Here is a 57,671-nt window from a genome sequence, read left to right as displayed (position 1 = left end):
GGGCATCACGGTGCCGGGCTTTCCCAACTTCTTCGTCACCGCAGGCCCGAACGCCGCACCCAACCACGGCGGCGGCCACAACGTCACCAGCGAGGAGCATGTCCACTACGTCGTGGAGAGCCTGCAGTACCTCGTCGAGAACGGTCACTCCGCGATGGAGCCGACGCGGGAGGCGACCGAGGACTACAACCGGCGCGTCGATGAAGAACTGGACAAGACCGTCTGGAAACACGGCGGTACGGCGAGCGGGTACTACCGCAACAAAGCCGGACGTGCCTGGGTGGCCTGCCCGTGGCGACTGGTCGACTACTGGGCCATGCTGCGCGCGCCGGAGCCACGCGACTACATGTTCACCTCATCATCCGAAAGCTGATAGTCACGCACGAGGGGTGCGGGACTACCGCACCCCCAAGCGTGGTCACTCCCCGCGGAACACCGGGGAACGCCGCTCAAGGCTCGCCGCGATGCCCTCGGCGCAGTCCGCGGTCGCCCACAGCCGCGCCTGCTCGGCCAGCTCGTGCTCCAGAGCCTCGGCGACACGGCATGCCAGACCGGCCCGCAGCGTCGAGCGGATCGACCTCACCGCCAGCGGCGCCGCCGACGCCAGCTCGCCTGCCCAGGCCAGCGCGTGCTCGCGCTGCCGGCCGGGCTCGGCCAGCCGGTCGGCCAGCCCGATTTGATGTGCCTCCTGGCCGCGCACCGGCCGGGCGCTCAGCAGCATGTCGGCCGCCGCCTGCCGGCCGACGATCTCCGGCAGCGTCACGCTCAGCCCGAACCCCTGATGAAAACCCAGCATCGCGAAGTTCGCGACGAACCGGGTGTTCTCATCGGCGACCCGGAAGTCGGCCGCGCAGGCCAGCCCCAGCCCTCCGCCCACGGCAGCTCCCTGGACCGCGGCGATGATCGGGGTCCGGATCTCGAATAACTGCGCCGCCCGCCGGTACAGGCGCTCCGACACGGCGACCCGGTCGCCGTCGAAGGCACCGCCCGTCCCGAAGTCGGCGCCGGCGCAGAAGTGCTTGCCCTCGGAGGCCAGGACGAGCACCCGGCAGTCCGCGCTGCCGTCCAGGTCGCGGGCGGCGTCCACGAGCAGGCCGATGAGATGCTCGTCGAAGTAGTTGGCGGGAGGCCGGCGCATCTCCAGGAGCCCGACCCCGTTCTCCACCGTGACCGACAGATCCTCGCTGTCTGCTCGCACGAACGGCCTCCGCAACATCGGGGATGAATTTGCCTCCCACCCTGCCCGACGCCGGTCGCCGCCTGCGTCGAGGCGTCCGCTCAGTGGACGTCCGCCCTCGGACGACCGCGATCAAGAGGACAGTACGTCTCCATGACCTCCGATATCGCCAACCTCCTGCACGCGTTCGCCCGTCTGGCCGACGAGGGCACCCCGCACGACCTCGGCGTCCTGCTCACCGACGACGTCGAGTGGGCGATGGCCGGCGCGCACTGGTGCGGACGCGAGCAGACCGTCGCTGGGCTGACCCGGATGCGCGAGCTCGGGCACGCCGGCCCGGACTCGGGCAACCGGCATGTGATCACCAACCTGGAGGTGCACGCCACCGGCGACCGCGCCACGGCGCTGTCCTACTTCCTGCTCGTGTCCGCCGGCCCGCCCGCGGCGATCGTCACCATCGGCTCCTACCGCGACGAGCTCAGGCGGGGTCAGGACGGTCACTGGCTGCTGGCACGCCGTGAGGTGACGACCTGAGACGCACAAGCCGTCCACTCACCGGAACACCGTCCCGCAACGGCGTCGCCTCCGCCCTAGCGTCGGGTCACCAGCCCGCAAGCGATGCCGCTCACCGCAGGGGGACAGCACATGACAACCACCGATCCTCGCCTCAGCAAGGCTCTTGATCGCGTGCTTGATCTGGGGGAGATCGGCATCGCCGTGGCCGCCTACCACCGCGGCGAGCTGATCGCCGACGCCGTCGCCGGAGTCACCGACGTCACCACGGGCGCACCCGTCGACGAGCGCACCCTGTTCCCGGTGTTCTCCGTGACCAAGGGCGTCACCGCGACCGCGCTCCACCTGCAGGCCGAGCGCGGGCTGGTCGACCTGCAGGCGCCGATCGCCCGGTACTGGCCGGAATTCGCCGCAGGCGGCAAGCAGGCCATCACGGTCGAGCAGGCCCTGTCGCACCGGGCAGGCATCCCGCAGATGCCCGAGGGCGTCACCCCGGAGGCGCTGGCCGACTGGGAGTGGATGACGGACCGGATCGCCGGCTTCACCCCGCTGTACGAGCCGGGCACGACCAGCGCCTACCACGTCCTGGTCTGGGGCTGGATCGTCGGCGAGGTCGTGCGCCGCACCGATCCCGCGCACCGGCCCTTCGACGTCTTCGTCACCGAGGAGATCTGCGCGCCGCTCGGCGTCACCGACTTCCACCTCGGTGTCTCCGACAATGACCTCGGACGGGTGGCCACCCTGTACGGAGGCAACGCGTTCGCGATCTCCGACGAGCACAACATCAGCCCCCAGGCCGTCTTCCCCGGCTCCGACGTGCACAACCAGCCGGTCATGCAACAGGCCGTGGATCCCGGAGCGGGCGCGATCGCCACCGCGAACTCGGTGGCCAGGATCTTCGCGATGCTGGCCGAAGGCGGGCAACTGGACGGCGTCCGGCTGCTGTCGCCCGACAGGGTCGCCACGTTCACCCGCCCACGCACGGACGCGCACGCCCCCGACCGGGTACTGACGATCCCGGTGTGGTTCGGCGCGAACGGGTTCTGGCTCGGCGGCGAGCCGGGCGCCTCCGACCCGCTCGTGGGGGACCACCGCTCCGTCATCTACAGCCCCGGCGCGGGAGGCTCCGTCGCCTGGGCCGATCTGCGCGACCGGATCGCGGTCGCGATCTGCCACAACAACATGGACGCCCCGGTGAGCGCGGGTCCCGGCAGCACCTTCGAGCCCGTGGTACGCGCCATCCGCGAGATCGTCGACGAGCGTGAAGGGAACATGCGATGAGTACCCCACGAGAGCTGTTCGGCGGCGGCGTCGCGGTCATCACCGGAGCCGGTGCGGGCATCGGCGCCGGCCTGGCCCGGTACGCGGCCCGTGAGCTCGGCATGACGGTCGTGCTCGCCGACGTCGATGCCACCGCGATCGCCGCTCTGCGGGCCGAGCTGGAGCAGGACGGCGCCCGCGCCCTCGACGTCGTCTGCGACGTGCGCGATCCCGACGCCGTCGAACGCCTGGCCGCGACCGCCTTGCGAGACGCCGGTCCGGTCAGGCTCCTGGTGAACAACGCCGGCGTCGAACAGTTCGGCTACCTGTGGGACACCCCCGCCGCCAACTGGGAGCGCCTCTTGTCGATCAACATCAGCGGCGTCTTCCACGGCATCAAGGCGTTCCTGCCGCGCATGATGGCCGAACCGGGCCGCTCGTGGGTGTGGAACCTGTCGTCCATCGGCGGGGTCGGCGCCAGCCCTCTGCAGGCGCCGTACATCATGAGCAAGCACGCTGTCCTGGCGCTCACCGAATGCCTGCGCCAGGAGGTCGAGCTCGCCGGGCACGGGCAGCACGTCCACGTCCAGGCGGTGCTTCCCGGGGCCGTGGCCTCGAACATCTTCGAGTCCGCCGGCGCCGTCGAACAGGGTGACGTTGCCGCCGCAGAAGACCATCGCGCGTCCATGCTGCAGATCAAGGCCCAGGCGATGGACCCGCTCGACGCCGCCCGCGAGTTCTTCGACCAGGCCGCGGCCGACGAGTTCTACCTGCTGTCACAGCCCTTCGTCGCCGACGCCATGGCGGCACGGGCCGACATCCTGATCCACCGCCGCGCCCCGCGACTGCCGCAGGGCGAGTTCTCCGTCCCCGCGTCCTGAGGCCCGCCGATGCCGCTGACACCTGACCTCGACCCGGACGCCGCCGCGATCGCCGCTGCCATGGCCGGAGCGCCGCCCATGCGCGAGCGCGGCCTCGACGCGATCCGCCACGCCATGGAGACGATGCCGCTGCCCGCGGATCTGCCCGTCATGGCCGTCACCCAGGACCATCTGATCGACGGGCCGTGGGGGAAGATCCCGCTGCGCGTCCACCGCCCGACCCTCGACGAGCGCGCGCCGGTGCTGGTCTACTTCCACGGCGGCGGCATGTGCCTGGGCTCCAACCACTCTTTCGAGCCGCTGGCCAGGCACCTGGCCCACCTCAGCGGCGCCACGGTGGTGTCGGTCGGATACCACCTCGCGCCGGAGTCGCCACCCCCCGCCCAGTTCGACGACGCCTACACCGCCACCGTCTGGACCGCCGAACACGCCGGCGACCTGCAGATCGACCCGAGCAGGCTCGTCGTCATCGGCGACAGCGCGGGCGGCACCCTCGCGGCGGCGGTCGCCCTGGCCGGGCGGGACCGAGGCGGGCCGGCGATCAGTTGCCAGGTGCTCGCCTACCCCGGCATCGACCGGGACCTGGCCGCCCGGTCGATGTCGCAGTACGCGCAGGCTCCGATTCTCACCCGGGACGATGTCCTGTTCCTCAACGAGAACGCCGACGCCGGGCAGGGCCACCCGGACAGCCCCTACCGCATCCCCGCTTACGCCGCCGACCTGAGCGGGCTGCCGCCGGCCATCGTGGTGACGGCCGAATGCGACCCGATCAGGGACTGGGGCGAGCGCTACGCCCACCGGCTACGCGAGGCCGGCGTCCAGACCACCCACACGCGCTACCCCGGCACCTACCACGGCTTCCTCGCCCAGTCGGACCACCTCGCCCGAGGCCGGCTCGCCGTCGCCGAGATCGGCGCGCTGCTGCGCGCCAAGTTCGCCCACCCGCTGCCCTTCTGACCTAGGAGAACCCGTGGCCGATCCGTTCGCCGACGCCCGCGTGCTGGCCGCCAAACAGCTGTCGAGCGGCTACACCTGGGCTGAATGCCCTCGCTGGCACGACGGGGCGCTGTGGTTCAGCGACATGTACGCGCACCGCATCGTCCGCCTGGACGACGACGGCACCCCGCACACCGTGCTGGACCTGTCGCAGCGCACGCCCGTCAACGGCACCGAAGTCATCCCCGGCGGGTTCGGCCGGCTGCCCGACGGCAGGCTGATCGTCACCTCGATGCACGAACGGCTCGTCCTGGCCTTCGACGGCGAGCAGGTCACCATCCACGCCGACCTGCGGGAACTGGCGAGCGGGCCGATCAACGACATGGTCGTGGACGGCGACGGCCGCGCCTACGTCACCCAGCTCGGCTTCGAACTGTTCCAGGGGGAGGAGCCGCGTGACTCGCCGCTGCTGGTGGTGGAGCCCGCCGGCACCGCACACGCCCTGACCGACCTGGGCGGCATGTCCGGCGCGAACGGCATCGCGATCACCGCGGACGGCAGCCGGGTGCTGACCGCCGAGGCGTTCGCCAACCGCATCACCGTGTTGGACCGCGACGAGTCCGGCCGCCTGAACGGCCGGCGCGTCTTCGCCGAAACGCCCTCCTTGCCGGACGGCATCTGCCTGGACGACGACGGCGGTGTGTGGGCGGGAATGCCCGGGGTGGCCGTGGCCCGCTTCGTCGAAGGCGGCGCCATCACCGACGTGGTGCCCTTCGACGCCACCGAGGCCCTGCCACCCGCCTGCGTGCTCGGCGGCGCCGACCGGCGCACCCTGTACATCTGCGCCGGCCTGGACGTCATGGACTGGGAGGAGTCCCGGCGCAACCGCCGCGGAACCATCTGGCAGGTCCCGGTCCAGACGAGCGGCGGAGCCAACCGCCCATGACCGAGAAGGGATCCACTGTGGACCTGCTCTCCTTCCACGACCGCGTCGTCATCGTGACCGGCGCCGGGCGCGGCATCGGCCGGGCGCACGCCCTGCTGCTGGCCGCCCGCGGCGCCGGCGTCGTCGTCGCCGACCTCGGCGCGAGCGTGGACGGCTCCGGTGTCGAGGGCGACGACCCGGCCGCCGACGTCGTCGCCGAGATCCGCGCCGCCGGCGGGCGGGCCGTCGCCTGCCGCGCCGACGTCGCCACCGAAGGCGGTGCGGCCGCCGTGGTCGAAGCCGCCCTGGCCGCGTACGGCCGGCTCGACGCGGTGGTGAACAACGCCGGCATCGTCCGGACCGGGCACTTCGACGAGATCCCGATCGAGGAGTACCAGCGCCATCTCGATGTGCACTTCTTCGGCTCGCTGTACGTCTGCCGCGCCGCCTGGCCGCACCTGATCGCCTCCGGCACCGGCCGGGTGGTCAACACGGTCTCCGCCGCGATGCTCGGCAACCCGCTGATGACCCACTACGGCAGCTCCAAGGGAGCCGTCTTCGCCCTCACCCGTAACCTCGCCATCGAGGGTGCCCCGCACGGTGTGCTGGTCAACGCCCTGGCGCCCGGAGCCGGCACCCGCATGGCCGAGAACTCGGCCGACTCGCTGTCCCCCGACGTCATGCAGTACCTGCGCACTCAGCTCCTGCCCGAGCACGTGGCCCCGGTGGCCGCCTACCTCACCCACCCCTCCTGCCGGGTGAGCGGCGAGGTCTTCAACGCCGCAGGCGGCACCGTCAACCGGCTCGCCGTCGTCACCACCCAGGGCATCCACGAGCCCGGCCTGACCGTCGAGACGGTGGCCGAACGGTTCGACGACATCATGGCCCTCACCCCCGAGGCGCGGCCGGAGACCATCACCGCAGCACAGCCCCATTCCGCCTGAATTCCGACGGAGAGATGATGACCATCCCCATCGACTTCCCCTTCGCGCCCCGGCCCCCGGCCGAGGCCGTGGAACACCTGCGGCGCCTCATGGCCGACCGCCCCATGACCAAGGTCACCATGCCGTATGGCGGTGACGTCTGGATCGTGCACCGCAACCGGGCGGCCCGGCAGATGCTCAGCGACCGGCGCTTCGTCCGCGAGCCGTTCCGCACCGGGGAGCGTGAGGTGCCGTTCTTCGTGCCCTTCCCCGACTTCCTGCGCACGACGCTGCAGTTCGAGGATCCGCCCCAGCACACCAGGCTGCGCAAGCTGGTGCAGAAGGCGATCTCGCCACGGCGCGTGCGCGACATGCGCGACTCGGCGGCAGCCTTCGCCAATGAGCTGATCGACGGCATGATCGCCCGAGGCGGCGTGCGCAACCTCGTCGCCGAGTACGCCGTACCGCTGCCCATCGAGATGCTCAGCTCGCTGCTGGGCGTGCCCTCGTCCGACCGGGAGAAGTTCGAGCGGTGGAGCTCCTCCACCCTGTCCGTGGCCGGGAAGTCCGAGCAGGAGATCGCCGCCGACATGGGCGAGCTGGCCGCCTACATGACCGACCTGATCGCGAAGCGGCGGGCAGAGCCCCGGGACGACCTGCTCAGCTCCCTGGCCCACGCCCACGAGCGCGACGAGACGCTCACCGACGCCGAGATCCTGCCCATCGCGTTCCTGCTCATCGTCGGAGGCTTCGACAACACCGCCAACTTCCTGACCACTGGCGTGCTGTCGCTGCTGCGCTCCGACGAGCAGCGGGAGCTGTTCCTGACCGACCCCGACGCCCTGGCACCCACGGCTGCCGAGGAGGTGCTGCGCCACGGCAACTTCATGATGGGCGGCCCTGTCGGAGGTGGAGGCGGCCTGGTGCCATTCGTCGCGACGGAGGACGTGATCATCGACGGGCAGTTGATCGCCGCCGGGGAAGCCGTCAGCATGGACTCGGGCGCCGCCAACCACGACCCCGACGTCGTGCCGGATCCGGGCCGCTTCGACATCACCAGGACCGACAACCCGCACCTGATGCTCAGCTACGGCATGCACCACTGCCTCGGCGCGCCGCTGGCCCGCATGGAATTGCAGGTCGGCATGGCCGAGATCTTCAAGCGGCTGCCACAGCTGCGGCTGGCGGGCGAGCCCGTGGTCCGCCACGACGTGCTGACCCAGCCGATGACCGACCTGCCCGTCACCTGGTGAACGCAAGGAACAGCGCATTGCCGAAAGTGTTCTACACCCAGCCCGACGGCCGCCAGGATGTGATCGAAGCGGCCGCCGGTGACTCGGTCATGCAGACCGCCGTCCGCAACGGGGTCTCCGGCATCGTCGGCCAGTGCGGCGGCTCGCTGTCGTGCGCGACGTGCCACGTCTTCCTGGCCGAGGAGAACGCGGGCGACTTCGCCCCCGTCGGCGACGACGAGGACGAGATGCTCGACTGCGCCGCCACCGAACGCCAGGACAACTCCCGCCTGTCCTGCCAGCTCGTCCTGCGCGAGGGCCAGGAGGTCCACGTGACCATCCCGGAAGCCCAGCTGTGAACCTGCTCGTCGTGGGCGCGGGCCAAGCCGGCGTGCAGATCGCCGGCAGCGCCAGGGACCTGGGCTGGGAAGGCCCCATCACCCTCGTCGGCCAGGAACCGTACGCCCCCTACGCCCGGCCCCCGCTGTCGAAGGCGTTCCTCAAAGGCGAGGCCCCGCTCTCCTCCCTCGCCCTGCGCAGCGCCGCCTTCTACGCCCAGCAGCGCATCGACCTGGTGCCGGACGAGCACATCGGCCGGATCGAGCTCGCCGGCGGCGGAGCCGGCACGGCCTTCTCGGCCGCCGGCCGCCGCTGGAGCTTCGACCGTCTCGTCCTGGCCACGGGCGCGCGCCCGCGTCGCCTGCCGATAGAGGGCGCCGGTCTGGACGGCGTGCTGGCGCTGCGCGACATCCGGGACGCGCAGGCTCTGGCGCGCCGCCTGGCCGGCGCCACCGCCCTGGTCGTCATCGGCGGCGGCTTCGTCGGCTTGGAGGTCGCCGCCACCGCCGCGGCGGCGGGCGTGCCGACGACGGTCGTCGAAGCCGCGCCCGCGCTGATGAACCGCGTCGTCAGCACGGCCATGGCCGACATCATCGCAACCGCGCACCGCGCCGCCGGCGTACAGATCCGCACGGGACTGCGCCCCGTCCGCCTGCGAGGCACGGACGGCGCGGTCGTCGCGGTAGAACTGGACAACGGCGATGAACTGCCTGCGGACCTCGTCGTCGTCGGCGTGGGAGCCCAACCCTGCGACGAACTGGCCCGCGCCGCCGGCCTGCACTGCGACAACGGCATCGTCGTGGACGCCCGCTCCCTGGCCTCCGACGGCCACACCATCGCCGTAGGGGACTGCGCGAACCTCCCCGACCCTTCCCTCGCCTCGGACGACGCTCCACGACTGCGGCTGGAAAGCGTCGACAACGCCGTCGAGCAGGCCACCTCGGCCGCGGCCACCCTGGCCGGCCTGGACCGCCCCTACCGCGGCGTCCCATGGTTCTGGTCCGACCAAGGAGGGCTCAAGCTGCAGATCGCCGGACTGGCCCGTCCGGACGACGAGGTCCTACTCCGCCCGGGCCGACGCCCGGGTCAACACACGGCGCTGCGCTACCGGGGCCTGCAGCTGGTCGCCGTCGAATGCCTCAACAGCCCCGCCGACTTCCTCGCGCTGCGCCGGGCTCTCGGCGAGGGCGTCTCCCTGTCACGGACGACGGCCACGGACACCGGTCTGTCGCTGAAGGAACACCTCGCCACCGCACAGTGCGCCGACATCAAGGAGTCACCATGCCCATGACAGGCCCGTACGAACCGAGCCCGGCCAGCTGGGTGGCCCAGCAGGTGGAGCTCTACGAACGCACCGGTGGCGCGGAGGGCGGAACCTTGCAGGGCCGCCCCGTCGTCATCCTCACGACCAGGGGCGCGAGGTCGGGGAAGATCCGCAAGACGCCGCTGATGCGGGTCACCGACGGCACTCGCTACGCCGTCGTCGCCTCCCAGGGCGGTGCGCCCACGAACCCCTTCTGGTTTCGCAACATCCTGGCCGACCCGCATGTCTCCCTGCAGGACGGTCCGGTCGTCCACGACTATGTCGCGCGCCGTGTCGAAGGCGAGGAACGCGGGAAGTGGTGGGCCATGGCCGTCGAGACCTGGCCCGACTACGAGGAGTACCGCAAGCGAACCGACCGCGACATCCCGGTCTTCGTTCTCGAGCCCTCCTCCTGACGGGTGCCCGACGCGAGATCGCCGGCCAACGCGATCTGAGCTCTCCCAACCGACCACCTGATTCACTACAGCGGGCACCGGCCGCACCAGTCCCGGCGACGACGTCCCCAGACACCGCAACGCGGCCTGCCCGCGACGTGACCGACGTCAACCTGCGATCCATCCACCGAAAACCCGTCGTCGCGGGCATGGCCGGCGAATACCGCCACGCCGCTAAACCGCAGCTCAGCCTACGTAACTCAATATTCGAGCGGCACACCATCCCCGTGTGCGCGGGGAGGACGCGAACGCTGCAGCGGCGCAGAAGTCGTGTTTGAGGTCATCTCATGCCGGTCTCGCTGACGTGGGCATTAGCCGCAGCTAGGGTCGGTTTGGACCCCTTTCGCGAATTCGGATAATACAGCCTCCTGCAGATGCCGAATGACCGTGTGTGACGACATCAAGGTGTTCCTAAGCAACGATCAGGAAGACGCCCATGAACGGCGGCTCTGGTGAGACAAGACGCCACACCACGCCAGTGAAATCACGGAACCATCTCTCTTCAAAATTCTCTATGTCGCCGTACCGCGACTCCACGGGAATCTCTTCGAAGTCCCCGTTCTTGATCGCGGCGCTGAGCCATTCCTGGAAGCGGGCGAACTCTCCAGGGCTACGGAATCCATGGATCTCGTCGTAGTGTTCAGTCATGTTGCCTCATGGGGAACTCGCCACGGTTCACGATCCAGCTCGGATCTACCTTTTGTGTGATGACTACTTGACTGCCGCCGCCGGCTAGGCCGCCCTGTTCGGCAGCGATGCCCTCGTAGTAGGTGATGCCAGGAGGTACCCGGATCTCCACCCATTTTGTCGCTGTGTTCCCCCACTTTGTGAACAGGGCGCTGTCGAGGATGGATTGGACCGGGCCGGAGGGCTTGACCGTGGTCCAGTATGCTCCCAGTTCCTTGGAGGTGCCACCGTAGACTCGGTAGAGGGTGACCGGTTTGGTGGTCGTGACCGTCCAATAGCTGCTGCTTCTGAATGTAGTCATGAGATCCGGTTTATCGGCGAGCGGGCCAGGGTTCAGTGGTCCGTAGCGGGTTCCGGGGTGAGGGGCCGAGCCGGTCCCGCCTGCACCTGCGGATGGCGGTTCCGCGCCGATGCCGTCGGAGCGCTTGGGTCCCTTTCCGATGTCGTCGGCCAGCCTGCCGGGCATCAGGGAGGTAGAGGTGGACGGTTTGCGGCGGAACGTGCTCTTAGCGGCTCTGCCTAGTGTTCCTACAACTCGGGTGCCGGCCGAGGCGGTGCTGCTGGAGCCTGCGGAGGCGACGGCGGCGAGGATGTCGGGGATGAGGCGGCCGAAGGCTCGGTCGGGGTTGGAGGCCCAGGTGTCCCAGTCCAGTAGTGCCTTGCCGAATTCGGCTGGGTTCTGGATGGCGGTCATCAGGGACTGAGTCAGGTCGTTGACGCTGCGTTGCCAGCCCATGAAGTCGATGGCTGCGCGGGTGGGGGAGTAGTCGATGACCAGCTGGCCGAGTCCGGCGACGCTTTCCACGGTTCCTTTGGCCTGCTCGGCCATCGGGTTTGAAGAGACCAGGTTCGGGTCGAAGATGTCCTGGAGTTGCTGGCCGATGCGGTCCCATACGTTGCCTATCGTGGGCAGGGGCGTACCGGGAGCGAGCATGGCCTCGTCGACGGAGATCGGTGGCTTGCCCGCGCCGAACAGTTCCGGCCTGGCCAGTTCCATGCGCTCCAGGAGCACCAGTCGCCTGTTGATCTCGGGGCCCTGCCCGCTGGCCCACGCGGCTGTCTGGCGGATGGTGTCGGCTGAGGCAGTCGGCAGCCAGGCCCCGCGCAGGATGTTCCACAACTCTTCGCCGATGACGTCCAGCGAGACTTCGGCCTGGTGCAATGCGTCTTTCAACGCGCGGACGCCATCGGGGACCATGCCCTCCAACTGGCTCATGGCTAGCCTGGGCTGTCGGCTGGCGTACGGGCTAGTAACGCCCGCAGTTCGTCCACGACGCCAGTGCAGCCCCTGCTGATGGCCTGGCGCTGGGCGGCCAGTTCGTCGGCGAAACGCTGTGCGGCTGGGCCTGTCCAGATGTTCTGGCCCATGAGCGCGGCCACGCGGTCGAGTGCGGGCCTGGCCTGATCGGTGAGTTGCTCTGCCCGGCGCAGCGCCTGTTCCACTTGCTCCCGGGTCATGGGTACTCCTTCGGGCGCGTCGACCTAACTCGGGGGTTCAAGATTGGAGCCATTGGACTGTGCAGTATCCGCGGCAGCAACCGAATCGCCCGGATTGGTCTGAAGCGTCAGATGGACGACGCTGGCGGTAGGCGAGCACTGCCATGTGGATGGCGTTAGACGTCACGGCTGTATTTAGCTGTGAAAACGGGGAGGGAAACCACAGGTCAGAGGGCAAATTGCCTGGTCGGGAAGCGTGCCCCCGGCAGGATTCGAACTACGTGATGAGTCCGAGCGTTACCGTTCCCGTGCCGGCCTGGGGTGGATCGATGAGGACGGTATAGGTCCCGGTGGATGGCAGGACCGGGAGGTTGAGGGGCGTATCGTAGGTGACGTTCTGGCTGACCAGGAAGGTGCCGTCGGGCTTGCGGACGCGTACGGCGAACTGGCGTTCGGGGAAACCGGATGCCCCGGCCACCTTCAGCCGTACCTTCTGTGCCGCCGTGCCGGCGAAGCTGAATTCCGCGTCTTGGCCGGGCCGGGTGATGGCCGCGTTGAGAACCGGTCCGTCGAGGGTGAGTGTCCCGCCGGTCACACGTTCGGAGAGAGTGAGAGTCAGCGCGCCGGTTCCAGACTGTTCCGGCTCGACCACCACGCGATAGGTGCCGGATAGCGGGAGCCGGTCGATGTCGATCTCTCCCGATGCTCTGGAGGGCACGAAGTACCGGCTCTGGACGTGGGTGCCGTTGGGCGCGAACACCGAGATCTGCACGCCGTGGTTCATGGAGTTGGCATAGACGCCGAGGCTGACTGGCGTGTTGGCGGTGCCCGTGAAGGTGGCTTCCGCGCTCTGGCCTGGCCGCTCGACCGTTACCGCCGTGCCGGGGCCGGTCGTGGTGAGTGCCACAGACAGCGGAGCCGTGGACAGGGTTGCGACCAGGGATCCGGTGTTGGCCTGGAAAGGGTCGATGACGACCCGATAGATGCCGGTCGCGGGCAGTTTGGGCAGGCTCAGCTTGCTGATCTCACCGCCGAGGTAGAAGTCGGTGACCACGTTCAGGCCACTGGGGGCGATGACGTCGACCTGGGCGGACGACGCCAGGGAGCTGTCGCTGAAACCGATCGTGATGAGGTCGCCAGCCGTCGCCACGAAGGTGAATACGGCGTCCTGCCCCGGTCGGTCGACCGCGAGGGTCGCGCCCGGGCCGGTGGTCGTGAGCCGGCCGCCGTCGACGGGGGAGGCCAGGGTGACGGTGAGTGAGCCGGTGGCCGCCTGCTGTGGGTTCACGACGACCCGGATGGGGCCGTTGTAGGGGACTGCGGTCAGGTCGATGTCCCCGCTCTGGCCGACGCCTAGGCTGAAGTAGTGGAAGGGGGTGGTGGCGCCGGGCGCGAGGAGAGATACGAGGACCGGGGCGGCGAACGTGTTGCCGGACAGACCGATCGACGCATGGGACGATGCGGTGCCGTCGAATGTCAGCACGCCGTTCTGGCCGGGTCGTGAGAGCGTGATTGGGGTTCCGTTCCCGGTGCTCGTGAGCGTGCCTCTGACCGGGGCGGAAAGTGTTGCGGTGACCGTGCCGACCGCGGCGCGGGCGGGGTCGATTGTGACCTGGTATGTCCCCGTTTGGGGAAGCTTCAGTACGTCGACGCCGTCGTCGCTCCAGGCCCGGACGACGACGCCGTTCACGATGACGGTCCCGTCGGGTGCGACGATGTCGACGCTCAGCGGCTGGGCGAACCCGTTGGCGCTCATCCCTAGGGACACGGTGTCGCCGGAGGCGCCGGTGAAGGTGGTGACCGCGCTCTGCCCCGGCCGGGCGATCGTGATCACCTCTCCGGCGCCGGCCCGGTCCAGCTCGGGGACCTCCAGCGGGGTGGACAGCGTGACGGTCACGGAGCCGGTGCCCGCTAGGCGAGGCGAGATGACGACGCGATAGGTACCGGTGTAGGGGGGATCCGGCATGCTGATGTCATTGCCGTCGCCAACCTGAAGGCCGTTGCCGCCGGTCCTCTCAGACCCGTACGGATCGAACAATTCCAAGCTGGCGTAGCTCGTGAGGGTGTTGTCGCTAAGGCCGAGTTCGAACGGTCGGCCCGCCTCGGCGTCGAAGGAGACCACGGCCCGCTGCCCGGCCCTGGTGATGGCTGCCACGATGCTCTGGTCGCCCGTTTGCGCGGTGCCCGCGTTGAGCGGCTCGGAGGCCGTCACGGTGACCTGCCCCGTGGCACTCGCGCCCGCGGGATCGATCAGCACCTGGTAGGTCAGCCCCGCCGTAAGCCCGTCGAAGTGGAGCGAGCTGCCTACCGGAGCGTAGTCGGAGTCGATCTGGGCCGCTGTGGGGCTGTACACCCGGAAGTGGGTGTAGCCGGTGGTGATACCGGACAACCCAAGATCGACGCTGCCGGAGACGGGCGCGTCAAAGACGGCGACCGCGTAGTTGCCAGGCGTCGTGATGGCGACGTCCTGGGGTGTCCCGCCGACTGCGACGCGGGCCGTGCCGTCGCTCTCCTCAAGGGAGAGGTTGGGGCTCGGCAGGACGATGTCGCCGTCCCACGTGGTCTCGCCCTCGGGCGTGGCGACCCGGAGCCGCCCGGTGGTTGTCGCCACGGGTACGGTCACCTGCAGCTCTGTGGCGGAGACCGAGGTCGGAACCGCACGGTTCCCGTTGATTGTGACGTCGTTGTCCCCGAGCTCGGGCGCGAAACCGGAGCCGGTGATGGTGATCTCGGCGCCGGGCTGGACAGCGGCCGGCGAGACCGCCGTGATGACGGGGCCCGAGAACGCCGCTGCTATGACAGGGGATACGGGGACCAGTAAAGCGATCAAGAAGCTAAGAAGGAACGGCATGGCATGCTCCCGGACGGCGACGGGTCCGCCGCGAAGGAGCGGCGTTGATCAAGCCTTGCTCTTACCTCAGGCTAGAAAAGGGTGATCATCCATGCAAGCCTGTTACAGCCATGCGTGCCCGAGAAACGTGGCCATCTGCGGTATTCCTGGCTGCAATCGCGAACCCGAACCGCTCGATCTCCTTCGCCGTCAATCCCATTTGCTCAATCCCGCACCACGCCCCATTCGTTCAGTGCCTGGGCGGGCGTAGCGGGTTGCTGGAGCCCGGACGGTCCAGGATCACAGTTTGACCTGAGGAAAGGCTTTTGCCGCGGGACATACCGGGAGCGTACGATTTTGCCGGCCTCTGCGGGCGCAGGACCGCGACCCGGCAGACCCTTTTCTGCCGGAGAACAGCGAACGATCAACAAGGCTGCGACAGTGGCGACCCGTGGAGACGATGGATGCCCGGGCGCGGCTGCGGCGGCCGTTCGTCGTCGTGCGCGCCTTTCTCGACGCTGCCAGGCACCTGGTGCCGCTGGTGGCGCCGGCTGCGGTGGTGTTCCTGCCGCTGGGCCTGATCGCCGCGTCGGCGCTGCTGCCGCTGCTCAGCGGCTCGGCCGTGGTGCGGAACGACGAGCTGGAGATCTATGGGGCCGAGCCGCGCCACCTGCTTGTCTGGAGTGCGGTGGTGCTGGTGGTGTTCACCGTGGCGCAGGCCGTGGTGTTCCCCGCGACCGTGGTGATCGCGGCGGGGCTGCAGGCGGGTGGCCCGCCCGTGCCCGCGCGCCGGGCGCTGCGGGCGGCCCTGCGGCGGCTGCCTTCCATGTTGCTGCTCGTGGTGCTGGCCGTGCCTGTGTTCGCGCTGGTGGTGGCGGCCGGGTATGGGGCGCTGCTGGTGACCGGGAGTTTGGTTCCGGCGGTGTTCGTGTTCGTGGGGCTGGCGCTGTTCACCATGCCGGCGCTGCTGGCCGTGCCCGCCATCGTCCTGGAGGGCCGCTCGGCCCTCGTCGCCGTCGGGCGCGGCTACGACCTGGTGATCGGGCACTCGCCGTCCAGCACGTTCACCCTCGCCTGCGGCGTGTACGTCATCCCGGGCCTCATCTCCCAAGCCTTGGACGCGGCCATGGCAGGGCTGCACGGCCCGGCGCTCATGTACGCCTCCGGCCTGGCAAGTGGCGTACAGGCACTGGCCGGAACGGCCTTCCAAGCGAGCGTGGTCACCCGCCAGTTCCTGCACCGGCTGGCGCTGCGGCCGGACCCGGTCTCGGCCGAGGAATTCGACCGGATCCTGGCGGGCCTGCCCGGGGTGGGCCCGCGTCGCGGGGTCTGGTTCCCGCTCGTGCTGCCCGCGCTGGTCCTGCCCGGCCTCGCGTACGGCGGCGTCGCGGCGGTCAACCCGTTCGGCTGGCTGGAGACCAGCGAGACGGACGTCACCGCCGCGTGGCGTGACTCGTTCGAGGCCGGCATCGGAGCTCCCCAACTCGGCAGGGGAGACCTGCGTGCCCTGTACCCGGGGCCGGGTACGGGGATGGTCGCGCTGGTCTACGGCGGATTCCAGAAGCCGTCCGCGATGTTCGCGTGCGCCGACCGCACCTGTCGCCGGGCCCGCTTACGCTACGCCGAGGCAGGCCCGGACCAGGACCTCGGTGTCGACGCCGTCGGGGCCGCGCTGCCGGACGGCCGCTTGGTGCTGACCTCGTGGACGTGGCATCGCCGCGAGTGGGACTCCTGGGAGAGTCTCGGGCTGCTGATCTGTGACCAGGAGAGGTGCATCCCGCCGCGGGACGGAAGCCCTCTCATCCCGCGGCACGACTTCGCCCGTGGCATGTCGCTGGCCCTGTCCCCGCGCCCCGGCGGCGGGCTGGTCGTCGCCACTGCCGATCAGGTGGAGATCGGTCGAGGGCGCAGGCGGTACGACGTGATCTCCTTGATCTCCTGCGCGGACTCCGGCTGTTCGCGCCCGGTCACCCGGGAGGTGGCGCGGGTCCCCTCGGGAGGCTTCGCTCCCGGGCCGCAGACCCTGTCGGTCGTGGTCGGTGCTGACGACCGTCCGGTGGTCGCGCGGATGGACAGCAGAACCGGCGCGGTCCATATGGTCTCGTGCGAGGACCCCGCCTGCGCGCGCCCACACGTCACCCGGCCGGTGGCGCCCCAGACGATCGAGGTGACCCGCGACAGCCCGCGTCACGCCGTGGCGGTGGCGGTGCGCCCGGACGGTCGGCCGGTGCTGGCGTATCAGGACATACGGGATTCGGCGGTCAAATATGTCGATTGCCGCACCCGGGACTGCGCGCAGCACGTCACGGTCACGCTGTCCGGCGAGTCGTACGCCCCGCCGGTGCCGGTGATCGATCGGGCAGGGCGCGTCCTGGTGGCCTACCAGGACGCGCCCCGTCCGTACGTCATGCTCGCCACCTGCGCGGATGGCCATTGTTCCCGTACCGTGGTGAGCGGTATGCGCAACGGGCCCGGCGATTGCCTGGCCATGATGCTCGACCGGGCGGGACGGCCGGTGATCGTCTGGACGGACGACAACGGCTCGTACTTCTCCGACAGCAAATGGTCGCTGATGGCCACCACCCCGCTCAATCTCACCCCGTGAACAGGGCACCGCATCATGCGTTCGGCCGACAAACTCCTTGGCGGCAAGGTAAGTTCAAGCGCCGCTGAGGCAACGATGGGCATGGTGGGGCCGGTAGGGTGCCGTCGTGCTCGGTGCGTGCTCGTACGCCCCGTCACAGGCCGTCAGAACCCGGCATTGCCTGACACGCAAAACGCATTGAGGTGGCACGAACCGTCACCCAACGGCACGGCGCGGCACTTAAAGATCCTGCTTCTAATCCGACGGTCGCAGCTTCGAATTCTGCAGGGCGCGCCTTGTGATGTCTCAGGACATCGGACGCCTAGGACCTACGGGTTTGGGGTTTGCCTGGGTTCGGTAGTCGCGGGTGGGGTCGATGGTCAGCTCGCGCAGGAGCTCTCCGGTGATGGCGTCGACGACGCGGACGTGCAGGTCGTCGACGAGTAGGAGGACGTGGGTTCGGGCGGGCGTCGCCCGCGAGCTGCGTGGCGATCATCTCGGCAGCCGGGTCGTGCCGGCCACGCCTTCCGGCAGCCGGTCGGGAGAGCCATCAACGACCTGATGAATCAGTGCTCACGCCATGACGGCGGGCACGACATCCCGCCAGCGATCATCCATCCGGCTACCGGCAGGGCACGGTCTTTTGCCAGGACTGAAGGTCCAGGGGGACAGAGTGTTCGCCTGGCAGTGGCTGCCAATCCGAAGTCTGCCCGATGACTAGACGAGCAAGTCCTAATTCGGGTTGGTGGTCGTAGGCGATCAGTGACCGGGTGATGGGCTGGCCGGTGGCGCGGTTGTGCCAGATGGCGGCGGTCAGGGCCAGGATGCGCTGGGCGATGCGAGCCCCGACCCCGGTGCAGTTCGAGGTCTAGCTGGCCTTTGAGGGTGTCGTTGACGGACTCGATGAGCTGGCGGATGGGCTTAAGGAGGTGTTCGCCGGGGGCGGGGTGCGCGGTTGCGGTGGGACGGGCGCAAAGGTCGCGCGCCGCGTTCGGTCAGGAAGGTGTCCAACTCGGTGGAGACGTAGCCTTTGTCGGCGATGATCAGCAGGCCGGGACGGTCGGCGAGCAGGTGCGGGTCGTGCTCGCAGATGGCCATCAGGACCTGGCGTTCGTCGATGTTCGGGGTGGCCAGGGCCCAGGTGATGGGCAGCCCGGTGGGGGTGCAGATGAGGGGCAGGCGCAGGCCCCAGAAGTAGCGGGAGTGGGAGCGGCAGTAGCCATAGCCGGCCCAGCCGGCCAAGTCCGAGCGTTGGGTGGGGGGCGGGAGCGGCCGCACTCGATGGGGGTGGAGTCGGTCACCCACACGCTGTTGTGCCATAGGTCGGTGTCGGTGTCGGTGGCCAGTGCCCGGATTGCTTGTTTGGGCAGGGTAGGGCCTTGTGCGGGCGTTTGTTGTAGCCGGATTGACCGGGAAGGTAGGGGAAGGCGCCGGGCAGGTGTTCGGGGACATAGCGCAGCCAGCGCGCCTCGGAACGCACGCCGGGCAGGACCTGCGCCTCCGCCAAGGGGAGCAGTTCGGCATCGGTCAGCTTCGGCTTGCGTCCCATGCGCGGTCGGCGCCCGAGCCAGTCGTCGATGCTGACGTACAGTGCGGTGAGAAGGGTGTTGAGGTCTGTTGTCACAAACCGATCGTCAACACCCTTCGCTATGTCCACACTCCGCTCTGCAGGGACTTAGGACTTACTCGTCTAGGGCAGATCCGTTAACTCTCATTAGGGGGATAAGCCCTTTCGCCCAGGCGGTGGCCTTTGCCGAGAAGGTCACGGGTGTGGTGTCCGCAGCACCGGGAGTTCCGCTCCGGGCAAGAGCATGCCGCATGAGCTGTCTCGGCCCGCGAACCTTCCTGTCATCCGCGACGGAGTGGATGGACCTCGAACGAGCCCCATCGCACACCGCAAGGGGGTCGCCACGCCGGCGCCATTCCGGAGCGCCTGGCCATCCGGCGATGACGCTCCCGCTGCTGCCACTGCGGCCGGCCATGCCGGCCTCAGGTGTTCCCGGACGGCGGGTCAAGCTCTCGGTTCAAGGATGCCCAGTTCGGCGGCTCGGGCAGTGGCCAGTTCGCGGGTGCCAGTGCCCAGCTCGGCCGGCGCCGCTGCGGCATGGCCGATGGCATCCATCGGGCTCTGCGGCGCCGCTCAGCACGACCTGCTGTGCCATTCCGATCACGCTGCGGATGTGCTCGGCCTCCACCGGCGGAACGTCTGCAAGCTTCGGGAAGTACCCAAGCCGCTGGTGAGCCTTCAACCACACCAGCAGCGCCAGCGGATGCTGATCGTCCTACGGCTTGCCGCGCGCCCACTCCACCTCAGCCGGCGACGGGGCGAACATCTCCGCCCCCTTCCGAGCAGACACCGCCCTCGCGTATCTCGGGAGGACGTTTGATTGATCTACGCCACCCGAACCCCGGAAACCGTCGCCGGTACGGGCAGGCCGCCGCGTTCTCGATCCTGTACGCGGCGCCGGCGGCGATCATTAGGTGGCGGTCACCAAAGTACCTGGCGGGCTCGTTCAACTTTGGCGGTGCCGATGAAGGGCTGGCGGCCGTGCCCGGTCCGATGGCCGGGCACGGCCGCCAGGTCACTCGACCATGATCTGATGGGCGGCCTTGGCCGGCCCGGCCGTGGCCTCCCTGACCACAACGCGAGGTAGCTGTACCTGCCGGCGATGGCGGGTGTGTCGGTGAACGTGTACGTGCCGTCGGCGTTCACGCTCACCGGCGGGAGCTTGACGCTTCCATCGCTGACGTTGTCGACGTACACGCTGCGCTGCACGGTGAGCGTGGCCCCCGGCGAGGGCGGCTTGCCGCCCGCCGTCAGCACGCCGGTCAGCACCATGGCCGTGCCGACGACGCCTGACTGCGGCCCGTCCATGGTGAGAGTGGATCTGTGCCTGACTGTCACGGTGACGGAGGCGCTGCTTCGGCGGTAGTGGTCGTCGCCGTCCCAGAACACCTGGTAGGTCACCTCACCGATGTCCGGCGGCGTGTCCTCGAAAGTAAAGGTGCCGTTCTTCCGTGTCGTCACGCCGGCGATCGGCTCTTTCGTCCCGTTGAGCAGGCGCCGGGTGACCGCGAGCCGCTTGAGCCCGAGCGCCTTGCCGTCGGTGCGGGTGAGCCGCCCCTCGACGGTGACCGGCGAGCCGGCATACGCGCGCGCGCCGGGGCCGTCACCGTCAGATTGGATGCCGGCAGCGCGACGCCCGTCACCCGCCACAGCAGCAGCCGGTTCGCGGAGCTCCGCAGCAGCGCGAAGACGTCCGTGCCGGAGAACGCGACGCCGTCCGCGAGCAGTTCGGCGTCCGGCTGGTCGGCCGCGAACATCGCCGCGCCGGTCGCGGCGTCGTAGAGGGTGAGGTCGGTGCTGCCCCACTGGCGTCCCGCGGCGACGTAGGCGCCGCCCGAGCCGAGCGCCACGGCCGACGGATACCCGTCCCAGCCGTCGCCGTAGGTGCCGGTCGCCGCCAGGGTCCTGGTGTCGTACCTGGTGAAGTGACCGGGGGTGTCGGCCGTGGAGAACAGGGTGGTGCCGTCGGAGGTCAGGGCGAGGTCGCGCAGGTAGTCCATGCGCCACTCCTCGCCGTCGATCGTGCCGCGCAGTTCGGGGGTGCCGCCGCCGACGTCGTAGACCAGCATGTCGGCGTGGTGCAGGCTGGTCCGGCCGACCACGAGCGTGTCGCCGGCGGCCGCGAGCACGGGAGCGCGCAGGTGCTCGCCCCCGACCGCCACCGGCGCCGGTGTGGCCGCGCTCAGGTCCAGGCCGAGCACGCCGCCAGGGCCGTTGTCGCACCCGTGCCCCACCCAGAGCCGCTCGCCCAGCAATGCCAGGGTGGACGGCACGGGTGGGCCGACAGGTCGATCCGCCGCATGACGGCGAGGCTCGCGGTGTCGATCTCGGCCACCTCGTTCGAGCCGGTCAGCGCCGCGTACAGGCGGGTGCCGTCCGCGTTCACGGCCAGCTCGCGGACGCCGGACAGGCCGGTGACGACGCCGCCGGTGAGGTTTCCGCCGGTGTCGGCCACGATGATCCGGTCGTCGGCGGGGACGAACACCCGGCCGCCGCCGACGGCCAGGTCGGCGGTGTAGGAGTCGAAGGTCACCCCCAGATCGGTCGTGGTGTCGGCCGCCGAGGCGGCGGGGGCCGCGACAGTGAGCAGGCCGGTGAGCAGGCCGGCGGCGCCGCAGTGAGCGGCTAATCGGCGAACCAGTGGGTGGCGCACGAGGACCTCCTGCACAGGATGGGAACAAGCGTTCTAATAGCGTCTTATGGGTGTTCCCACGTCAAGATCGGCCGGTCGGCACGACACCAAACCGTGATCAAGCATGCTGCCGCCCCGGTCGAGAGCGTGTTCTCGGGGGAGGGTGTACCGCTTCAGAATCCATCGCGTAGGGCTTGGGCTGGGAGCGTCGGGCCGGACGGCGGTGCCAGGCCGGCAGGGACGGGCAAGGCGCCGTTTCATCAGGCCGCGGTGTCGGCGTAGGACGGTGTCCGGGCGGACGAGAAGCCGTGGCCGACGTAGAACCCTGCGGGGCAGCCCATCGGCGGCAACCGCGGCGCTGCGAAGGTGCTGGGTAACGGTCAGACAGGCCAGGCGAAGCCCAACATGGAGGTGATTATCGGCAGGCGCAGTGCCGCACTATGGCGCAATGAGCGGGCCCGTGCCCGTGCCGGCAGGGCCCGCTCAGTTCCTGCTGATACCCACCGTTCGGCGGAAGCTCGACCGCGCCCGGTCGGGTCCCGCTCAGCCGCAGGAGTCCACCGCGACCTTCGGGAAGAACTCCTGCCGCTGCCCCGGTGTCGCCGCTTTCAGCTTGGCGGTGAGGGCGGCCGCGTCAGCTCCGGCCAGTTCCTCCTCGATGCCGGCTGCTGGTCCCGCCTCCTCAGCGGCGAGCCTGCGGGCCTGGTCGGCGCTCTGCGTGCGGCCCTCCGACTCGCCCTGGCCGATGACACCGCCGTCGAACGGCAGCTCGGAACCCTCGCCGAGGCCGACCCAGCCGGCGGGCCGGGGTTCGTCGCCGGGCGAGCACTGGGCCGCCTCCCAGGCGATGGCCATGACGTACTGGTGGCCGGCCTCGACGCGCGGCCGGTCGTGCAGGGCCATCGGGGTCGGGCGGTCGGCCTGGCCGTCGGTGAAGACCGCTCCGGCGGCCTGGAAGTCCCAGCTTCCGGGGGCGGGCTGGGGAGCTCCCTCCCGTGACCACAGCACCTGCTTGACCTCCAAGCGCACCGTGCGGCCGAGCAGCCCCTCGCCCCGTTCCACCTCGCTCCGGCCGGGAGGCAGGAGCTGCTCGGAGGTGGCGGCCACGACGACGACATGGTCGGCGTAGGTCACCCAGTCGGCCGCGGTGGTGCTGGGCAGGTGGTCCTCGGCGCTGCCCATGACCACCTGCCGGGGCTGCTGCGCCGGCCTGGCCTGCGCCTGCGTGCCGCCTCCCGAGAAGACTGCGGTCGCGACGACACCGGCCACGACGGCCGCCCCGATGACGGCGATGTACGTACGACGCCTCACGGCCCCTCCTAGTAGGTGGCGTTGATGTTGTCACGGTTGTTGGCGCCGAGGGTGGCGCCTGGGGGGACCGGCGTCTGCAGGCAGCCGAGCCGGGAATCGGTCTTGGACAGCCGGGGGCTGGAGACGTCGCCGTGCTGGAGGCCGACGGCGTGGCCGGTTTCGTGACACGTCAGGGTGTTGGTGTAGTGCCCGTTGCCGCGGATGCGGATGTACTGCTGGTCGCAGTCGACCCCGTCACCGCCCGACGCGTTGCACCAGGTCGTGCCGTCGGCGCTGCTCGGGATGCCGTTGGAGCCCTCCTGGTAGATGATGTCCGTCTCGGCGCCGCCCGAGAACACGGGCGAGGAATCGTAGTGGAAGGCCAGGTCGGTGGGGCGGTACTCGCTGTCGATCACGTTGTTGACGGTGTTCTTGTCGACCTGCTCCAGCTCGTACTCGCCGCCGCTGTCCATGTAGAACGTGACGTCGCGGTTGTCCGTCTGGCAGGGATAGTTGGCGCTCATACCGGTCATGCAGCTGATGGTGGTCTGCGCGGTGGGGAACATGTTGTCGGTGGCGGCGGCCCAGGCCACCCCGACCGCGACCATGAGAGGTACGAGCGCCATCGCGATCACCCCGATGACACGCCTACGCGCGGATGCTAACAAATGATCTCCTAACCAAGCGTTGTAGCTTCTCTCTCGCAGGCGCCCGTGGAGTGGAGCCTGTTGACGATTGCCGCCGAGGATGCCTGACGAGCTCGCACCTTCAGGAGCGGCAGATCCGGCCGCGTACCGGCGGAAGAACCGGCGGTCGGGGTGTCCCCGCCGCGCTTCAGGACAGCTGGAGATGGGCAGGCCGAGCCGGTCAAGGATGGCGAGTGTGCGGCCCAGGTCCTGCAGCAGCGGCTCACCCACCTCGCGCTGCCGGGCGCCGGTTACGCGCTTCGCCCGGCTGCGCACCTCCCGTACGTCCACCTCGAGCAGGCCGGCCCGCCGAGCCGCACGGACCGGCCACCTGGTCGTACCCGCTGCCGCCGCAGGTGCCACCAGGCTGCCTGCGCAGGTACGGCAGGTGGCGCTGCCCGGCGCTGGAGGTCTGGGCGTTCACCAACCCCCGCTTCACCTTGGCGAGCGAGCGCCGGTACGAGCCCCCACCACCGCGATGGTCTCGCGCCCGATGCTCGCGACGTCCCGTACGAACGCAGTCAACTGTCGGCCAGGAGCGGCTGGTCGCGCGGGTCATAGACCAGCCGCAGCTCATCCCCGACCCGCTCCCAGGAGATGCCTTTGAGTTGTGGCCTCACCGGCGCATCAGCCAATCTCTGCGATGGGATTTGGCAACACCGTGGCAGTCGCACGCATGGACGCCGCATGGATCTCGCACGTGAGCAAATTGCTCCTGTCGGAGGCGTGGACTAGCCTCGAACCCGTGATCTTGTCCGGTGTCCGATTTCTCCTCCTCGGCCCCCTGGAGATCATCGTCGAGGGCCGGCCCGTCCACCTGACCGGCAGGCAGCGGACGCTGCTCTCGGCCCTGCTCCTGGACGCCGGCGGTGTGGTGTCCGTGGAACGGCTGGCCGACCGCCTCTGGGGCGACGATCTGCCGCCCTCCGCCCCGGCACGGCTGCGCGCGCTGATCGCGGAGCTCCGCCGGGCGCTCAGTCCCCATGGACGGGACGTCGTCCTCACCCGGAGCCCGGGATACATGATCGCCGCCGGAGCGGCCGCGGTGGACGCCGCGGAGTTCGCCTGCCTGGTGGAGAACGCACGGCACGCCGCCGGGGACGACCGGCACCAGGCCGCGCTGGATCTGTACGACCGAGCTCTCGCACTGTGGCGCGGCGACCCCTTCGCCGATCTGGCCGACCCTGCCGCCCACGCGGAGCGGCACCGGCTCGAGGAGCTCAGATGCGAGGCGGCCGAGGGCCACGCGGCCGCGCTGCTCGGGATGGGGCGAAGCAGGGCGGCCGTGCCCGGCCTGACACGGCTCCTCACCGAACAGCCGCTCCGGGAGCGGCCCCACGCACTGCTCATGCAGGCACTCCGCGACGACGGCCGGCTCCCCGACGCTCTGGCGGTCTACCGGAACTTCCGTAGGAGGCTCGTACACGAGGTCGGTGTGGAACCGAGCGGAGAGCTGCAGCGGCTCCACCAGCGCCTGCTCGAGGAGGCGCCGGCGACCGAGGCGGCCAGGTCGGCGCCCGTGCCGCGCCAGCTGCCGCCCGTCACCAGCCGCTTCGTGGGCCGCTCCGCGGAGCTCCTGCGCATGGACGCCGGCCGGGTGACGCTCGTGGTCGGCCCCGCCGGCGTGGGGAAGACCGCGCTGGCGATCCGGTGGGCACACCGCGCGAGCGATCGCTTCCCCGACGGGCAGTTGTTCCTTGGCCTGCGGGGCTTCGACCAGCGGGAGCCGATGTCCCTACCCGAGGCGCTGCAGCTGCTCCTCCAGGGGCTCGGCGCGGCGGCGAAGGACATACCGGTCGAGCTGGACGCTCAGATCGCGCTCTACCGCTCGCTTCTGGCAGGGCGGCGCGTGCTGGTGGTCCTGGACGACGTGGCCGACCCGGAGCAGGTACGCGCGTTGCTGCCCGGGGATCCCGGATGCCGGGCCGTCATCACGAGCCGCAGCCGGCTGGGCGGCCTGGTGGCCATGGACGCGATCGAGCGCCTCACCCTGGACGTGCTGGACCACGGGGAGGCGCACCAACTGCTCGCCCAAGGCATCGGCGAGGACCGCCTGCTCCGGGAGCCGGACGCCGCCGAAGAGCTCGTGGCGCTCTGCGGCCGGCTGCCACTGGCACTGTCCATAGCCGTGTCCTGGATCGGCGACCACGGGCACCGGATGATCGGCCATTACGTCCATCAGCTCGCGGACCGGGGGCGGCTGGTGAGGCTGCGCGTGGAGGGCGACGAGAGCGTGGCCGTACAGGCGGCCCTCGACCTGTCGCACAACGCGCTGCAGCCGGCGGCGCAGCGGATGTTCCGCCTGCTCGGACTGGCGCGGGGGAGCGGTATCTCCCCCGCGGCGGCGGCCGCCCTGACGAGGACCAGCCATGAGCGCGCCGAGGACCTTCTCGCCACGATGGCGCGGATCCACCTGATCAAGGAGACGGGGCCGCACCGTTTCGCCGCTCATGACCTGGTGCTGGAGTACGCCGCACAGCGCAGCCTCGTCGAGGATTCCGCGAGCGAGCGGCGGGCCGCCGTCCAGCGGCTGCTCGACTACTACCTGAGCACGGTCATCGGCGCCGCTGGGGCGGCCGGCTTCGAAGTCGCGCAGCTCGCCTGCGACGGGGCTCGGCCGGAGGTCACGCCGACGACCTTCGACGCCGCTGCCGACGCCCTCGACTGGCTCGACACCGAGTGGGACAACCTCGTGGCCGCCGTGTCGCACGCCGCCGCGCACGGGCCGCGGCCGTACGCGTGGTTGCTGGTCGAGGCACTGACGGACATCCTGCACCACCGGCGGACCCGTGGGGAGTGGCTGCGTCTCGCGGAGATCGCGCTGGCCGCCGCCGAGGAGGAGGGGAACTTCAGAGGGCAGGCGGCGATGCATCACTCGCTCGGACACGCCCGATGGCGCGTGGCCGACCTCAAGTACGCCATGGATCACTACGAGCGCGCGCTGGCGCTGTCGCGCCGGGCAGGCTGGCCGCTGGGCGAGGCCAGGGCGCTCCAAGGCTGCGGCGTGGTGCTGAAACAGCAGGGAGAGCCGCACCAGGCCATCCCTCGCTACCGGCGGTCGGTGGAGATCCATCACGCGCTGGGGTCGGTGCGCGGCGAGGCGGGCGGGCTGAACAACCTGGCCTCGGCCTACCTCATACTCGCCCGGCTGGACCGCGCCGAGGAATGCCTGCGGGCTTCCCTTCCCTTGACCAGGGAGTCCGGCGACCGGCATCTCCAGACGCTGACACTGGTCAATCTGGCTCTGGTGCGCAAGAGGCAGGCCCGCTTCCCGGAGGCGCTGGCGTCCCTGGAGGAAGCGCTGGCCCTGGCCGAGGCCGACGGATTGCGGTACGCCGAGGCGGTGACGTACGAGACGTTCGGCTCGGTGCACCGCGACGCCGGCAACTACGAGCGGGCGATCGACGTCTTCGGCCGGAGTCTGGCCATCGCCGAGGAGGTCGAGAACCGCCGGTGCCAGATCGCCTCGCTGACCGGCATGGCGGGAGCGGAAACGGAGCTCGGCAGAGCGGACAGCGCGCTCGCCCGCCTCGACGCCGCGCTGGACCTTGCCGAGCACACGGGCATCGACCTGGACGAGGTGTTGCTCGGCCGCGCGGAGTTCCATTACCGCCAGGGCAGGTACGCGACCGCGTGGGACGAGGCGGACCGGTCGCTGGCGCTGGCGCTCACGTCCAATCTGCTGAATCTGCCGCGCCTGCACGGCCTGCTCGCCGCCATCCACCTGGCGGCGGGCGACGTTGAGCAGTGCGTCGAGGCGTGCGAGCAAGCGCTGCGGCAAGCCCGGCGATCCGGACAGCGGCTGGACTACGCACGCGCCCTGATGACGCTCGGCCATGCCGTGAAAGGCACGCGGCGCGAGGAGTCTCGACGCCATTGGGGACAGGCCCATGCGCTGTTCACGGTCATCGGCGCACCGGAGCGGTCGACGTCCGCGGCACTGCTGGGCCAAGCGCCCGAGGCCCTCTGAAGCAGCCTCATCGTTCCGTGCGATCATGCTTCCGATTTGCATGGACGCCTTTTTCGGTCCATGCAGAGAACATTGCTTTGGGCCCGAAATATCGGAAGCCTGGTTCCTCCTGTCGTGGGGTCGGAAATTAATTTCGACCGTTGCGCCGTAATTCGGAAGACCAGATCATCGTGATCATCATCGTTTCGGCCGCAAGGGCCGGAGAGGAGACATCATGATGGGTCTCGTGGATCGTCTGCTTGCACGCGTCGCCCACAAGGTGACCGTGGAAGCCGCCTGCACCAACACCTACTACTGCAAGGACGGGGTCAAGTACCTCCGTTCCTGCTGCCTCGACCAGGGGTGCCAGACGGTCAGGGTCGGCACCTGCTGACGCGGTCGGCATAGCAACCGCGGGCGGCGGTCGGCCGCCGCCCGCTCACACGGGACGGCCCCGGCAGCCGCCACGGGAACTGATCGGGGCGAACCTGATCGCGTCCTTCGACGACATCGCCGATCTCTTCGTGAGGAACCCCTGATGCCCTACCTGACCGCCGCTGTCGTGCTCATCGGCGTGCTGTGCGTGTCGAACCTGCTGCTCACCCTGGGCCTAGTCCGCCGGATACGACAGCTGGGCGAGGGAGACGTCCAGCATGCCGGACCTCCCCTCGCGCTGGGTCCCGGCTCGCCCATCGGAGAGTTCACCGCCGTCACCGCCGACGGCGAATCGGTGTCCCACGACTCGATCGCCGGACTGGTCGGGTTCTTCTCCGCCGGATGCGAACCCTGCCACAAGCTCCTTCCCCAGTTCGTGGCGCACGCCCGCGCCCTCGGACGGCAGAACGTGCTGGCGGTGGTCGCCGGTGACGAGGCCGACATGGTGGCGGCGCTCACGCCGGTGGCCCGGGTGCTCGAGGAGGACTTCGACGGCCCGGTGGCCGGCGCGTTCCGGAACACCTGGACGCCGGCGCTCTACCTTCTGGGCTCCGATCATCGCGTCGTCGCTGCGGGCGGTCGCCTGGAGGACCTCCCCGTCGCGTCGCCGTCATGAGCGGCGGCCAGGTCGACGTGCCCGGGGCGCGCAGCGCGGCCGGACCGCGGGAACTGGTCTCGGCCGCGGCGGAGGCCGTGTCTCTGACCTGGCGGTCGGCCCCAGGAGGGGTGACCGGCCATGTCTTCGTGACGCTCGCTGGGGCGGCGGCCCCGATCGTCACCGCATGGCTGACCAAATCGGTCATCGACCGGCTGGCCACCTCCGAAGGCACGGTCGCGGGGCTCGCGCTCGGGCTCGCGGCGGCGGGGCTGTCCGCCGCCGCGCTTCCGGGGATCAGCCGCTACCTGCGCGCTCAGACCGGCCGCCGTGCGGGAGCCGTCGCGACCGACCGGCTCTTCGCGGCGGCCGAGCGGCAGGTCGGTCTCCGGCGTTTCGAGGATCCGGTGTTCCTCGACCGGCTGCGCCTGGCGCAAGAGGGCGCCGGGATCACGGCCGATCTCGTCAGCGGATTGTGTGGCAGCCTGCACGGCATCTTGTCCCTCATCGGGTTCGTGGGGTCCCTGCTGATCCTCAGCCCCGTCATGACCGCGCTGGTGCTGCTGGCCGCCATCCCGGCGCTCGTCGCCGAACTGCTCCTGTCGCGCAGGCGGGCCGCCGTGCAGTGGGACACCGAGCGGATCCACCGCCGCGAGTTCTTCTACAGCCGGCTGCTCACCGGCGTGCAGGCCGCCGTGGAGATCCGGCTGTTCGGCATCGGCGCGTTCCTTCGCGCGCGGATGATGACCGAGCGGCGCGAGGCCGACGCCGCCGAGAGCCGGATGGACCGGCGGGAACTGCTCACTCAGGGCGGACTGACGGTACTGAGCGCGGCCGTCGCGGGCGCCGGGCTGTGGTGGGCGATCATGGCCGCCCGTCACGGCTCGCTCAGTGTCGGCGACGTCGCCATGTTCGTCGCGGCCGTCGGTGGTGTGCAGGCCGCGCTGGACACGCTGGTCTCCTCGATCGCGTCCTTCCACCAGCAGCTTCTCACCTTCTCTCACTACGTCGCGGTGATCAGGGCCGAGCCCGATCTGCCGAGCGTGCCGGAGGGGACGGCTCCCGTGCTGCGCCGGGGCCTGGAGCTGCGAGACGTCTGGTTCCGCTACGACGACGATCATCCGTGGGTGCTGCGCGGCGTCGATCTGGCGATTCCACACGGCCGTTCGGTCGCCCTCGTCGGGTTGAACGGCGCGGGCAAGAGCACCCTCATCAAGCTTCTGTGCAGGATGTACGACCCGACGCGCGGCCAGATCCTGTGGGACGGCGTGGATCTGCGGGACCTCCCGCCTCCCGCGCTCCGCGAGCGGATCAGCGCTGTGTTCCAGGACCACATGAACTTCGACATGTCCGCCGCCGAGAACATCGGGCTCGGCGACCTGCCTGCCCTGGACGAGCCGGCCCGGATCAGAGACGCGGCCGTCCGCGCTGGAGTGCACGACACGCTGTCGGGGCTGCCGCGCGGCTACGACACGCTGCTCACGCGCATGTTCTTCTCCGAGGCGGACAAGGGCGATCCGGAAACGGGGGTGGTGCTTTCGGGCGGGCAGTGGCAGCGCCTGGCACTGGCCAGGGCCCTTGTCCGCGATGGCAGGGATCTGATGATCCTCGACGAGCCCAGCTCCGGCCTCGACCCGGAGGCCGAGCACGAGGTCCACACCCGTATCCGGGAGTACCGGCAGGGTCGTACGAGCCTGCTGATCTCCCACCGGCTCAGCGCCGTTCGGGATGCCGACCTCATCGCCGTACTCCACGATGGGCGGATCGCCGAGTCGGGGCCGCACGAGGCACTGCTCTCCGCGGACGGCCACTACGCCCGCCTGTTCCGCCTCCAGGCCGCGGGATATCAGGAGGCGCGATGAGGTGGAGCAGGCTGTTCCTCTCAGCAGGCGGCGTGCTGGCGCTGGGAGCCGCGCTGTGGTGGATCCGCCGGCGCTACCTGGTCGCCACCGTCGACGGGCCGAGCATGGAACCCACCCTGCGCTCCGGGGACATGCTGCTCGTGCGCAGGACGAAGCTGGTCCACGCGGGTCAGATCGTGGTCGTCCGGATCGGGGATCCACCGCCCGTCGACGGGCTGCCGCCTGGGCTCGAACCGGGTGGCGAGGACGAGTTGCCGGACAAGCCGGATCATCCCGGTTGGCGGTTGCTCGTCAAACGGGCGGTCGCGGTTCCCGGAGATCCCGTACCGAAAGAGGGCTTTCCGGCGTTCCGCGACGCACCCGAGACCGTCGTGCCCCGGCATGCCCTGGTCGTGCTGGGCGACAATCCGGACGCCAGCTGGGACTCCCGGGACTTCGGTTTCGTGCGAGGCGACGAGTTCGTCGGCGTGATGGTGCGCCGCCTGCCACCGCCCTGACCGCCGGCTCGATGGTCAACGGAGCCGTCATCGGGGTGACGATCGGAACGCCGGACGCGCCGCGGAGTGCGCTGCCAGCCTGCTGTGTGCGATTTGTGAGCGGCCGGTTGGAGGGTGGGCTCGTCCGCGTCACCTATCACCGGAGGAACCGGTCAATGTCCCAACATGTCTCTTCGCCGACTCGCACGGCCCGGCCACGCCGGCTGCGCATGGTCGCAGCTGCCGCACTGGCCGCGAGTGTGGCCGCGGCGCCCCCGGCTGCCGCGACGTCCCCTGTTGCCGCGGCGGCCACGCCGTACGCGGACAGCGGCACGCAGGCGCAGCGCGCTCAGATTCAGCGGCTGGCGCGGAAGCTGGTGGACGCCGGGGCGCCCGGCGTGATCGTGCGGGTCGATGACGGCCGGCGGACGGTCGAGATCGCCGAGCAGGCCCCCTGGACCAGGCGGGATCACGTGCTCAAGGCAGAAGACGAATTTCGGGTGGCGTCCAACACCAAGACCATGATGGCCACGCTCGCGCTGCAACTGCTCGCCGAGGGCAAGCTCGCCCTGACCGACCCGGTGGAGAAGTGGCTGCCGGGCAAGGTGCCCAATGGCGAGGCCATCACGCTGCGCATGCTGCTGAACCACACCAGCGGGCTGTACGACTACACCGAGGACGCCGCGCTCCTGCCGTCGTTCCTCGGCAAGGATCGGCGACGGTGGACGTCGGCGAAGCTGCTGGCCGTGGGAGTGAAGCACGCTCCGCTGTTCGCGCCGGGCACGAAGTGGTCGTACAGCAACACCAACTACGCCGCGATCGGCGCCGTCCTGGAGCGGGTCACCGGGGCGAGCCTGGCCGATCTGGTCCGGGATCGGATCGCCCGGCCGCTCAACCTCAAACGCACCTATTTCGCCACTGACTCCACCTGGCGTGGATCTCACGCCCGCGGCTATGAACGGGACGCCGCCCACATGCCACCGGCCGTGCCGGCCACGTTCAGGAGCTTCGCCGGGGCGCGCCACCACGGACACGTGAACGTCTCCGACAATGACCCCGGATGGGGCGGGCCGGCCGGGGCGGTGGTGTCCACCACGCAGGACTGGTCCCGATTCTCCACCGCGCTGATGTCCGGCAAGCTACTGCCCGATGCCCAGCTGGCACAGCTGCGCACCACCGTGCCGGTGGACCCGCGGCAGCCGGACGGGCCCGGTTACGGGCTGGGGATCCAGACCGGTGCCCATCCGTGCGGCACCTTCTGGGGCCACGACGGCGGTATGCCCGGCTACCTCACCACCAGCATCACCGACCGCACCGGCACCCGCTCGGCGACCGTCCTCGTCTCGACGGAGCTCTGGGCCGAGTTCGAGGCCGACCCGAAGATCGCCAAGGCCGCCCGGGCGCTCCAGACGGCCGTGACGTGCACGATGTTCGGCAAGCCCGTGCCTACCGGGGCCTCCGCGGGCCGGACGCCGCGGTGATGACCGCGGCGACCAGGTCTTCGGCCTCGGCCCGCGACATCGCCGCACCCGCGGCGTGCGCGGCGGCGAACCCGGCGGCGCCCAGGGCAGCCGTGGCCCGCTGTGTGATCGTTCGGACGTCGTCGTCGCCGAGGTCTTCCCGGCCCCGCAGCACGGTGGCGGCCCCGAGCAGCCGTCCCGCTCGCTCGGGCCGGCCGTGGCACAGCTCGATCGCGGCGGCCACGGCCGCGATCGCGGCCGCGACCGGCGTGTGCCAGGTCAGCGTCATGTGTACCGCCGGGTGGTCGAGCCGGCGTACCGCCTCGTCCGGAGCACCCTCCGCGACGTCCACCTGGGCGAGCACGCCCAGCAGCAACGCGGTCAGATGCGGGGTCGACCGGCCGGGTGGCGCCTCGGCCAGGCCGGCCAGGGCGTGCTCGCGGGCCGGCCCCGCTCGCCCGGCCCGCCACTCCAGCCGCGCCAAGCCCAGGCACACCTGAGCCCGCGACTCCGCCGACCCGGCCCGCTCGACCCGGTCGAGCAGGTCCGTGAGCTGCCGCCGCCCGCCGTCCACGTCGCCGGCCTCCGCCCGGTGCAGCGCGGCCGCCACCTCGCTCTCCATGGTGTGCTCGGGCATGCCGAGCTCCTGGAAGTACCGGGTGGCCCGCTCGACCAGCGCGGAGGTACGGGCCGGTTCGCCTGAGCGCTGCAACGCCGTATTCAGGGTGCTCAGCGTGATCGCCAGGCCCCACCGCTCGCCGAGTTCCTCGAAGCCGGTCAGCGCGCGCGACAGCAGGAGCGTCGCCTCGACGGGGTGCCCGGTGTTCATGGCCAGCACGCCACGCAGCAGCAGGGCCAGCGACCGGCTCCACGGATCCGCCGGCTCGTCCGGTGCGGCTCCGTCGTGTCCCGAGCTTATGGCGAGCGCCGACCGGGCCATCTCCAGAATGGGGTGGGTGCCGGGGGCGGCCTGCTCCAGCGCCTTCCTGATCTGGTCGAAGGCCGCTTCCGCCTCGTCCGGCCGGCTGATGGTCTCGGTGGTCGCGAGCGCGTGCGCGACGACCACCAGCGCGTGTGCCTGCTGGTCGGTCGAGCCGGGGACCTGGAGCACCCGGCCGAGCAGGTCAAGCGACTCCGGCGGGTGGTCCCGCAGGAACCAGTACCAGCACAGCGCGACGCCGAACCGGACCGCCAGGTCGGCGTCGCCGTACTCGACCGCCCAGCGGATCGCGGCCGACAGGTGGTCCCGTTCCGCGGACAGGCGGGCCAGCCAGCGCAGTTGGTCGGACGTGCGCAGGTGCGGATCCGCGGTCTCGGCGAGCTGGAGGAAGAATCCGGCGTGCCGCTCACGTACGACGTCGACCTCGTCACGCCGGACCAGTCGCGCGAGGCCGTACTCCCGGATGGTCTCGAGCATGCGGTAGCGCGGCTCGACCGGGTCTGCAGGCCGCACCGGGTGCAGCAGGGACTTGTCCGCCAACGCCGTCAGCAGCTCCCGGACGTCGCCCGACCGGCCGATCGCCTCCGCCGCGTCCTCGGTGAAGCTGCCGGGCAGGACCGCCAGCCGTTCCAGCAGCGCTCGCTCGCCGGTGTCGAGCAGGTCCCAGCTCCAGGCCACCGCGGCGCTCAAGGTCCGGTGCCGCGGCAGTGCCGTACGGCTGCCGCCGGTGAGCAGCCGGAAGCGGTCGTCCAGCCGTGCCGCGACCGCCTCGACCGGCAGGGCGCGCAACTGCGCCGCGGCCAGCTCGATCGCCAGCGGCAGGCCGTCCAGGCGGCGGCAGATCTCGACTGCCGCGGTCAGCGCGGTGCCTTCCGGTGCGAAGCCCGGCCGTACGGCGGTGGCCCGGTCGTGGAACAGCCGGACCGCCGCGGACGTGCGGGCCCGCTCGGCCGTCGCCCCCGGTTCGGGCAGTTCCAGCGGGAGCACCGGGTGCAAGGTCTCGCCGTCGATCCGCAGGGCTTCCCGACCGGTGGCCAGCACCCGCAGCCTCGGGCACCGGCCGAGCAGGGCCCCGGCGAGCGTCGCGGCGGCCTCGATCGCGTGCTCGCAGTTGTCCAGCACCAGCACCAGGTCGTCGTCCGCGAGTGTCTCGACCAGGTGGTCCAGAACGGTGTCCGGGGTGACAGGCCGCTGCGGCGCGCCCTCTTCCCGCGCCCGCAACAGGTCGAGCACCACGCGGGGCACGTCGTCCGCGCTGACCGGGGCCAGCGGGACGAACCACACCCCGCCGGACGGCGTGAGCCGCCCGCCGATGGTGTTGGCCAGCCGGGTTTTGCCCGATCCTCCGGGACCGACCAGGGTGACCAGCCGAACTCGACCGAGCAGATCCACCACGCGGCGTACGTCGTCGTCGCGGCCCACGAAGCTGGTGAGCGGGATGTCCAGGTTGCCGCGCGATCTGCGGGGCCGGGGGAGCTCGCCGCGCAACACCGCCAGGTGAGCCTCCTGGAGCTGCGGCCCGGGGTCGCTGCCGAAACTGTCCGCCAGCACGCCGCGGATCCGCTGGTAGGTGGCCAGCGCCTCGGCGCCGCGGCCGTTCACCGCCAGGGCTCGGATCAGCTGGGCGTGCAGCCGTTCACGCAACGGGTGCGCGGCGGTCAGCGACTCGAGCTCGGCGACCAGGTCGAGGTCGGCACCCAGCGCCAACTCGGCTTCGACCCGGTCCTCCAGCGCGGCCAACCGGGCCCGCTCCAGCCGTTCGGCCTCGGCCGCGGCGAACGGTGCCTCGCGCACGTCCACCAGGGCAGGGCCGCGCCACAGGCTCAGGGCCTCGCGCAAGGTGGCGGCGGCCTCGGCCGGCCGCGACTGCGCGTACGAATGCCGGCCCGCGCGGACCAGCCGCTCGAACCGGACGGCGTCGGCCGCGTCCGGCTCCACGGCCAGCCGGTACCCGGCCGGGCCCGAGGTGAGCAGCCCGGGGTCACCCAGCACGCGCCGCAACCGGGACACCAGCGATTGCAGCGCGTGCAGGTGGTCCTCCGGCGCCACCTCGCCCCACAGCGCCTCGACCAGGGTCGCCGGCCGGACGGCACGCCCGGCGTCCAGCACCAGCCGGGCCAGCAACGCCCGCAGCCGCGCGCCCCCGACCCGCGTCGGGCCGATGGCGGTGTCCAGCGTCAGGGGGCCGAGGATGCCGACGCGCACCTGTCCACTCGCATGTGCCATGGCCAGCACTTTGTCAGATGTCGCCCTCCCGGTTTCATTCCCGTGGGTACCCCGCTGCTCTACGTCGGTCGCGCCCAGGGCATCAGAACATGGGGATGAAAAGGGCGCGGTGTTCGTTGGAAGGCCTGAGGCGGCGGTTCTCGCGGTCCGCATGCTGGTAGACATACAGAGCTCCTCAGCCACCCGCACCTGGCCCGGGAGGCCGGTGGGGCGGTCCAGCGGCTGCTGTTCGGCGTGCGATCGCCGATCGGCTCGGGTGGCAGCGGCCCGAGCCGCCGTCCGGGGAACTGCCGCTGGCGCAGTTCGTACAGCAGGCACGACAACGGGTGTGGCCTCAAGCTGTTCGCGTTTCCTGGCCCCGGCCCGCGCCCGCATCCGGATTGTCGGTGCCGGTTGATAATCATGGCCCGTCACGTTGACCGACCGACGACGATGGAGCCCCCCATGGCCACGGCCACCTTCAGAGACGCGAGCGCCACCGGCAGGTGCGCAGTTGAGATCGCCTCGCCCGCTCGGCCCGGCGCGAGCGCGGCGCGCGAGCCGGTCCGCCTGGTGGCGCGGGCCGGAGGCTGCTGACATGGGCGTCCTCGACAACTTTCCCCAGTCCCAGGGCTACCTGCTCAACTACCGCATCGAGGGGCTGCCGCGTGAGCTGTTCGCCCGGTATGACGCGGGCGGGCGGCCCGGCGCCGACGAGGCCGGGCGCAGGGCGTTCGGCTTGTGGGCGCAACTGCGGCTCAGCCTGGGCGACAAGGGCGGCCACGAGCACCCGGAGGAGGTGCTCCGGCTGGTGCGCGAGGTGGCCGATGGCGACATCCCCTGGACGTTCGAGGACACGCGTTCCCTGTGGGACATCGCCGACGCGCTGTCGAGTTGCGGTCACACCGGCCACGCCGACCTGTACCGGATCCCGCTGGCCGCCGTCGCGACGCTCGGATACTCCGAGCGCCGTCAGATCCTTGGTGACGCGCCGCCGTGGCACCCGGCCCACCGCAGCCCGGGCCGGGCCGCGTTACGCAAGGACCTGGAGCGCGTCCTGACCGAGCCCCCGGAGCACGGGCCGGCCGGGGTCGTGCGCAGCCTGGTCTGGGACGGCGACCCCATCGCCCGTGCCATGGCGGGGCAGTACGCCGCCCGGCTGGCCCACCCCGCCGTGCTGCCCCTGCTGAAACACTGGCGCAAGGCCAAGGCCAACAGGCCCGGCGAAGCCTGGCTCGCCAAGGTCCGCACGCTGCTCACCGACGACGGCGTGGCGGTGCTGCGCGAGATCCTCTCTCGGGTGGCCACCCATCGCGAGAGCCGCGAGCCCGGCGGCAGGGTCTTCCTCGCCCGCCACACCGCCCTCCCGCTGCGCGGCATGTTGTGGACCTGCGAGGTGATCGACGCGCCCTGGGTGTCCACGCTGCTCGGCGACGTCGCCGTCAACTGCGGCATCGGGCGCAACGGCACCGGCGGCGCCGCCGTCTGCCGCAACGAGAGACTGGCCCACGCCGCGCTGAACGTGCTGGCCAAGCGGGGCGGCCTCGACACGGTGGGCGTGCTCGCGCGCGTGCGAGCCAGGCTGCGCAGACCGGCCCTGCTGGCGAAGGCGTCCGATGCCCTCGACGCGGTGGCCGTACAAGAGGGGTTGAGCCACGAACAGCTCGTCGACCGGACGGTCCCGGCCTTCGGGCTCGGCCCCGACGGGGTCCGGGAGGAGCGGGCCGGCGACTGCGTCGTCCGGCTCGACGTCGACGGGCCGGGGCTGCGGTTCGTCAACGCGTCCGGGCGCGTGGTCAAGTCGGCGCCCCAGTCCATCCGCAAGGATCCGGTGCTCGCCGATCTCAAGGCCACCCTGAAAGACCTCAAACGCACGCAGGCCGCCGAGCGGCTGCGCCTGGAGCAGATGCTCATCGTCGAACGCGAGCTGTCCTGGAAGGAGGTCGAGCAGTACTTCTTCGACCATCCGGTCACCGGCCCCTACACCCGCGCCCTCATCTGGCGGCTCCCCGACGGGTTCGCCGGGCTGCCGGTCAGGAACGGCGGGGGATGGGCACTGGCCGGCGTGAGCGGCGCATCCGTGCGTCCGGGCGCCGACACGCCCGTCCGGTTGTGGCACCCCATCCTGGAGAGTGCCGAGGGGGTGCGCGGCTGGCGCGACCACCTGCTGGAGCGGGGGATCAGGCAGCCGTTCAAGCAGGCGTTCCGCGAGGTCTACCTGCTCACCCCGGCCGAGGAGCGCACCCGCACCCACTCCGACCGTTTCAAGGGCCATGTCGTGCGCTACGGGCAGGCCAAGGCGCTGCTGGAGCAGCGCGGCTGGAGCGGGCTGTCGATCGGTCACTGGGATTACGAGGGCGGCGGTGACGAAGGAGCGGCCGTCAAGACGCTCGCCGGCTGGCAGGCGAGCTGGGGCATGCAAGTGGCCTCCGACCCCCAGCGGGACGACTGGGGCACGGCCTCCTGCGCCGCCACCGACGCGATCCGGTTCCGCCGCGCGGACCTTCCCGGCGACGCGCCGCTCACCGAAGTGCCGCCGCTGGTGCTGTCGGAGCTGCTGCGCGACGCCGACCTCGCCGTGGGGGTCGGGTCCCTGGGGCTCGACCACCAGGCGGCGGCCGGGCACGACGGCTACTGGCAGTCGTACGGGTTCGGCGAACTGAGCGAGACCGCTCGCACGCGACGTGACGTGCTGGCCCGGCTGTTGCCCCGGCTGAAGATCGCCGACCGGGTGGAGCTGACCGACCGGTTCCTGCGCGTGCGCGGGCAGCTGCGCACCTACCGCATTCATCTGGGGTCGGGCAACATCCTGATGGAGCCGAACGACGCCTACCTGTGCATCGTCCCCGGCCGCGACCGCTCCGCCGCATCGGTGTTCCTGCCGTTCGAGGAGGACGGCGGCATGCTGTCGGTCATCCTGTCGAAGGCGTTCCTGCTGGCGGACGACACCACGATCAGCGATCCCAGCATCACCCGCCAGCTCGTCACGACCTAGGCCCGGTGCGGTTCCAGCCCCGCACCCACGTCGGCCCGAAGCCCTCCGCGGGGTTCAGCGAAGTGGGTGCGGGCGTCGAACGTGCCCGTGGCCGGGTCGAAGCCGAACGCGGTCAGCAGCCCACTCTCCGGGTGCTCAGCGCGATGTCGTCCATCCACACGTCGTAGCCGGCGGGCGTCGGGTTCTGCTGGTAGAGCTGCCAGCCCAGCTTGATCGTGTCGAACCGCGGGAAGACGAAGTCCACCGGGTTGCCGCCGTGCTCCCGGGTGGACACGGTGAGCTCCGGCTTGGCCACCCCGTCGAACCACAACGAGATCCGGTTGTCGCCAGCGTCCATGTGCCACTCCACGCATGTCCATGCCCCGGCGACGGAGGGCGCGCTGGGTTGCCAGTTCGTCCAGTCCCCGGTGGGGCCGCCGTCCGCGCCGACGCCCCAGTACGCGGCTCCCCCGTGGGGCGGCGGGGCGTACTGGCCGCCGAGCGGACGGACGATCTCGGGTCCGTCGCCGGTCGCCTCGACCAGCGTGTAGTGCGCCCAGGGAGGCGCGGTCGGGAACGCGCCGGCCCGCAACCGTACGCGCCCGTAGAAGCTGTTGCCCGGCGCGGCGAAGTCGTCCACCTTCAGGAACGCGCGGCCGTTGCCTTCGGTGTGCACCCGCAGCACCTTCTGCCCCCGCCGCCCGCCGTGCTCGACGGTGAGCGTGCCGTGCTTGGTGTCGATTCCCCAGCGGAGACTGCCGGCGCCGCCGACGGGCATGGCCTGGAAGTCCTCGCAGAACAGCAGGTCCGCCTTCGCACACGTACGCGCGTCCGTCTGCGCCGCGGCGGAGGAGGCCGCCGGAGCGGCCGTCAGCGGCACCAGCAGGAAGGACACAACGGCGCGGGCCAACCATGTACGCACGACGACTCCCTTGGACGCGGATGTGGGTGAGCGGGAGTAAGGTACGCCATCCGGCGTCCAGGGGAGGGCGCGCGGCGACGGCCGCCGGCGATGGCGCTGGTGGAGGGGCTGGGGCTGAGGAAACTTTCAGCGGGGAGGTTTCGGTAGAAGGCGGCCGGGAGGGTGGCGGCGCAGAATCGTGGCCGGCTCACCGGAAGATCTCCGCTCAGCGGCCTTGAAGCAGGCCGGCCCGCCGGGGGCGCTACCCGAGCCGGTCCGCGGCGACCTCGAGGTCTCCCGACGAGACCGGCTCGGCGGACTCCTGCCTATGTCGACGTCGGCTGATCATGCAGAGCCGGTGCGTCACCGGTCGCGTCCGGGATCTTTGGAGCGGCTTCCGACGGACGGGTGGAAGCCAGGATGTCGGAGGTGACTCTGGTGAGGATGGTCACCAGGGCGAGGCCCAGCCCGCTGAGTGCCAGGGTGCGGACGGTCCAGGAGTCCTGGATCAGGTCGGCCAGGACGAGGGCGCACAGGCCGAGATCCGCCAGGAGGGCGGTGGTGACCAGCAGCGCGTACGCGCGCACCCTGCCCTTGGTCCAGAACCGGACGCCGTGGGCGGAGTCGTGGCGACGGTGGTGCCGTTCCTGGTTTCCCAGCCGTGCCAGGTAGCCGGAGTCCCAGACGAAGGCCAGCAGCAGCACCGGCAGCACTTGGGCGAGGGTGGCATAGAAGTCGCGCACCATGAATCGTCCGTCCCTTCGGAACTCGTCAGTTGACCATCAAACCCGGGGTACACCAACTCCACGGAGCGGAAGGCAGGGGCACATCACGGCTCATTCCGGGCTTTGTGCCTCTCATCGACGGCACTCGCAGACGGCTCCGGGCGGGCCAGGCCGTCGCCGGAAAGGACGAGGGAGACCGCTTCGGCGATCACCTTTTCGAAGAGCTTGTCGCCGATGAGGGCGGTGGCTCCGGTGGTCGAGGAGAGGACGCCTTCGGTCGTCGTCCGGGAGAGGTCGACGGGGTGGAGGTAGACGCCGGCTCGGGGCGGGTCGTCGTGTTCGGGACGGGCGTCAGAGACGAGGTCGGGACGGAGGTGAAGCATGAGGCTGGTCTCGGTGAGGCCGGCGTGTTCGGCGTGCCAGCCGGGGAAGCGGGGGAGTTCCGCGGCCAGCCATTCGGCGTCGAGGAGGCTCCACCAGCTGAAGGCGATCAGTTCTCGGCCGGGGAGGGAGCCGTCCCGGGCGGTCTGGTCCAGGGCTTCGAAGAGCAGGGACTCGTTCTCGTAGTGGCCGTTGAGGACGATCAGCCGGGCGAACGGCAAGGGAGCCAGTGAGCGGAGGACGTCGCGCAGGTAGTGGATGAGGGATTCGCCCGTCACATGGAGAGTTCCCGGAAAGGACAGGCCGCCGCCGGATTGGGGGAGCGAGCGCGCCGCGATGGGGAGCGCGGGGAGCGCGTAGCCGTCCAGTTCCCGGGCCAGCCGGGCGGCCATCGCTTCGGCGATCGTGGTGTCGACGGAGAGCGGCAGGTGCGGGCCGTGCTGTTCGGTGCTGCCGATGGGCCAGATCAGCGACCGTCCCCGGACGGCGTCCACGACGTGGGCGCTGGAGAGGTCCGCGAAGGCTCGGGATGTCATGACGACTTCCTCAGGGCTCGGCCGACGATGAACGGCAGGGCGTTCTCGTCTGCGGCGAGGAGCGACGCCGTCTCGCGCAGGATGCGGTCGAGCGTTGCGATCATGTCGGTGTGCAGCGCCGTGTAGACCTGCACCGCTTGCGAGCCGACGCTGAGGTAGGCGAGGACGTCAGCGCCGTCGGAGACGCCGCCGCAGCCGAGGATCGGCAGCTCGAACCCGCGGCGGCGGAGCGCGTACACGGCTGCGAGGACGAGAGGCTTGATGCCGGGACCCGAGTAGCCGAACACGCCGCCGAGGTTCAGGCCACCGGCCGCCAAGACGTCGGCGCCGGAGATCGAGTCGCTGAGGGTGATCGCGTCGGCCCCCGCGTCCTCGGCTGCCCTGGCCCGGGCCTCGAGGCCCTCGCCTGCGGCCAGCTTGACGGAGATCGGCAGGCTCGTACGTCCCCGGACCGCCTCGGTGTAGGCGCGGACACGGTCCGCTGTGTCGTGCAGCCCGCCGTCCTCGTTGAGGCATGAGATCCCGAGTTCCAGCGCACGGCAGCCGGTGCCGGAGACTCGCTCGGCAAGCACGCCGAGGGCGTGGGGATCGTTGGCGTGCACCGACGCGATGACCGGCAGGCCATCCTCGGCCAGGGAGCGCAGAGTCTCCAGCCATACCGCAACAGGCCGTTTCGAGTACGTCGTGCTGTTGAGCATGCCCGTCGGCAGCCGGACGATCCGCTCGTCCAGGTCGCGAGGCGGATCGGGATGGATCGTCTTGGTGACCACGGCGCCTGCCCCCGCCGCGAGCAGTCGCCGGATGTTGCGCTCCTGGTCGGTGAGGAGGCCGGATCCCACGATGACGGGGCTCGCCAACCGCAGCCCCAGGACGTTCGCGGTCGTGGTCGTCTGCGGCATACTGGGCCTACCCCTCGGTCCCGACGGGAACGGAGGGCCGCTGCCGGCCCACGGCGACGAGCACCTCGCCGACCAGGTGTGATGGATCGCGGCGGAAGTCCTCGACGTCCACCGCCCGCACGTTGCCCACGCTGGAGATGCCCTTGAGCAGGTGGCTCGCGGACGCGACGAACGGCAGCCGGGTGATCAGGACAATCGGTCGACCGAGCGCGCTGGCCCACCCGACCTCCACGTGGGTGCCGTCGGTACGGAGCAACACCCCGTCCGCCAGCACGGGGAACACGGGAACGAACACGTCGCATTCCCGCATCCATCCGTAGTCGCGGACAGACACCATCTCCGGGGTGAACCGATCCGTGTACTTGCCGAACCCCTCCAGCCGGTGCGCGGAGAGCACCGTCGCACCAGACGCCTCGACGGTCTCGATGACCGACGAGATCAGCTCGCGCGGCTCGGCGTCGAACCCGGGCGGCAGCAGGGCGTGCTGGATGGGCCCGCCGACGAACACACGCAGCCCCGACAGCGGCCCGTCGGAACTCAGAGTTTCCATGAATTCTCCCTTTCGGTCGCCGGATCCGGCATGCGCCGCGTGGGCGCGGTCAGTTCGTCGAGCAAGGCGACCTGAAGCCCGCGAATCAGGCATCTCCGGATGCCGGAGGCGTCGCACGCTATCTCGGCCTCGGTTCCAGAACGGCCGTCCGTCACGGTGACGTGGTCGCGTTCGCCGTCGAAGAGCACGGTCCCGGGCGCGAGCGCCGTCAGCGCCAGGGTGATGCCGCCGGTGAGGGGCAGGCCCGGATGCCATTGGTCGAGGTAGATGGTCCGGCCGAGCAGCCGCTGTCCAGGCCCCCAGCACGCGACGGCCGCCTTGGGGAACTCGCTGTCCCGCGGTCCGCCGAGGAGCGCGCCGACCCGGTGTCGCAGCAGACCGAGCCGGTCGAGCAGCGCGGGACCCGGGTTGTCGGCGAGCAGCATGTCCGCGGACGCGCCGACGTCCGCAGCACGCACGACGACGTAGGGGTTCATCGCGTCCAGCACGCTCACCGGCACACCGGCACCCTCGGCCGCCACCGGCAGCACGAAGTCGGCGGGCCGCCGTCCTGCCAGGCCGTCGGTGAAGTCGGCCTCGACCAGTTCCCAGCTCGCTCGCCGCCCGAGCCGGCGGACCGAGGCGACCATGCCCGTGGAGCGGTTGCGCACCCGGAGATCGAGGTGCTTGGTCTCGCCCGACACGGCGAGCACGGCTGCCACCATGGAGTTGCCGCAGTCACCACGCGTCTCCACGCGCGGGCCGGTACGGGCCGCCGTCTTGCGCATCTGCACGAAATCCACCTGGATCTCGACGTCGTCGACATTGCGTATCACGATGGCCTTCGTGCAGTTCCACCCGCGGGCCCAGACGAGCGGCAGCAGCGCGGACACGTAGGCATCATGATCGTCGATCGGGTGGTCGGCCTCCTCGAAGAAGATCGCGGTGACCGACGGAGCGGCACTCGTCGTGGCGATCCGGATCCGGGCGCCCATCGGCTCGGTCACCGGTGCGCGGGCGGACGAGACGGACTCACCACAGGACTTCTTCCAGCGCGGCCCGCATCGCGAGCCCGAAGGAGTCGAGGAACAGCGGATGGACGGAGGTATGGGAGCCGACATTGGCCCCGTTCATCTCGATGGGTGCGATCCGTCCGGCCTCGGTGACGAGGAAGTCGACCGAGCCGTAGGCGAACGGCAGCGCGATCCCCGTGGCAGCCCGCTCCGTGGCGACCGCCCGGCTCCACAGCGTGACCGCCACCCGGCCGAGCTGTTCGAGCTCCTTCTCCCCGATACCGAGCGCGCTGAGGACCTCCGGATCCGACAGCGGCAGCTCCCGGGGACCGGGAACGGTCTCCTCGTCGGCGGGGGCGTTGAGATTGGTCGAGCACATGGCCGTGTCGAGTTCGTCCCTGTCGCCGAACGGGACCTGCGCGAGACCGACCATGCCGGGGATCGCCCTGATGGCTTCGGCCTCCGGGTCCGCGACCACGAACACGCGTACGTCGCACACCCGTCCGTCGATCTTGCGGGATCGGACGAAGGTCGAGAGCGTGACCGGGTACGGGTCGGCCTCGCCGTACTTGTCGGCCATCGCCGCCTCCATCGCGTCGAGCACGTCCTCGACCGCGCGCCGGCGCGGCAGGGAGCCGCGGGGGCTGAGGAAGGAGACAGCGGTGCCGCGTGAGGACGCGAACGGCCGGTACACCACGTCGTGTCCCTCGGCGAACCACGCCAGGCTGGCCTCGATGGCCTCGGCGCGGTCCCAGGCGACGCGTCCCTGCGGCAGCACCGTGCCGAGGCCCGACCCGTCGTCGCACTCCCGCTGGAAAAGCGCCATCTGCGCGGCCTTGAACAGCGCGAGGCTCGTTCCGTTGACCAGCCTGGTGCGCGGACGGCCGATGTCGAGGAAGGGTTCGATCGCCGCGCGCCCCGGTTTGGGCCAGAGCCCGGCGCGCATCAAAAAGCCCATGATCATTTCGCTGGCCACGGCGTCGACCGGCCGGTCATCGACCGTGAGCAACGCGTCGGCGGTCACCGAGAGGTGAGGGAGCACGGCGTCGAACGGACAGAACAGCAGGACACTTTCGGCCGGGTCCGCCGCGGTCAGGGCGCCGCGGCCGAGGCCGTACTCGGTGATGACGCGGAAGCGTGGGTGGGCGCGGAGGAACAGGTCGGCGCAATTGGCGCGGTCGATGATGTCGGACGAGCCGCGCGGGTACGGCCAGAGGAGGGTGTTTCCCAGGAATGGCGGTCCGCCGGCCCGGGCGCGCCCGGCGAGTTTCGGGAACGGCAGCGCGGTCCGTTCGTATATCTGCCGGGTGATCCGTTCCGACTGGCGTTGGGCCACGGATTCCTCGTTTGCGAGCCACATACTGTGCTGCGCAGCACGGAATAATGCCTCGCGCATGAAAACCCTCGCCGCCGCTAGGAATGGTGGTCGCGGAGCAGATGACTGCCTTGGTCCTCCCATCGTAGAGAGGTAACCACTGTCTGGGCAGTGCGTTGTCCTTGATCGGACAGCGCATTCCACAAATGGGTCTTCATTTCGAGATTACTTTTGGGTTTGGCCTGCTTAAGTCCCGAAAAGCGCTTCGTGAAGGTCCAGAGCGAGGACGCCCGTGCGGAGGCCGACGGTGACGGTAGCGCCGTCGGCGGTGCGTTCGCGATCACGTTCGTCGGGCGTCTGCTGGAACAGGGCGTAGACGGGGATGCCGATCGGGATGGTGTGCACGAGTTCGCCGGTCGTGGGTCGCCAGAGACGAACAGCTCCGTCCAGGCCGCCGGAGACCAGCAGGCTCCGGCCGTCGCCGCTCGTGGCGACGGTGACGGCGCGGACCTGGTCGGTGTGCCCGGCCAGCGGCTCCCCGATCTGGTGCCGGCCGAGCGGGTCCCAGCGCCTGACGGTGTGGTCCGCGCCCGCGGAGACCAACATGGGCCTCCGGCCGGGGACGGCCGCCAGCGACCAGACCCAACCGTCGTGACCGGTGAAGGGCTCGCCGCACCGCGTCCAGGTCTCGGTGTCCCAGAGGCGGATCGTGCCGTCGTTGCCCGCCGATGCCAGGAGCGGCGACGAACCGTCGCGCTGGACGAGGCGAAGCGCACGGACCGGGCCTTCGTGGCCGTGCAGCGGCGGCCCTGCGGGTTCGGCGGCGGGGACAGTCCAGGTCGTGATGACGCCGCCGCGTCCCCCGACCGCGACGACGGCCGGAGCGCCGGGCAGCGGCTCGATGGCCAGGACGGCGCCGGTGTCGACCTGGACCGGTGGAGGGAGGTCCGCCCTGGTGGCGGGGTCTGTTACGTGCAGCCGCCCGTCGGCGTCGCCGACCAGCAGGACCGCGTGGCCGGGGCCGGACAGCGAGGCGACAGCCGAGACGCGCCGGACGCCGTGCACGGCGGTCAGGGCGGAGGCGGAGGGGGTCCAGACGCGGAGCAGGTTGTCGCCGTGAAGGACGAACTGGCGGGTCTCGCGGGCAGGGGACGGGGTGATGGCCACGGCCGCCTCGGGCGCACCGCCGAGTGGCGTGCCGACGAGCCGCCCGGTGGAGGGGTCCCAGACGCGGACCGTTCCGTCGTCTCCGGCGGAGGCCAGCAAGACGTGCCCGGTCCCGTCGGGAGCGGGCACTGAGCACAGGCCCCGGATGGGGCCGGAGTGCCCGATCAGGGTGGCGCCGATCTGCCCTCCCGTGCCCAGGTCCCAGACCCGCACGGTCGCATCGGCCCCGGCGGAGGCCACGAGGCTTCGTCCGGGGTCGTCCGGGTCCGGGAAGGCGCACACGAAGATGACCGAGCTGGCGTGTCCCGCCAGGGTGGCCGCCAAACGCCCGGTGGAGGGGTCCCAGACGCGCACTGTCCCGTCGTCTCCGGTCGAGGCCAGGAGGCTTCGTCCGGAGCCGTCCTTGAGTGCGCACAGCCAGATGGCCGGCCCGACGTGCCCGGTCATCGGAGCGCCGATCGGCTGCCCGCTGGCCGGGTCCCAGACGCGTATCGTCCCGTCGTCTCCAGCGGAGGCCAGGAGCGTTCCGTCTGCGGTGGGGAGGGCGCACACCCCCGTGGCAGGACCGACATGCCCGGTGATCGGGGCGCCGACCTGGCGGCCCGTGGCCGGGTCCCAGATCCGCACGGTCCCATCGGAGCCGGCCGAGGCCAGCAGGGTCGCGTCGAGTGCCGGCAGCGCGCAGATGCCCCAGATCGGGCCGGTGTGTCCAACCAGCGGAGCGCCGATCTGCCGGGCGGTGGCCGGGTCCCAGACCCGGACCGTCCCGTCGTATCCGGCCGAGGCCAGCAGGGTCGATCCGCTGCCGTCCGCGGTGGGAACCGCGCAGATCCCCCTGGCCGCGCCGGAATGCCCCAGCAGGGGTTCGCCGACCGGTTGCCCGGTGGACGGGTCCCAGACCTGCAACGCGCCGTGGGCGCCGGCCGAGGCCAGGAAGGAACGTCCTGAACCGTCCTGAGCGGGCAGCGCGCAGACACTCCGGACCGAGCTGGGGGGATCGAACACCGGGCCGACGGAGTGCTCGGTGGCCGGGTCCCAGACCCGCACCATCCCATCGCCTCCCGCCGACGCCAGCAGAGTCCGTCCGTCCTGTGTCGGCAGCGCGCACACCCCCCAGATGGGGCCGGTGTGTCCAACCAGCGGAGCGCCGATCTGCCGTGCGGTGGCCGGATCCCAGATTCGCACCATCCGGTCGTCACCGGCCGTGACCAGGAGCATCGCCCCGCTTCCGTCCAAGGCGGGCAGCGCGCATACCGCTCGCACCGAGCCCGTGTGCCCGGTCAGGGGCTCGCCGGCCTGCCGTCCGGTGGCCGGGTCCCAGATTCGGGCCGTAGCGTCGGCGCCGACCGAGGCCAGCAGAGTCCGTCCGGAGCCGTCGGAGGCGGGCAGTGCGGCGACTCTCAGCACCGGTCCGGCGTGCCCGGTCAGCGGTTCGCCGACCTGCCGGCCCGTCGTGGGGTCCCACACCCGTATCGTCGCGTCGTAGCCGGTCGTGGCCAGCAGCGTCTTGCCGGAGCCGTCGGGGGCGGGTAGGGAGCACACCCCCGTGAGCGGACCGGTGTGACCGGTCATGGGGTTGCCGATCTGCCGGCCGGTGGCCGGGTCCCAGACCCGCAGAGTCGCGTCAGCGCTGGCCGAGGCCAGCAAGGTCACTTCGGGGGTGGGCAGCGCGCACACTCCCCAGACCGGGCCGGTGTGCCCGGTGAACGGTCCGCCGATCCGCCGACCGGTGGCCGGGTCCCAGGTCCATACCGTTCCGTCAGCTCCGGCCGACGCCAGCATGACCCGGCCGTCGGGCGAGGAGACCACGCAGAGGTCCTCGATGGTGCCGGTGTGGCCGGTGAGTGGCGCTCCGATCGGGCTGACCTTCTCGGGGTTCCAGAGCCGGATCGTGCCGTCGTCGCCGGCCGACGCGAGCGCGGCGCGCCCGTCGGGCAGCACGAGACCGCACACCTGGCTGACCAGCCCGGTGTGACCGGCCAGCCGTACGTGCATGGTGATGTGTCCGATCTGGGCCGCCGCGACGCCCCACGAGCCGCTCGTCGGCTCGTCGACCCGTTGCCGGGAACTGTGGGTCGTGGTGGCCAGCTGCCGCAGACCCGCGCGGTCGTCCCGGGCAGCGTCGCTCAGTTCGTCGCGGGCGCCGATGACCCCGGCCACCGACGGTGGAACGGGGCGCCGGACGAACAAGGAACGGAGCGCGTCCGAGGTGACCGCGACCGGATCCAGCCCGTCCAGCACCCGCGGATGCTCGGCGAGGTCATCCCAGGCGTCGGCGTCGGCGACGTGCCCGGAAAGGTGCCGGGCCAGGTAGCCGGGGATCCCGGCCGGATCGACGGCGGCGATGCGGGCGGCGACGTCCAGCAGGGCGTCGGCGGCCGGACGCGCCCCGTTGGCGTCCGGGTCGTCCGGACCGCCGCCGCGAGCGAAGTACTCGACGAAGGTGCGGTGCGCCAACCGGTAGACCGTCTGCGCGTCGGTCCCGCCGTCGGGCGCACCGTTCGCCGCCTCGTGCGCGTCGGCGGTCTGGGCGTCGACGATGACGTAGGCCGCGGCCTGGCCGAGCAGTTCGTGCACGGCCGGCGCCCAACCGGACCGCCCGTCCGCGGAGACTTCCTCATCATCGTCGACGGCGAGCCATTCCTGCCCCGGGATCAGCGCGGCCGCGACGGCCGCCCATACGCCGTCCGCCTCGGGCAGGCCGCGGCCTCGGGCCAGGGAGAGCGCCCGCAGCAGGATCGGATACCGGTCGTCCAGCCGGGCCAGACGGTCCACGGCCTTGGCGAACAGGTCCTCATGGTTGCCGTCGAGCAGCCGCTCCAGCGACCGGGCGCGGCCCCGGGTCATCAGCGACGGGTCCTCGACCAGCTCGTAGACAGCCAATCGGGCGAACAGAAACTGCCGGTCACGGCGTGCCACCGCGGCCGCGACCCGCTCCAGGTCCGTGTCGGTGACCCGGTCCATGCCGGGAACGGCGAGCCCGGCCACACCGTGGTCGCGCGCCTCGCGTAGACGCCTGTGCACGTACCTGTGAATCGCCTCGGGCTCCCGGGTGATCCACACGCGGTCGTTCGCGCCGGAGCCGGGAGCGACGTCCAGCGCGTCGAGGAGGTTCTCGTCGACGACGGGCGCGTCGGGCGCCTCGTTCGTGGAGGCGCGAGTTCCCACCAGGACCCGCACCTTGGGCAGCGCGGCGATCCGGGCGAGGAGGGAGCGGGCGATCTCCAGCGGATCGACCGCCTCGTCCAGAGCGTCGACGAGCACGGTGAACGGCTCTGACCGTTCGGCCAGCCGGTCGGTGAGCCAGTCCAGATCGACGGCGACGCCGGCGCCTGGGTCCGTCCACGAGGGCAGCGGGCCGAGCCCGGCGCCGGCCACGCGCGCGACCACCTGGGGCAGAGCCAGCCCGCTGAGATGGACCACCACGTCGAACCCCGGCGGAGGCTCGGCGGCGTCGACAGCACGCAGCAGACCGCGGCGGGTCAGCGCCTGGCGCAGCTCGGGCCGCGAGTGAACCAGAACGTTACCCAGCAGCGCGGACTTGCCGGACCCGGCACGGCCGGTGACGACCAGCATCCCCGACCCGGCGTTCCGAAGCCAGTCCACGATCCGGGTCCGCTCCTCCTGGCGGCCCTCGAAGAACCAGGACAACTCCCCGTGCTCCGCTCCCTGGGCCTTGACCAGGAAATGCCGCCGCTCGTCCGGAGGCAGTTCTTCCAGAATCTCCTCAAGGTGGCGGACCTCGTCCAGCGGCGCCGACATCCACGACGCCACCGGCGGCTCGGTACGCACCAGCTCGGCCTGGTACGCGCCGTGCAGGTAGACCCGGGCACCGTTCAGAAGCCGAGGGAGCTGATGGGCGAAGTCGGCCAGCAGGATCCGCTGGTTCGCTCGAAACGTGTCCACCAGGACGGTGCGCAGCGCATCGGTGAACCGGCCCAACGACGTCGATCCCGAGCCCGACACCCCCACCAGCATCACCCGCTCCGGCGGGTCGTACCGGGACAGGGCGGCGTTGAGCAGCTCGACGAACCGCGCCGACCGGCAGGTGTCGACGACCACCATCACCCAGCCCCCGTCGTCGCCCTCTCCCTCCGGGGGTACGAGGGCCTGGTGGGCGCGGATCGCGTCGGCGACCTGCTCCGGAGTGATCCCCGCCATGGCGACCGTGGCGGGACTGTCGGTGTGGGCGAGCGCGGCGCGGGTGCCGTCCGACCAGCCGTGGCCGACCCAGTACAGCAGCGAGCGGTGCGGTTCGCCGCCCTCGCCCTGCGGACGGGACCAGTTCAGCAGCCGCCGCTCGACCGCGCCCGCACCCCTCTGGAGGGCAGGCGACGCCCAGCGCTCATGCCGTGCGCCGAACGGGGCCAGAAGGTCCAGCACCCGTCCGACCTGGGCGTCGACGTCCAGGTCGGGCAGGGACGGATCGGTGTAGTGACCGATCGCCACAGGGAACACCTGCAGTGTCCGCCCCGGCTCCGCGCTCTCTTCAGCAGGAGGATTCATACGAGGTCGTCCGGCCGGTCGCCGTCGGGGAGGTCGGCGCTCAGCAGCATGTGGGTGACGGGTGAGGCGCCTCCGCCGTCAGCGCAGATCTGGAAGAGACCCGGTGGCAGGGGCTGGCCCTCTGCCGTGATCAAGCCATCGCGCCGTCGTACGGGCGGAGAGTCCACCCGGAGGCCCGTGCTCAGGTCGATCACCGTGCAGCGGACGTCAGTGGGAAGCTCCACGCCCGTGATCCCGAAGCGGAACGTCTGCCCGGCCGCAACGGTGTCAGGCGCGTCCAGGCCGATCTCGCCGGCGCCTTGCCACGGGCCGGTCCGCCGGTCCAGCAGCGTGTCCTGGACCACCAGGACCGCCTCGGCCGCGGAGGCGACGGCCCCGTGCGACTGCGCCAGCGGTGTCGCCGAGCCGGGGGGCAACTGGGCCGACTCCCGGGGAACCGTGCCGTCCCCGCTGGTGTCGACCCGCGTCACACCGCCCTCGGCCGGGCGGTAGGTGAACCGATGGGCCGACACCGTGCCACCGTCGATCGTCAGGGCCTGGACGGTGGGCTGGTGGGCGCCGACGACCTGCACATGTCCTGCGGGTGCGAGGGACGGGCGGGTCTCGCTCAGCGCCAGCGACCGAGCGGCGAGGTCGGGGTCGGCGCCCAGGTCGGTGACGTCGGTGAGGGTGAGCCGTCGTGCCGAATCGCCGTCGGTCACGCACCGGTAGGCGGGGAGCAGGTCGTAGATGCCCGGGAGGGTGCGCGCGAGTTGCCTCGCGCGGCGGTGAGGAAGCGGGATGCCCCGGCCCGAGCTGAGAAGCACGGCGGCCTTGGGACTCCCGAAGAACGGCGTTCCCAGCGTCACCGTCGTCCGGACCAGCGCGGACAGTTCCGTGTCCTGGCAGGCCAACCAGGCCAGCAAGCCGCCCATCGAGTGCGCGACCAGAACGAGCCGCGGTGGCGGGCCGCTCAGTGCGGCGTGGGCCGGGTGGGTCCGCCAGGCGTCGAGATGGCGCTTGGCGAACTCACTCAGCACGTTCGCGTTGTGGGCGACCGGCAGCCGCCAGTCGTAGGCGAACTCGGCTATCGCATCCCGGTGCAGGACGACGGACTGGAGACCCCTGAGCAGAGAACGGTATGGCGTGAGGCCCGCCAGAACCGGGATGAAGGAAGGGAAGCGGACCAGGCGCGTCGCACGGACCCGACCGTAGCGGCCATCGCGTTCGTCGGCGGAGAGCTGGAGGGCGGTCAGGGACGTGCCCGACGTCCAGGCCGACACATACCATCGCGGGTCCGACAGGCCCCAGAGGGGACGGCCCGTTTCGACGTCGACGAGTTCGCTGCCCATGATTCCGGGGGTCACGATCACCGCGTCGGTGGTCCGAGGCGAATCCACCCCCATGGTCGCCTCCATCACCTAGTGCAGCCCGAACCGAAAGCCGGTATGCGGAAATGGGCCGTCCGGAAAAGCAATAAACAGCGACAACCGACGGATCGGCAGCGCGATCAGGATAGGCGAAAATCTTGCGACGAGGAAGGCTTATTTCTTTCCGGCCACGTGGCAAGATCCGAATTCGGCGGTCTCCTGTGCGTGGACGAGGTATCAGCGACGGTCCGTGGAGTGTCAGGGTCTGCATGTGCGAAGCAGCCTACCGCCGATCAAGGACGATGAGTGTGCGACCTGAGGAGGCAACGGTCATGGCTAGCGAGGTGAATCTGACGAATGGCTAGATTTCTAGCCTTTTGGGCGATAATGCGCGGTTGCCGCTGAACTGCGGCGGCTCCGCCCCGACCAGCCCGTTCAGGGGTGTCCGGGCAGACGAAGAGCCCGCAGTCGGCATAAGAGCTGGCAAGGCTCGTTCCTCGTGAGCGGACTTCACCTTGGCGTCGCCGAGCCGCCATTCAAGAACGACGACGTGGTGGCGCAAGGCGGGAGCAGGCGCAGCGCGGCGAAGGCGTTTGTGGCGGCCAGGCAAAAGGAGCACATGTGATCGTCATGCCGTGATCCGCGAATACGCGCAGGTCGTATAGGGCGGCCCGCTTCTTGGCACCCCGCAGGTTTCCGGGATTCGTAAAGGGTTGCTTTTTCTTGGGGGATCGCCGTCATACAGTCTGAGTGATTCTGTGACGACAGCAGGGGGCGCCATGTCGGCTGGGGCAGCAGAACCGGTTGTGGTCCTGGGCGCCGGCCTCGCCGGGCTCGCCGCCGCGATGCGGCTGCCGTCAAAGGCGGTCACCCTGGTCGAGCGCGAGGAGACGGTCGGCGGCAAGGCCAGGACCCACCGGCGCGACGGGTTCACCTTCGACGTCACCGGCCATTGGCTGCATCTGCGCGACACCACCGTGCGCGCCCTGGTCCAAGACCTGCTCGCCGGGGAAGGCCTGGTTGAGATCGGCCGCAGGGCGAAAGTCTGGATCCACGACGCGATGGTGCCCTACCCGCTGCAGGCGAACATCCACGGGTTGCCGGGAGAGGTCCGCAGACGCTGCCTGGCCGGATTCCTGCGGGCCCGGGCCGGGCGGCTGATCCGTCGAAGGCCGCCGCCCGAGAGCTTCGACGACTTCGTCGTCACCCAGTATGGGCAGGCCCTGGCCGACCATTTCTTCACGCCGTACTACACCAAGTTCTGGGGCCTTTCGTGCAACAGACTGACCTCCGACTGGCTGTCGGGCTATTTCCCGACGCCGAGCACCGCCCAGGTGGTCGGCGGGGCGCTGGGCATCAGGCAGGACAGCGTGGGGTACAACACCCGGTTCCTCTATCCGGCCAAAGGCGGCATCGACCTGCTGCCACGCGCGCTCCTGGAGGCGGCGAACGGGCACGGACGGTTGAGCGTGCGCCTTTCCACCGACGTGGATGAGATCGACCTTCAGGGCGGCCGGATCAAGCTGACCAGCGAACCCGGGTGGCTGGGGTGGCGGGCGCTGGTGTCCACCATTCCGCTGCCCGACCTGCTCGACCGCATCCCGGGCTTGCCGCCTCGCATCGCCGCCGCCCGCCGCGAACTGCGCTCGGTCCCCCTGCGCTACCTCAACGTCGCCCTGCGGGCGCCGACGATGATGCGCGAGCATTGGGTTTACGTGCCCGAAGGCTCATACCCGTTCTACCGGATGGGGGTGTTCACCAACGCGGTGCCGGAGATGGCGCCGCCCGGCTGCGCCGCCCTGTGGGTGGAGATCGCCGACCGGAGCGGGCTGCTGGACCTGTCCTCGGTGATCAGCGGGCTGGAGCGCATGGGCGCCATCGGCTCGGCCGACGACGTGCTGTTCGTCGAACAACGCGATGTCGAGCACGCGTACGTGGTCTTCGACGACGCCAGGCAGGCGGCGGTGGACCTGCTGCTCGGCTGGCTGGCCGGGCACCACGTGTTCTCCTGCGGCCGCTACGGCGGCTGGGCGTACGGCTCGATGGAGGACGCCATCTTGGACGGTTTCCTCGCGGCGAGCCGGGTGATGGCGATCAACGGGCGGCAAGTTCAACGAGGAGGGCGCGGTGTTAGCAGATATCCCCTTTGAAGGTCTTGAGACCTATCTGGGTGACCGGCAAGCGCCGGCCGACCTGTCGGACTTCTGGAAGGCGTCCCTGGCAGAGGCCGCGCGCTTCCCGCTCGACGTGCGGGCCGAGCCCGTACGCGACACCCCGCTGCGTACGGCGGACGTCTACGACGTGACGTTCGCCGGATTCGGCGGCCACCCGATCAAGGCGTGGTACCTGGTACCGCGTGGCCTCGACGAGCAGCAGCCGACGGTGGTCGAATACATCGGCTACGGCGGCGGCCGAGGTCTGCCGCACGAACTGCTCTTCTGGTCGGCGTCCGGCTACCCGCACCTCATCATGGACACGCGCGGCCAGGGCAGCGCCTGGCGGACCGGCGACACCGCCGACCTGGGCGCGTCCGGACTGCCTCATGTGCCGGGCTTCCTCACCGACGGCCTGCCGGACCGGGACGTCTACTACTATCGCCGCCTGTTCGTCGACGCGGTCCGCGCTGTGGATGCCGCCGCCGAGCTTTCGCATCGCGCCTCCGCCACGCTGGTCACCACGGGTACCAGCCAGGGCGGCGCGCTGTCGCTGGTGGCCGCCGCACTGCATCCGGGCGTGGCCGCCGCCATGCCCAACGTGCCCTTCCTGTGCAACATCCGCCGTTCGGCGCACGTCGCCACGACGGGGCCCTACCCGGAGCTGGTCCGGTGGTGTCATACGCACCGCTCCCTGGTGGAAGGGGCGTTCGAGACGCTCGCGTACTTCGACGTCGCGTTGCTGGCGGACCAGGCGCGCTGCCCGGCGCACTTCGGCGTCGCTCTGCACGACACCACCTGTCCGCCGTCGGGTGTGTACGCCGCCTTCAACCGATACGGCGGTCCGAAGGACATCGTCGCCTACGAGTTCAACGGTCACGAGAGCGGCGAGGCCCACCACCTCGACCTCCAGGCCAAATGGCTGGCCGAGACCCTCGCCGGGTAGTCGCTCGCCACCGGTCCGACGCGGCGGGCTCCAGGTCCGGTGACAGGACCGCGAGGCAGTCTCCGATGACCAGTGCGTTCAGCCCGCCGGACCTTCGGGCCGGTACGGTGGGGCGCTGGTCGTAGGCCGGCCGCAGCGGCATCGTGCGAAACGGGCATGTCGGATCAAGTGACGTGTCGGGCGGCGGCCGCCATGCGGGCGGTGATGCCGTCGAGATGCACGTCAGGTCAGAGCTGCGCCCGTTGAGCACGGCTTTGGGCCGGCGAGCTCACCCCGAGCTCGGCACCGGTGAGGCCGGTCAGCTCATCGGACGGCGTTTCCACCAGGCGGTCAGCTCGGTCACGCTGCCGCATCCCGTCTTCTCGAGGATGCAGGTGAGGTGCTTCTCGACCGTGCTCTCGCTGACGTTCAGCCGCCGCGCGACCTGCTGGTGGCTCAGCCCGAGCACCACCAGTTCGGCCACGTCGCGCTCATCCGAGGTGAGGTCCCGCACGGAGGCCGGCACGACGTTCGCGTCGAAGTACGGGCTCAGCAACGGGCCCAGCGTGGCCGCCATCAGCAGGTCGCCCGGCTCGATGGCGCGCCGATCGCCGTCGAACGGCACCCCCAGCGTGCTGACCGCGCCCGTGGCCCGGGACCTGATGACGATCTTCAGCATGTCGTCGATGCCGTTGCGGCGCAGGAATGTGTCGGCGAAGTCCCGCTCCGGCTCGGTCGCCCGCAGGCGGAGCTGTCCGAGGGTCGCCGCACCGTGGCGGGTCAGCCGGGCGACCCCGTCGCGCGAGGCGAACGGATTGTTCCAGCGCCAGCGCTCGACGTACTCCTCCACGAAGTCCGGGCGGAACATGGTGAGGTACTGCTCTTCGCCATCGCTTCCCAGCACCAGATACGCGGGGTTCTCGGCCACGAACGCGTCGACCCACCCGAGATGGACGGCCACAGCCTCGGCCAGCGCCGGATAGAGCTCCCCGTCCCGAGCCCCGGCGACTTGCTCCAGCACCTTGATGAGCCTTCGGTATTCCAGCTGTTCCACGGATCCGCCATCGCACTCGTTGATCGCTTCGGGGGCAGCCGGGTATGGCGGGCTGCGGCGTTCTCGCCTGCTCAAGGATTCCGTAAGGGGCGGCCGTTCATCCATGACTTGACCAAGGAATCCGCTTCGAAGCCCCATGTCACGCGGCACGTACGCCGCCAGGAGCGGGCAAATACCCCAACCCGCGGCCACCGCTCCACCGACCAGGGCCGAGGGCCGAGCGCCCGCGTGCGTAATGAGCTCCCCCGGGCTGGTGAACCGCTGGTGGCACTGGTCCAGCGCGAACGGCTCCACCCGAGGGCCGTTCCCCCGAGCGGCCGCCGCGGTGCCGGCCGATGCTCTTCGGGTTGGTCCGTCGACTGCTATCGACGTCCCACCTTCGAGGGCCACCTGCACCGCGTCGATGAGGACACCAATCCCTCGTGACAGTGGACCTGCTGGGGGGAGTGCCTGCCGTGGAGGCGGCAGGGCCGCTGGTCGTGGCGTTCCATGGCCGGGGCCGTACGTGGCGGAGAGAGGCTTGTGCCGGACCGGTGCCGGTGTCTCGACGCACTGCGGGATCAGCGTGGCGAGGTGCGTGATCGTGATGTGCGGCCCGGGGCCCGCGCACCGGCGCCCAGGTCGTGCGGCACGCACAGATCAGCCGGCGGCGAAGTCCTGCGTCCAGTAGATCTGCCCCTGCGCGTCCTTGGCCGCGCCGACCCCGATGAGGGTGTACGAGCAGTTCATGATGTTCTGCCGGTGGCCGTCGCTGTTCATCCAGCCCCGGACCACCTCGGCCGCCGACCGCTGCCCCATGGCGATGTTCTCGGCCAGGGTCGAGCCGGTGAAGCCGGTCGCACGAATGCGGTCGACCATGTCGCGGCCGTCCCGGGAGTCGTGGTCGAAGTAGTCGTTCTTCGCCATGTCGGCCGAGTGCCCGAACGCCGCCCTGCGCAGGCGCGCGTCGTGCTTGAGCGGGTCGCAGCCGCCCTTGGCCCGCTCGGCGTTGGTCAGCCGGACGACCTCCTTCTCCAATGCCGTACCGACGGAGGTGATGGCCTCCTTCCCGGAAGCCGTCGGCGCCGTCGTGGGGGTGGGGGTGGGGGTGGGGGTGGGGGTGGGGGTGGGGGTCACGCAGGTCAGCTGTACGGCCTTGGACTTGGCGGTGCGGCCCCGGTAGTCGGTGGCGACCGCGTAGTACGTGCCCGGCTTGCAGGGCATCTTCAGGGTGATGCGGTCCTTCCTGGTGGCCCCGCTCTTGACGACCGGATCGTCGCCGGGGACGGCGCGCATGACGCGGATGCGCAGCAGCGCCGGGCGCAGGCAGTCGCGGCGGACGGCCGAGGTCTGGATCCTGAGCGCGGAGATGCCCGGCCTGGCCACGCTCACGCGGCACTCGTCCGATTCGGAGGTCGGCTCGGGAGTCGCCTCCTCGGTCTGCGCCGATGTCGAGGCCGCGCCGTCCGCCGGCGCGGTCACCTCGGGCGCCGCTCCGGCCGCCCCGCCGGTGGACGGGGCGCAAGAGGCGAGGCCGGCGACGACGGCGAGTACCCCTAGGGGCAACGCCGTTCAGTTAGGGCTGGGGTAGCAGCGTCAAGGGCTGGCCGGGATCATGTTGATGCTGATGGTGGCTTTGTAGGTGGTCCGGTCGATGGCGGGTCCGCGGGCGTTGTATTTGGAGAT

44 protein-coding genes and 1 pseudogene (1 of these 45 running past the window's edge) are annotated in these 57,671 nt (G+C 70.6%); 22 read left to right on the top strand and 23 right to left on the bottom strand.

The genetic code is table 11. The features are described from left to right. On the top strand, positions 1–373 hold the 3' portion of the coding sequence (locus tag ACFKCF_RS38540) for a flavin-containing monooxygenase (RefSeq protein WP_394500242.1). The gene continues 1,580 nt to the left of window position 1, outside the view; the window shows 373 of its 1,953 coding nt (coding positions 1,581–1,953); its start codon lies off the left edge, out of view; its stop codon occupies positions 371–373. A 45-nt stretch (positions 374–418) separates the two neighbouring features. Here the strand turns inward: ACFKCF_RS38540 and ACFKCF_RS38535 are convergent, their stop codons facing one another. After that, complete coding sequence (locus ACFKCF_RS38535; protein ID WP_394500241.1) at positions 419–1,198, bottom strand: enoyl-CoA hydratase/isomerase family protein; 780 nt, start codon at positions 1,196–1,198, stop codon at positions 419–421. Positions 1,199–1,330: 132 nt separating this feature from the next. On the opposite strand from ACFKCF_RS38535, the gene ACFKCF_RS38530 reads away from it, so the two are divergent. The 10 genes from ACFKCF_RS38530 (at position 1,331) to ACFKCF_RS38485 (ending at position 9,905) form a co-directional block, all read left to right on the top strand. Next, positions 1,331–1,711, top strand: coding sequence for a nuclear transport factor 2 family protein (locus tag ACFKCF_RS38530; RefSeq protein WP_394500240.1), 381 nt, complete (start codon positions 1,331–1,333; stop codon positions 1,709–1,711). Between the two features lie 111 nt (positions 1,712–1,822). Further along, positions 1,823–2,971: a serine hydrolase domain-containing protein gene (locus tag ACFKCF_RS38525; protein WP_394500239.1), complete on the top strand. Its 1,149-nt coding sequence runs from the start codon at positions 1,823–1,825 to the stop codon at positions 2,969–2,971. Beyond that, entirely contained in the window at positions 2,968–3,831 is an 864-nt protein-coding gene (locus ACFKCF_RS38520) for an SDR family NAD(P)-dependent oxidoreductase (RefSeq protein WP_394500238.1), read from the top strand. The genes ACFKCF_RS38525 and ACFKCF_RS38520 overlap by 4 nt, the downstream gene beginning before the upstream one ends. A gap of 9 nt (positions 3,832–3,840) precedes the next feature. Next, complete coding sequence (locus tag ACFKCF_RS38515) at positions 3,841–4,788, top strand: alpha/beta hydrolase (protein ID WP_394500237.1); 948 nt, start codon at positions 3,841–3,843, stop codon at positions 4,786–4,788. A gap of 13 nt (positions 4,789–4,801) precedes the next feature. Further along, entirely contained in the window at positions 4,802–5,713 is a 912-nt protein-coding gene (locus ACFKCF_RS38510) for an SMP-30/gluconolactonase/LRE family protein (RefSeq protein ID WP_394500236.1), read from the top strand. After that, on the top strand, positions 5,710–6,636 hold the full coding sequence (locus ACFKCF_RS38505; protein ID WP_394500235.1) for an SDR family NAD(P)-dependent oxidoreductase: 927 nt from the start codon (positions 5,710–5,712) through the stop codon (positions 6,634–6,636). Before ACFKCF_RS38510 ends, ACFKCF_RS38505 begins: the two co-directional genes overlap by 4 nt. 17 nt (positions 6,637–6,653) lie before the next feature. Continuing rightward, positions 6,654–7,868: a cytochrome P450 gene (locus ACFKCF_RS38500; protein ID WP_394500234.1), complete on the top strand. Its 1,215-nt coding sequence runs from the start codon at positions 6,654–6,656 to the stop codon at positions 7,866–7,868. A 26-nt stretch (positions 7,869–7,894) separates the two neighbouring features. Then, positions 7,895–8,206 carry a 2Fe-2S iron-sulfur cluster-binding protein gene (locus ACFKCF_RS38495; RefSeq protein ID WP_394500330.1) on the top strand — a complete coding sequence of 104 codons (312 nt, stop codon included), beginning with the start codon at positions 7,895–7,897 and terminating at the stop codon, positions 8,204–8,206. Then, on the top strand, positions 8,203–9,477 hold the full coding sequence (locus tag ACFKCF_RS38490; RefSeq protein ID WP_394500233.1) for an NAD(P)/FAD-dependent oxidoreductase: 1,275 nt from the start codon (positions 8,203–8,205) through the stop codon (positions 9,475–9,477). The genes ACFKCF_RS38495 and ACFKCF_RS38490 overlap by 4 nt, the downstream gene beginning before the upstream one ends. Next, on the top strand, positions 9,468–9,905 hold the full coding sequence (locus tag ACFKCF_RS38485) for a nitroreductase family deazaflavin-dependent oxidoreductase (RefSeq protein WP_394500232.1): 438 nt from the start codon (positions 9,468–9,470) through the stop codon (positions 9,903–9,905). Before ACFKCF_RS38490 ends, ACFKCF_RS38485 begins: the two co-directional genes overlap by 10 nt. 450 nt (positions 9,906–10,355) lie before the next feature. On the opposite strand, the gene ACFKCF_RS38480 is transcribed toward ACFKCF_RS38485, so the two are convergent. The 4 genes from ACFKCF_RS38480 to ACFKCF_RS38465 all read right to left on the bottom strand — a co-directional run bounded on the left by ACFKCF_RS38480 (position 10,356) and on the right by ACFKCF_RS38465 (position 14,919). Further along, positions 10,356–10,592, bottom strand: a complete 237-nt coding sequence (locus ACFKCF_RS38480) for a hypothetical protein (RefSeq protein ID WP_364752139.1) — start codon at positions 10,590–10,592, stop codon at positions 10,356–10,358. Beyond that, positions 10,585–11,847, bottom strand: coding sequence for a hypothetical protein (locus tag ACFKCF_RS38475; protein WP_394500231.1), 1,263 nt, complete (start codon positions 11,845–11,847; stop codon positions 10,585–10,587). Before ACFKCF_RS38475 ends, ACFKCF_RS38480 begins: the two co-directional genes overlap by 8 nt. 2 nt (positions 11,848–11,849) lie before the next feature. Beyond that, entirely contained in the window at positions 11,850–12,089 is a 240-nt protein-coding gene (locus ACFKCF_RS38470; protein ID WP_366315084.1) for a hypothetical protein, read from the bottom strand. Between the two features lie 256 nt (positions 12,090–12,345). Next, positions 12,346–14,919 (bottom strand): IPT/TIG domain-containing protein, encoded by a 2,574-nt coding sequence (locus ACFKCF_RS38465; RefSeq protein WP_394500230.1) that lies wholly within the window; start codon positions 14,917–14,919, stop codon positions 12,346–12,348. A 430-nt stretch (positions 14,920–15,349) separates the two neighbouring features. On the opposite strand from ACFKCF_RS38465, the gene ACFKCF_RS38460 reads away from it, so the two are divergent. Beyond that, on the top strand, positions 15,350–17,503 hold the full coding sequence (locus ACFKCF_RS38460) for a hypothetical protein (RefSeq protein ID WP_394500229.1): 2,154 nt from the start codon (positions 15,350–15,352) through the stop codon (positions 17,501–17,503). A gap of 724 nt (positions 17,504–18,227) precedes the next feature. Here the strand turns inward: ACFKCF_RS38460 and ACFKCF_RS38455 are convergent. The 6 genes and pseudogenes from ACFKCF_RS38455 to ACFKCF_RS38430 form a co-directional block, all read right to left on the bottom strand. Next, a pseudogene (locus ACFKCF_RS38455) lies at positions 18,228–19,106 on the bottom strand (IS982 family transposase); the annotation flags it as partial. Positions 19,107–19,970: 864 nt separating this feature from the next. Continuing rightward, positions 19,971–20,510 (bottom strand): hypothetical protein, encoded by a 540-nt coding sequence (locus tag ACFKCF_RS38450; RefSeq protein ID WP_394500228.1) that lies wholly within the window; start codon positions 20,508–20,510, stop codon positions 19,971–19,973. Beyond that, a complete protein-coding gene (locus ACFKCF_RS38445) occupies positions 20,507–21,322 on the bottom strand; it encodes a hypothetical protein (RefSeq protein WP_394500227.1) in 816 nt (271 codons plus the stop codon). Before ACFKCF_RS38445 ends, ACFKCF_RS38450 begins: the two co-directional genes overlap by 4 nt. Continuing rightward, positions 21,232–21,702 carry a YncE family protein gene (locus tag ACFKCF_RS38440; protein ID WP_394500226.1) on the bottom strand — a complete coding sequence of 157 codons (471 nt, stop codon included), beginning with the start codon at positions 21,700–21,702 and terminating at the stop codon, positions 21,232–21,234. The genes ACFKCF_RS38445 and ACFKCF_RS38440 overlap by 91 nt, the downstream gene beginning before the upstream one ends. A 522-nt stretch (positions 21,703–22,224) precedes the next feature. After that, a complete protein-coding gene (locus tag ACFKCF_RS38435) occupies positions 22,225–22,992 on the bottom strand; it encodes a hypothetical protein (protein WP_394500225.1) in 768 nt (255 codons plus the stop codon). An 8-nt stretch (positions 22,993–23,000) separates the two neighbouring features. Further along, positions 23,001–23,597: a hypothetical protein gene (locus ACFKCF_RS38430; protein WP_394500224.1), complete on the bottom strand. Its 597-nt coding sequence runs from the start codon at positions 23,595–23,597 to the stop codon at positions 23,001–23,003. A gap of 760 nt (positions 23,598–24,357) precedes the next feature. Between ACFKCF_RS38430 and ACFKCF_RS38425 the strand changes: the two genes are divergently transcribed. From ACFKCF_RS38425 to ACFKCF_RS38400, 6 genes are all read left to right on the top strand, one after another. Beyond that, on the top strand, positions 24,358–27,627 hold the full coding sequence (locus ACFKCF_RS38425; protein WP_394500223.1) for a BTAD domain-containing putative transcriptional regulator: 3,270 nt from the start codon (positions 24,358–24,360) through the stop codon (positions 27,625–27,627). A 226-nt stretch (positions 27,628–27,853) separates the two neighbouring features. Then, a complete protein-coding gene (locus ACFKCF_RS38420) occupies positions 27,854–28,000 on the top strand; it encodes a hypothetical protein (protein WP_394500222.1) in 147 nt (48 codons plus the stop codon). A 144-nt stretch (positions 28,001–28,144) separates the two neighbouring features. Then, complete coding sequence (locus ACFKCF_RS38415; RefSeq protein ID WP_394500221.1) at positions 28,145–28,657, top strand: peroxiredoxin family protein; 513 nt, start codon at positions 28,145–28,147, stop codon at positions 28,655–28,657. After that, positions 28,654–30,498: an ABC transporter ATP-binding protein gene (locus ACFKCF_RS38410; RefSeq protein WP_394500220.1), complete on the top strand. Its 1,845-nt coding sequence runs from the start codon at positions 28,654–28,656 to the stop codon at positions 30,496–30,498. Before ACFKCF_RS38415 ends, ACFKCF_RS38410 begins: the two co-directional genes overlap by 4 nt. Then, a complete protein-coding gene (locus tag ACFKCF_RS38405; protein WP_394500219.1) occupies positions 30,495–30,995 on the top strand; it encodes a S26 family signal peptidase in 501 nt (166 codons plus the stop codon). The genes ACFKCF_RS38410 and ACFKCF_RS38405 overlap by 4 nt, the downstream gene beginning before the upstream one ends. 209 nt (positions 30,996–31,204) lie before the next feature. Further along, positions 31,205–32,455: a serine hydrolase domain-containing protein gene (locus ACFKCF_RS38400; RefSeq protein WP_394500218.1), complete on the top strand. Its 1,251-nt coding sequence runs from the start codon at positions 31,205–31,207 to the stop codon at positions 32,453–32,455. Here the strand turns inward: ACFKCF_RS38400 and ACFKCF_RS38395 are convergent. Next, positions 32,421–35,600 carry a BTAD domain-containing putative transcriptional regulator gene (locus ACFKCF_RS38395; RefSeq protein WP_394500217.1) on the bottom strand — a complete coding sequence of 1,060 codons (3,180 nt, stop codon included), beginning with the start codon at positions 35,598–35,600 and terminating at the stop codon, positions 32,421–32,423. The genes ACFKCF_RS38400 and ACFKCF_RS38395 overlap by 35 nt on opposite strands. A 444-nt stretch (positions 35,601–36,044) precedes the next feature. On the opposite strand from ACFKCF_RS38395, the gene ACFKCF_RS38390 reads away from it, so the two are divergent. After that, positions 36,045–36,176, top strand: coding sequence for a hypothetical protein (locus ACFKCF_RS38390; RefSeq protein ID WP_394500216.1), 132 nt, complete (start codon positions 36,045–36,047; stop codon positions 36,174–36,176). A 1-nt stretch (position 36,177) separates the two neighbouring features. Next, a complete protein-coding gene (locus ACFKCF_RS38385; protein WP_394500215.1) occupies positions 36,178–38,574 on the top strand; it encodes a DUF4132 domain-containing protein in 2,397 nt (798 codons plus the stop codon). 112 nt (positions 38,575–38,686) lie between these two features. Here the strand turns inward: ACFKCF_RS38385 and ACFKCF_RS38380 are convergent, their stop codons facing one another. The 9 genes from ACFKCF_RS38380 to ACFKCF_RS38340 form a co-directional block, all read right to left on the bottom strand. Then, positions 38,687–39,475, bottom strand: coding sequence for a hypothetical protein (locus ACFKCF_RS38380; RefSeq protein ID WP_394500214.1), 789 nt, complete (start codon positions 39,473–39,475; stop codon positions 38,687–38,689). A gap of 305 nt (positions 39,476–39,780) precedes the next feature. Further along, a complete protein-coding gene (locus tag ACFKCF_RS38375; protein ID WP_394500213.1) occupies positions 39,781–40,200 on the bottom strand; it encodes a hypothetical protein in 420 nt (139 codons plus the stop codon). 83 nt (positions 40,201–40,283) lie between these two features. Beyond that, positions 40,284–41,096 (bottom strand): creatininase family protein, encoded by an 813-nt coding sequence (locus tag ACFKCF_RS38370; protein ID WP_394500212.1) that lies wholly within the window; start codon positions 41,094–41,096, stop codon positions 40,284–40,286. Next, complete coding sequence (locus ACFKCF_RS38365) at positions 41,093–41,995, bottom strand: hypothetical protein (RefSeq protein WP_394500211.1); 903 nt, start codon at positions 41,993–41,995, stop codon at positions 41,093–41,095. Before ACFKCF_RS38365 ends, ACFKCF_RS38370 begins: the two co-directional genes overlap by 4 nt. A 7-nt stretch (positions 41,996–42,002) precedes the next feature. After that, positions 42,003–42,545, bottom strand: coding sequence for a hypothetical protein (locus tag ACFKCF_RS38360; RefSeq protein ID WP_394500210.1), 543 nt, complete (start codon positions 42,543–42,545; stop codon positions 42,003–42,005). Next, positions 42,533–43,531 (bottom strand): hypothetical protein, encoded by a 999-nt coding sequence (locus ACFKCF_RS38355; RefSeq protein ID WP_394500209.1) that lies wholly within the window; start codon positions 43,529–43,531, stop codon positions 42,533–42,535. The genes ACFKCF_RS38360 and ACFKCF_RS38355 overlap by 13 nt, the downstream gene beginning before the upstream one ends. A 25-nt stretch (positions 43,532–43,556) precedes the next feature. Further along, positions 43,557–44,873, bottom strand: coding sequence for a hypothetical protein (locus tag ACFKCF_RS38350; RefSeq protein ID WP_394500208.1), 1,317 nt, complete (start codon positions 44,871–44,873; stop codon positions 43,557–43,559). Between the two features lie 225 nt (positions 44,874–45,098). Next, a complete protein-coding gene (locus ACFKCF_RS38345) occupies positions 45,099–50,468 on the bottom strand; it encodes a hypothetical protein (protein ID WP_394500207.1) in 5,370 nt (1,789 codons plus the stop codon). A 53-nt stretch (positions 50,469–50,521) separates the two neighbouring features. Further along, positions 50,522–51,910 carry a hypothetical protein gene (locus ACFKCF_RS38340; RefSeq protein WP_394500206.1) on the bottom strand — a complete coding sequence of 463 codons (1,389 nt, stop codon included), beginning with the start codon at positions 51,908–51,910 and terminating at the stop codon, positions 50,522–50,524. Positions 51,911–52,653: 743 nt separating this feature from the next. On the opposite strand from ACFKCF_RS38340, the gene ACFKCF_RS38335 reads away from it, so the two are divergent. Continuing rightward, positions 52,654–54,024 carry a protoporphyrinogen/coproporphyrinogen oxidase gene (locus tag ACFKCF_RS38335; RefSeq protein WP_394500205.1) on the top strand — a complete coding sequence of 457 codons (1,371 nt, stop codon included), beginning with the start codon at positions 52,654–52,656 and terminating at the stop codon, positions 54,022–54,024. Continuing rightward, positions 54,002–54,973, top strand: coding sequence for an acetylxylan esterase (locus ACFKCF_RS38330; RefSeq protein WP_394500204.1), 972 nt, complete (start codon positions 54,002–54,004; stop codon positions 54,971–54,973). Before ACFKCF_RS38335 ends, ACFKCF_RS38330 begins: the two co-directional genes overlap by 23 nt. Before the next feature lie 298 nt (positions 54,974–55,271). On the opposite strand, the gene ACFKCF_RS38325 is transcribed toward ACFKCF_RS38330, so the two are convergent. Beyond that, complete coding sequence (locus ACFKCF_RS38325) at positions 55,272–56,006, bottom strand: response regulator transcription factor (protein WP_394500203.1); 735 nt, start codon at positions 56,004–56,006, stop codon at positions 55,272–55,274. Between the two features lie 639 nt (positions 56,007–56,645). Beyond that, positions 56,646–57,551, bottom strand: coding sequence for a CAP domain-containing protein (locus ACFKCF_RS38320; RefSeq protein WP_394500202.1), 906 nt, complete (start codon positions 57,549–57,551; stop codon positions 56,646–56,648). Between the last annotated feature and the right edge of the window lie 120 nt (positions 57,552–57,671).

It is taken from the genome of Nonomuraea sp. JJY05 (assembly GCF_043496855.1).
GTDB lineage: Bacteria > Actinomycetota > Actinomycetes > Streptosporangiales > Streptosporangiaceae > Nonomuraea.
The sequence above is the reverse complement of the archived record's forward strand: the minus strand, read 5'-3'. Positions and strand labels throughout refer to the sequence as shown.

What these genes read in the sequence shown, in the direction of transcription:
- ACFKCF_RS38530 (WP_394500240.1), top strand. Translation starts at nt 1,331, where the DNA reads ATGACCTCCGATATCGCCAACCTCCTGCACGCGTTCGCCCGTCTGGCC.
- ACFKCF_RS38525 (WP_394500239.1), top strand. Translation starts at nt 1,823, where the DNA reads ATGACAACCACCGATCCTCGCCTCAGCAAGGCTCTTGATCGCGTGCTT.
- ACFKCF_RS38520 (WP_394500238.1), top strand. Translation starts at nt 2,968, where the DNA reads ATGAGTACCCCACGAGAGCTGTTCGGCGGCGGCGTCGCGGTCATCACC.
- ACFKCF_RS38515 (WP_394500237.1), top strand. Translation starts at nt 3,841, where the DNA reads ATGCCGCTGACACCTGACCTCGACCCGGACGCCGCCGCGATCGCCGCT.
- ACFKCF_RS38505 (WP_394500235.1), top strand. Translation starts at nt 5,710, where the DNA reads ATGACCGAGAAGGGATCCACTGTGGACCTGCTCTCCTTCCACGACCGC.
- ACFKCF_RS38500 (WP_394500234.1), top strand. Translation starts at nt 6,654, where the DNA reads ATGACCATCCCCATCGACTTCCCCTTCGCGCCCCGGCCCCCGGCCGAG.
- ACFKCF_RS38485 (WP_394500232.1), top strand. Translation starts at nt 9,468, where the DNA reads ATGCCCATGACAGGCCCGTACGAACCGAGCCCGGCCAGCTGGGTGGCC.
- ACFKCF_RS38480 (WP_364752139.1), bottom strand. Translation starts at nt 10,592, where the DNA reads ATGACTGAACACTACGACGAGATCCATGGATTCCGTAGCCCTGGAGAG.
- ACFKCF_RS38475 (WP_394500231.1), bottom strand. Translation starts at nt 11,847, where the DNA reads ATGAGCCAGTTGGAGGGCATGGTCCCCGATGGCGTCCGCGCGTTGAAA.
- ACFKCF_RS38470 (WP_366315084.1), bottom strand. Translation starts at nt 12,089, where the DNA reads ATGACCCGGGAGCAAGTGGAACAGGCGCTGCGCCGGGCAGAGCAACTC.
- ACFKCF_RS38465 (WP_394500230.1), bottom strand. Translation starts at nt 14,919, where the DNA reads ATGCCGTTCCTTCTTAGCTTCTTGATCGCTTTACTGGTCCCCGTATCC.
- ACFKCF_RS38430 (WP_394500224.1), bottom strand. Translation starts at nt 23,597, where the DNA reads ATGGCGCTCGTACCTCTCATGGTCGCGGTCGGGGTGGCCTGGGCCGCC.
- ACFKCF_RS38415 (WP_394500221.1), top strand. Translation starts at nt 28,145, where the DNA reads ATGCCCTACCTGACCGCCGCTGTCGTGCTCATCGGCGTGCTGTGCGTG.
- ACFKCF_RS38410 (WP_394500220.1), top strand. Translation starts at nt 28,654, where the DNA reads ATGAGCGGCGGCCAGGTCGACGTGCCCGGGGCGCGCAGCGCGGCCGGA.
- ACFKCF_RS38405 (WP_394500219.1), top strand. Translation starts at nt 30,495, where the DNA reads ATGAGGTGGAGCAGGCTGTTCCTCTCAGCAGGCGGCGTGCTGGCGCTG.
- ACFKCF_RS38400 (WP_394500218.1), top strand. Translation starts at nt 31,205, where the DNA reads ATGGTCGCAGCTGCCGCACTGGCCGCGAGTGTGGCCGCGGCGCCCCCG.
- ACFKCF_RS38395 (WP_394500217.1), bottom strand. Translation starts at nt 35,600, where the DNA reads ATGGCACATGCGAGTGGACAGGTGCGCGTCGGCATCCTCGGCCCCCTG.
- ACFKCF_RS38390 (WP_394500216.1), top strand. Translation starts at nt 36,045, where the DNA reads ATGGCCACGGCCACCTTCAGAGACGCGAGCGCCACCGGCAGGTGCGCA.
- ACFKCF_RS38385 (WP_394500215.1), top strand. Translation starts at nt 36,178, where the DNA reads ATGGGCGTCCTCGACAACTTTCCCCAGTCCCAGGGCTACCTGCTCAAC.
- ACFKCF_RS38375 (WP_394500213.1), bottom strand. Translation starts at nt 40,200, where the DNA reads ATGGTGCGCGACTTCTATGCCACCCTCGCCCAAGTGCTGCCGGTGCTG.
- ACFKCF_RS38370 (WP_394500212.1), bottom strand. Translation starts at nt 41,096, where the DNA reads ATGACATCCCGAGCCTTCGCGGACCTCTCCAGCGCCCACGTCGTGGAC.
- ACFKCF_RS38365 (WP_394500211.1), bottom strand. Translation starts at nt 41,995, where the DNA reads ATGCCGCAGACGACCACGACCGCGAACGTCCTGGGGCTGCGGTTGGCG.
- ACFKCF_RS38360 (WP_394500210.1), bottom strand. Translation starts at nt 42,545, where the DNA reads ATGGAAACTCTGAGTTCCGACGGGCCGCTGTCGGGGCTGCGTGTGTTC.
- ACFKCF_RS38340 (WP_394500206.1), bottom strand. Translation starts at nt 51,910, where the DNA reads ATGGGGGTGGATTCGCCTCGGACCACCGACGCGGTGATCGTGACCCCC.
- ACFKCF_RS38335 (WP_394500205.1), top strand. Translation starts at nt 52,654, where the DNA reads ATGTCGGCTGGGGCAGCAGAACCGGTTGTGGTCCTGGGCGCCGGCCTC.